We start from the raw sequence: 44,316 nt of genomic DNA, 5'->3' as shown, positions 1-44,316 counted from the left end.
CCTGATCTTTTTCTTGCACCCACTTGATCTTTTTCTTACAGCGTTTTAAAAATCAGGTGCGTTAGCCCTGCTAACGACACCCAAATCCAGCTTTGCTGTTGCTTATGGGTTAAAAATCAATCCATACCCGTGCTATCCTACCGCATCCCCTACGTACCGCAGCACACCCCCTACGTACCGCGGCTTGTCCGCGGTACCCATGTCCACCATTTTCAAAAGCTCTGGATTCCGCGCACAAGGCGCGGAACGTAGGGATGGGAAATTATTCCTCGCACAAGGCGTGGAGCGTAGGGATGGGAAATTATTCCTCGCACAAGGCGTGGAGCTTAGGGACGGGATATCCGGGTTTATACCTAAGTGAGAAACGCAGGGCTCCAGCACATTCCCACGTACGCCATCTCCTACATACCGTATTCCTCTACCTCCTGCAGTATATTCCTCTACATACCGCGGCTTGTCCGCGGTATCCATCTGAAATCAGTGTCGGTAGTGCATAACCAGTCAAGCGGAGATTAAAATACGTTTACAGGGGTAGAAAAATGCATCTTTAGTAATTGCATGATTTTATAATTGGCTTCTGGAAACGAATAATGAGAGAGCTGATCAAATGTTACCCAGCAGAGGTCCATTTGATTTTCGCGACGAGTTGCAAGGCCCATAAATTGGTTGACTAGAAAAACAACCAGAGTCACTTCTTTATGCGGATACCGGTGGTAAATCTCGCCGAGAAACTCGCATTGGTGAATTTTAAGGCCAACCTCCTCATCAATTTCCCGATACAAGGCGTGCTCTGCTGCCTCGCCTTCTTCACATTTACCACCAGGAAATTCCCACAGCCCCCCATGACTGGCATGGGAAGGACGGCGGGTAATTAAAATGCGCTGGTCGTTGTCTACAATAACGGCAACAGCGACTTTCACACCAAACTTCCGTGGCAACTCTTGTATTTTTTACCGGAACCACAAGGGCATGGATCATTGCGCCCTACTTTTTGTCCGGCACGGCGATAAGGAGTATGCCCTTCGTCGCTTTCCATGGTATCTTCGCCCTCATCCTCGCTTTGGCGTAATAACTGCACGTTCTGAACCTGCTCAGCACGACGCTGCTCTTCTATGGCCTGGACGTCTTCTTCCGTTTGAACCTGAACTGAAGTCAATAAGCGGATGATTTCGTATTTGAGGGTATCCAGCATCATGGTAAACAGGGCAAAGGCTTCACGCTTGTATTCCTGTTTAGGATCTTTCTGAGCATAACCTCGCAAGTGAATACCCTGACGCAAATGATCCATGGCCGCTAAATGCTCGCGCCAATGATTGTCCATAGTCTGGAGAATAACTGATTTTTCAAACTGCGCCAGAACTTCACGGCCAGCCTGTTGCTCTTTCTGCTGGTAGCGTTCATAGCACAGGTTAAATACACGTTCCTTGATCTGTTCCGGCTGCAAGGCATGGTCTTTTTCAACCCAGTCGGCAATATCAGCTTTGACTTGAAAATCTTCAAACAGGGTTTTGGAAAGGCCATCCAGATTCCATTGATCTTCAAGGCTTTGCGGAGGAATAAAGTTATCGACCAGCGTTGTAATCACTTCTTCACGCATGGCATCAACCACGTCCCGGGGATCGGTCATGCCCATGATGGCCGCACGCTGGGTGTAAATCACACGGCGCTGATTATTGGCGACGTTGTCATAATCCAGCAACTGCTTGCGGACATCAAAATGATGGCCTTCCAGTTTACGCTGGGCGTTTTCAATGGCTTTGGTTACCAGGTTATGTTCAATGGGCTCGCCCGGCTTCATGCCCAAACGACGCATCATGTTAATGACCCGTTCGGACGCGAAAATGCGCATTAAATTATCATCGAGTGACAAATAGAATCGGCTGCTGCCGGGGTCACCTTGACGGCCGGCACGGCCTCGTAACTGATTGTCGATACGACGGGATTCGTGGCGTTCAGAACCAATAATGCGAAGCCCCCCAGCCTTGATCACCTCATCATGGCGTGTCTGCCAATCGTTTTTAATGGCTTGACGCTCGATTTCAGAAGCCCCTTCAGGCAACATCGCCAACTCAGCCGAGAGGCTGCCGCCAAGCACGATGTCCGTTCCTCGTCCCGCCATGTTGGTCGCAATGGTGACTGCACCAGGCCGCCCGGCTTCTGCGATAATCTGGGCTTCCTTCTCATGGAATTTGGCATTCAAAACCTGATGTTTAATGCCAGCCTTTTTCATGAGCTGGCTTAATAATTCAGAGGCTTCGATCGAGGCCGTTCCTACCAGGACCGGTTGTTTACGGGCCATGCATTCTTTAACGTCTTCGATAATCGCCTGATACTTGTCTTCAAGTCCCAGATAGATTAAATCGGCCTGATCCTGACGGCGCATGGGTTTGTTGGTCGGAATAACCACCACTTCAAGATTATAAATCTGCTGAAATTCATAAGCCTCGGTATCTGCCGTACCGGTCATACCCGCCAGTTTGTCATACAATCTAAAATAGTTCTGGAAAGTAATGGATGCCAGGGTTTGGTTTTCATGTTGAATGGGCACCAGTTCTTTCGCTTCAATCGCCTGATGCAATCCTTCGGACCAACGTCTGCCCGACATGGTTCGGCCGGTGTGTTCATCGACAATAACCACCTGCCCATCTTTGACAATATAATCCACATCACGATGGAACATGGCATGGGCTTTCAGTGCGGCATTGACATGATGCATGAGGATGATATTGCTGGCATGGTATAAACTTTCACCCTCATCCAGCAACCCCTCTTTCATTAAGAGATCTTCGATATGCTGATGCCCGGCTTCGGTGAGGTGGGCCTGCTTCTGTTTTTCGTCAACCGTGTAATCGCCGCCATCGCCCTCTTCTTCCTGTTTTCTCAATTGAGGGATCAGTTTGTTGACCTTCATGTACAACTCAGAGCTCCCTTCAGCCGCACCGGAAATGATAAGCGGTGTTCTTGCTTCATCAATGAGAATGGAGTCTACCTCGTCGACGACGGCAAAATTCAATTCGCGCTGAACCTTGTCGCTTAAGCTGAAGGCCATGTTGTCGCGCAGGTAATCAAAACCGAACTCGTTGTTGGTCCCAAAGACAATGTCAGCCCGATAAGCCTGTTGCTTTGCGGCATGCGTCATGTCCGGCGCAATGACACCGACAGTTAAGCCTAAGAATTCATAAATAGGCCCCATCCACTGGCTGTCGCGTTTAGCCAGGTAATCATTCACCGTAACGATATGGACGCCACGGCCGCTGATGGCATTTAAATAAGCCGGCAAGGTACCTACCAGGGTTTTACCTTCCCCGGTGCGCATTTCGGCAATGTTGCCTTCGTGCAGAACCATACCGCCAATCAGCTGCACGTCGAAATGACGAAGCCCCATGGTTCGGACAGACACTTCACGCACAACAGCAAAGGCTTCTGGCAGCAATTGGTCAAGTGACTCGCCTTGGGAAAAACGTTGTTTGAACTCCGCTGTTTTTGCAGCAAGCTGTTCATTGGACAAAGCCTGCATTGCAGGTTCAAGGGCATTGATGCTGAGGACGGTTTTTTCCATGCGCCGCAGAGTCCGCTCGTTACGACTCCCAAACATTTTCTTTATCAACGTATTCAGCATGACCTTGCAAATCCTCTTAATAATCGTGGCAATCAAAATCGCTTAATTTACTAGAAATTGAGAAAAATTACTATGAATATAGTGATGCATCCGCTTTTAGAAGCCGGACATTTGGCTTATTGGTTATTCTCTCAGCATCTAGGAGGCCACGGGTTTAAAAATAAAATAGACAGCCCCAAGCAAACAGAGTGAGGCCCATAAAAAATTCCAGTGTACCCGCTGCCCCATATAATACGCAGCAAAGGGGAAAAACACAGACAGGGTAATGACTTCCTGCATGATTTTAAGCTGAGGCAAACTCAAGTGCGCCTGAGTAAAGCCAATGCGGTTAGCCGGAATCATCAAGGTGTATTCAAAAAAAGCAATAAGCCAGCTCAAAAGAATAATTAAAAACAGCGGTTTGCTACCCTGGTGTTTTAAATGCCCATACCAGGCCATCGTCATAAATGTATTCGAACCCACCAGCAATACAATGGTGGTCAGCAAAGCATTCATTCAACCCCCTCACCCTGTTTCATTTTTTCCATGTCTTGTAACAACATTGCGGCTTCCTCAATCAAGCCAGGATTTTTTTCCTGCTGCGCGCAAACCAGCAACTCTTTAAAATGCCTTGCCCCCGCTAAACCGTGCGCCAGATTCAGGACCGGTTTAAGTAAAATGCTTAACGGCACGCCCTCAGCAAACTGCCTCTGGGCATGGCAATAATAATTCGCCATCACGGCACTACGGCTTTGAATCACTTCCTCAGGATAAAAGAAACGGTGGAAAGCCGTTAAGGCATAGGGGTTATTGCAGGCAAGACGTCCCAGCATGACACCATCGACCGCCTTGAGGTGTGTTCGAGCCTCCGCTACGCTATTGATGTTGCCATTAATGACAACCGGTAATTGGGGTAATGTTTCCTTGATGCGATAGACATAATCATAGTGCAGGGGAGGAATCGTTCGGTTTTGTTTTGGGCTTAACCCTTTAAGCCAGGCCTTACGGGCATGAACGACCAACTTGTCGCATCCAGCGTCAACCAAGCAATGCGCGAAAGCTGAAAAAAACTCATAACTATCCTTCTCATCAATGCCGATACGGGTCTTGGCTGTAACCGGAATCCGAACCGCCGCTTTCATGGCGGCTATGCATTGAGCCACATGATGAGGTTCTGCCATGAGGCAGGCCCCAAAACGGCCGGCCTGTACCCGATCACTGGGGCAGCCTAAATTCAGATTCACTTCGCTGTAACCCTTGGCTTCTGCCAGAATGGCGCATTGGACTAAAGATGCTTTATCGGAGCCGCCCAATTGTAAGGCCAGCGGCAATTCACAGTCATCAAAACCCAGAGCTTTCTGGGGGTTATTAAGGACTGCGCCCGTGGTTTGCATGTCGGTGTAGAGCAGCGCCCGTGGCGCAATAAGCCGCATGAACACGCGAAAATGGGTGTAACTCCAATCAATCATCGGAGCCACTGCCAGGGGAGAAATTAAAGCATCAGTCAACAATTTGGCATCACACAAAAAAGAATGTGGAAATTATACAACAAAACGTGCGGCAGGGCTAAAATTATGCGGTTTCACGAAAGGGTACGGGAGCAACAGCCCTGCCCGTAAAGCAGGCGAGATAACAAGGAGCCAGGCCCGCTACCCTGTCGTAGCCCGCAGGCGGGCATCTATCAGGATCCTGGATGGGGGATACTTGGGATAGCCGGCAATCGCTGCCATTTGTCGGTCATTATTCTTAAATTCGTCTTCGCGCAAGCAGATGGATTCCCGCCTGCGCGGGCAGGACAACAAGGGGGCAGGCTGTATTCCCGTCTTTCTCATGCCGCAAAGGCAGGACAAGGGATAAGCCATAATCCGTTACCCTGTCGTACCCGCGCAGGCGGGTACCTATTGAAGTCCCGGATGGCGGATACCCGGGGCTAAGCAGGCAAGGGCCAAGGATTAGCTTCGTGCCCTTCAATGTATAACCCCGTATTGATCAACTCAGTGGATTTAAAGCTTCAATCATCAGTTGCAGGCGTGAGCGTCCCTGATAGACATTGATATCCAACCGATAAGCGGCATGCACTTCCCGGACACGGTAATTAGGCCATTGGCTGCGATCGACATTAAAAGCAATGGCATCTACCGTGCCGCCGGTTTCCGGCAGTGCGAACGTGAGCTTCAGGTGATTTTGTCCCACAACGCGCTGATCCAGGATTTCAAAGACATTATCAAAGCAGGGCTCGGGAAATTGTTGCCCCCAGGGGCCTGCCTGTTGCAACAGATGCGCTGTTTCGAGATTAAATTCCGTGTCTTTCAGAGGACCATCCGTCAGCAACTGCCCTTCGCACTGACTAATGTCCAAATGCCGCTCCACTTCGGCAAGGAAAGCCGCTTGAAAGGCCTTGAAGGACTGCACCGGTAAACTCAAACCGGCCGCCATGGCATGACCGCCGAATTTGGTGATTAAACCGGGGTAATCTTTATCAACAGCGGCCAGTACATCGCGGATATTCAAATCAGCGACTGAACGGGCGGACCCTTTCAGTTCGGTTTCACTGACCATGGCAAACGCAATCACCGGGCGATGGTAACGCTCCTTTAATCGCCCGGCCAAGATACCAATAACCCCTTGATGCCATAATTTATCCATTAAACACAACGCCACAGGCAAACGTTGACCGTCAATTTTTTTAATGAGGTCATCAACTGAAGCCAAGGCCTGCTCTTTCATTTCCGCTTCGATAAGACGTCGCTCCTGATTGAGTTCATCGAGGCGTTCTGCGAGTACCCTGGCCTGCTTTTCATCCTCACATAACAAACAGGAAATACCGAGCGACATATCATCCAATCGGCCGGCGGCGTTAAGCCTTGGCGCCACGGCAAACCCCAAATCGCTTTCACGCAGACGTGAATAGTCACGTCCGGCCACAGCAATCATGGCTTTAATGCCAGGACGGCACAGGCCCTGTCGAATACGGGTCAAGCCCTGATTAACCATGATGCGGTTATTCTGATCCAGGGCGACAACATCGGCTACAGTGCCTAAAGCCACCAGGTCAAGAAATTGCGCCATGTTGGGCTCGGGCAGTTGCTGAGATGAGAACCAGCCCTTATTCACCAGATGACGCCTTAAAGCCAGCATGACATAAAAAATCACCCCAACCCCGGCAATGGATTTGCTTGCAAATATATCCTCCGCCTGATTAGGATTGACTATGGCGCAGGCATGGGGTAACTGCTCACCTGGCAAATGGTGATCAGTAATCAGCACATCAATGTTTGCACGATTGGCGGCCTCTACCCCTTCGATACTGGCAATGCCGTTATCCACGGTAATAATCAAATCGGGCTGCCATTTTTTTGCTACCTCGACAATCGCAGGCGTCAAGCCATAGCCAAATTCAAAGCGATTAGGGACTAAAAAATCAACATATTGGGCGCCAAAGGCTTTGAGTGCGGAAACAGCGAGCGCTGTAGATGTGGCACCATCGGCATCAAAATCGCCAATAATTAAAATGCATTGCTGTTCGCAAAGCGCCTGCTCCAACCGTATACAGGCTTTATCGATGTCCTTAAGGTCACTAAAGGGCAGGAGCGTTTGCAGGCGCCTGTCCAACTGCGCTTCATCAGTAACACCGCGTGTTGCATAAATGCGCTGCAGGATGGGTGGCAAGGAATCCAGCCTGGGCATGGCTTCAGGTATTTGACGTTGTTTAATGCGCATCACTCATTTCTTCCATAATCGTGACCACCAGGGAAGACGTTTGCATTGATAGGCAGCATTATTCCAATACCATTGCGTCCGCTTTGTCTTCGCTGTGATCTTTAGTAGTTTCGTCACCGCATCAGGGTGGCCATCCCCTATCACAATGACGCTGTCCGCAGGGAATGTTGCTTCATGAAGAACACGGCAAGCCGGGAAAACCGTAAGGAGAAGGTCATCATTGCTGAGCAGCGGCCTGTGATGATCCGTATGCAGTTCTCCTCCGCCCCAGAACCACAGGCCATTGACCGGCATGGACCTGTTTTTGGCAGAATTCAGTGGGTGGGTGCTCATGAACATTTGCAGTTCAGTCATTAATTTTTGCCAGAACATGGATTCACCCATGTTTTGCAGCACCGGCATCATGGATTGATGGAGCATGCTGTGGATTGCTGGAAACTGGCCAGCCCCCTTACCGCCAGTATTCACCAGCCAAAGGTCCGGGCTATGATAAACCAGTTCGAACCCGTCTTCTTTTAACAACTGGGATACTTCGGCAAACCAGATTTTTGCCAGCGGCTCATTCAGCGCCAATTCATCGCCGGCCGCAATAATCATTGCATCGTTATGTGTAGCCTGCCAATGTATGGGAGTGGCAATCAGCCAGTCGCCTTCCAATTTATGGTAGCGCCGCAATAGATCAGCCAGCGGCGGGTTCACAGGATCATAGCCCAAGGCCGCCAGGGTATTGGTCAGGTAGTGCCCCTGAGTGACTAATGGGATGCTGCGGGCGGGGATGTCATCACAAGCGCTGTTGATTATTACATCCATGCCTACACCGCCTGCTGATAACCGTCCCGTCTGAACAGCGCTTTGATATTGCGCAAAGCCTGGCGTGTACGCTGGTTGTTTTCAATGAGGCCAAAACGGACAAAATTGTCGCCCTGTGCACCGAAACCGATACCGGGGGAAACAGCGACATGCGCTTCCTGCAACAGGTATTTGGCAAATTCAAGAGAACCCATGTGACGATAGAATTCGGGGATCTCGGCCCAGACAAACATGGTGGCTTTCGGACGGGTAACAGGCCAGCCCAAATCCTCAAGGCCGTCGCACAAGACATTGCGGCGCTGCTCATAAAGGCTGCGGATTTCTTCCACGCAATCATCTGAGCCCTCAAGTGCGGTAATGGCGGCCACCTGGATAGGCGTGAATGTACCATAATCCAGATACGATTTAATCCGGGTCAGCGCTGCAACCAGCTCTTCGTTACCACAGGCAAAGCCAACCCGCCATCCGGGCATGTTGTAGGATTTCGACATGGAATACGTTTCAATGGCGATGTCCATCGCGCCGGGAACTTGCAGAATTGAGGGCGCTTTATAACCGTCAAATACGATATCGGCATAGGCCAGATCATGGATAATCCAGATATTGTGGCGCTTACCCAAAGCCACCACTTCTTCAAAAAACCCAAATTCTACACAATGGGTGCTGGGATTAGCCGGAAAATTAATCACCAATGCCTTGGGACGAGGCCAGGTCTGCTCAATGGCCACCTGTACCGCGTCCAGAAATTGTTGCTCATCGATGAGGGGAATCTGTTTGACATTCGCGCCCGCAATAATAAATCCATAGGTGTGGATGGGATAAGCGGGATCAGGAACCAGGACCGTATCGCCGGGACCACTGATGGCCAACGCCAGGTGTGCAAGCCCTTCTTTGGAGCCAATTGTCGTTAAAACCTGCTTTTCGCTGTCTAAGGTCACCCCATAATGACGCTCATACCAGCCAGCCATGGCACGCCTGAGGCGCGGGATGCCTTTGGACATGGAATAACGATGGGTATCGGGACGTTGCGCGGTTTCAATGAGCTTGTCAACGATGTGTGGCGGCGTAGGCTGATCCGGGTTGCCCATGCCAAAATCAATCACGTCTTCCCCGCGCGCCCGCGCCTCCGACTTTAACTGGGTCATCGTGTTAAAGACATACGGCGGTAAGCGTTTTATACGCGGAAATTGGCTCATGTTTGCAACCCCTGTGTTATACTGGCCAATAGTATAAATTATTGATTCGTCAAACACCATGCAAATTAATTTAGAAGCCAATGATCCCTATACGGTGGAAGCCTACAGCGACACAGCCATTCAAATCAATTCGACTCATTATACGCAAAGCCTCGTTGTTTCAACGCATGAACTCATCAGCGATTGGCCTGTTCAACGCATCGGGGAATTAAATGACGCTACCTTGTCCCCCCTGCTTAAACACCAGCCGGACATCGTGCTCATCGGCCATACCCACACGGGCCAATTTGCCCCAGCAGGCATTCTTCAACAATTGGCCGCCGAACGAATTGCTCTGGAGTGCATGTCCATAGGCGCTGCCTGCCGCACCTTTAATGTGCTTTTGAGTGAAGGCCGGCGTGTGGTGCTGGGGATCATTTTATAATGCTTTGCAGTGGGTTTTGTTGCTGAATGAAGCCGCTTTCTCATTGACCCGTCTCCTTCACCAATGGCAGTATTGAAGATACTCCCTATTCTCACAGGATGTGAACATGTCATTTGCAAAAGGTTCCCGCCAGGCGCTTATCAATCGGCTGACTCAAAATAAAATCAATTGCCGTCTGGGCACATGGACCAATTACATGGAAACAGTGAGTCAACGTCAGGCCGTTATTATTCAGGTGGATAACGAAGACCAGGTAAGAGAAGTCATGCTGGCCGTGAAAGAGCAGAACGCATTGCATACTCACCATCAGATTACTGTTCGGGCGGCAGGCGGATGGAATGATAAAACCAGCAATAATTGGTGTTGCTTTCCCTGGAAACAAGCCCAGGTGGAACGCTACAATGGCTCCTTTTCTTTTTCACCAATCGCGCTAAGCGATGACGTGGTCATTTTGTTCAGCGAAAAATATCAATCCGTCCACGTCGAGGGGAAAGCCTCCCCCCTGCCGCCTAGTGCAACCAATCCCATTAAAAACCTGCCGGCCTGGGTTGTTAAAGTCAGTGCTGGAGTGCAAATCGCCAAATTAGCCGATGTCCTGCGAGCCAAAAAATTATCACTGTCCACAGCCAGCATGATAGCCTGGGTCACTGCAGTGGGCCTTGCGGGTACAGGCGGTCACGGCACGGGGCAGGATGAAACCGCGTTCAGTGGCCTAATCCTCAGTGCAACCGTCTGTGACATGGATGGCAATATCCGCGAAATCGATTCGAGCCATGAGGATTTTCCCCTGCTGTTTGGCGCACATGCCGGCATGCTGGGTGTGGTATTAAATATCCGGTTACGCACGGTAGAGGCCTTTAATCTTGAAGAGACGGTGCATAATTTTAAAGACGTTGATGAGCTCAATACCCATCTTGCGGACTACTTAAATAACAATCACTATTTTACACTCATGCGCATCCCCACTTACAGTAAACTCCCGGTGGATAAATGGCATGTGCGTCTCTGGAACCACACCACCAAAGCGCGAACCACCAACGACAATGCACCTTATGCGGCGGATGCCAGTTCCCTGGCACAGGAACTGAGCGTACGGGTCGGTGATTCGATTCAGGATCGGCTGAATGAGCCCGGATTACAGCATTTGTTGCCGGCCTTTATGCAATTAACCGCAGCCATTGTAACCAGCACGCGCGGCACCAAACCCGTCGTCGATTATGAAAATCATATCAGCCATTACCAGGTCGGTTTTCCGAAAGCCATGCGCGATGTCAGTTACCTCATTCCTGTGGATAAGGATAAAGCCGCCCCGTTATTGGCTGATGTATGTAAAAAACTGGATGAGATGCTGAATGAAGCCGCCGAACGCGGTGAATACCCGTTAACCTATGCCTATTACGTTCGGTATTTTAAAGGCACCAACGGTGGCTTATCGACCTCCAGCACGGCCAATGAGAATCAGCGTGTGTTTGCAATCGACATGGTCACGCACCCTGAGGCCTCAGGCATCGCACGTTTTGAAAGCGAGTTTCTTGCTTACCTTAAGGAAAAAGGCATACAACCCCGTCATCATCTGGGTAAAAATTTCCCGCATGGGGTAGTCAACTATGCTGATTTTCTGGACAAGGATGCTTTGGCCGCCTATCGTCAGGCTCTCGTTCGTTGGTACGGGAACGAGAACAAACTGAAACAAAGCCCTTTCCTCACCCCATACATGAAGGACATGCTCTTTTCCGAACCGCAATACCAACCCGGTCTTCACCCGGCATTCGCTGAGTCAAAAACGATTGCGCCGCGTTACTCCAGGACAGAAAACAAGGAATTTTTAAACAAATTGGTAACTGAAATCAGCAAATTTCCGCTGCCACACGAATGGGATACTCTTCGTGATGAATTCATTCGTCAGTGCAAAGAAGACATCGAAGCGCCGGAAATGGTTCTTCTTGTTTAATGCAGCATGCCAGCAGGAGAAGGCCGGTTAAACCTGCCTTCTCGCCTCCAGCACATTGGGAATCTGCTCAAGACGGGTTAACAGCCGCGACAGGCTGTTTAAACCGTCAATTTCAACAGTCAAGGTAATATAGGCACTGTTATCATGCTTGTTGATGTTCGTTTGCAAGGCATAAACATGGGCTTTTTCGTTGGATAACAACGAGGTGACATCGCGCAGCAAGCCCGGCCGATCAAACGCCTTGATGAGAATATCCACCACATAATGATCGCGGGTGGCGCTTCCCCAACTCACCTGTAAAAACCGCTGTTTCTGCTTGTCAGTGGCATGCAGGATGTTGGGACAATCCTGACGATGCACCGACACGCCGCGCCCGATGGTGATGTAGCCGACAACCGTATCCCCCGGCACTGGCTGACAGCACCGCGCCATATGGGTCATTAAATTGCCGACGCCCTCGATGCGCAAATCACTGCCGGTTACTTCCGGCACACTCTGCGGCTTGACAATGTTTTGGATGCTGGGCTCAACAACCTCAGCGGGTGACAGGCGATTTAAAATCTGGCTGAGTTTGATATCTCCCCGCCCAAGCGCAGCCAGCAAATCATCCAGACGTTTGTAGTTAAAGGTCTTCACCACGTCCTGTAATTTTTCCGCTTTAATACCCAGCGTTTTCAATTCCTTGTCAAGAATTTCATGGCCTTCAGCGCGATTTTTATCATAATCCTGCATCTTAAACCAATGCAGCACTTTTGCCTTGGCGCGCGACGTTTTTAAATAATTCAAATGGGGATTAATCCAGTCACGGGAGGGGCGTTCGTCCTTACCCGTTAAAATCTCCACCCGATCGCCGGTTTTTAACGCATAGGTCAAGGGCACTATCGAGCCATTGACTTTAGCGCCGCGGCAACGATGACCGACTTTACTGTGGACATGATAGGCAAAGTCCAGAGGTGTGACACCCGCTGGCAAATCAAGCACATCGCCATCGGGTGTAAATACGTAAACCCGATCTTCAAGAAATTCGGTTTCAATGGCTTCCGAAACACCGCTTGAAGTAGCCATTTCTCTATGCCAGGCCAATACATCCCGCAGCCATTCAATTTTACGTTCATGGCTTTGTTTATGGTGAATACCGCTCTCTTTATATTTCCAATGCGCTGCCACACCCATCTCAGCCAGATCATGCATTTGAAAAGTACGAATTTGCACTTCAAAAACCCGATCTTCAGGACCAACGACCGCCGTGTGCAACGATTGATAGCCGTTGGGTTTGGGATTGGCAATGTAATCATCAAATTCTGCAGGCACCTGTTTCCATAAATCATGAACCATGCTCAACACTTCATAACATTGCTCTTTGGTTTCAAGCAAAACCCGGACGGCCGTGGCATCGTAAATTTCATCCAGCGATACATTCTTGCGGGTCATCTTTTTATAGATGCTGTGAATGTGTTTGGAGCGCCCATAGACAGCGAAATGATGCACACCCAACCCCTGAATGTACTTGTTGAGTTCTTCGACAATCAGATTAACATAATGGTCCCGCTCCAGCCGTTTGGCCTTTAGCCCTTTGGCAATGGCCTTGTAATCGTCCGGATGCAGCAGACGGAAGGCTAAATCCTCCATCTCCCATTTGATGGCTCCAATTCCCAGTCGATTGGCCAGTGGAGCATAAATTTCCATGGCTTCGGTAGCAATTTGGGTGCGCAAGGCTTCCGGAAGCTGGCTTGAGGCACGCAGCACACTCAGGCGTTCAGCCAATTTGATGAGTACCACCCGCACATCATCGACCATGGCCAGCAGCATTTTACGGATATTATCGATTTGGTGTTTGTTTTGCGGATTATTCAAGGCCTGCAGATTATGCATGGCACTCATACGCTCAACCCCTCTGACCAGTTTGGCAATGGCGGGATTGAGCTGTTCTTCCACATCATCCAGTGATAGTTCAGCATAATGGACACTGACGAAAATAATGGCTGCCGTCAATGTTTCCTGATCGACTTCCAAATCCGCCAGGATATCCGCCATGATTAAACCCTGTTGCAGACAGGGGACGCCGGTTTCAGTCGCGTGATCATGGCCGCTTAACTGGCTGAGCGTACAGGCGTTACGGATCATCCCCAGATCTTGAAAATACCCTTTGCTGCCGAGTTGATGGAGCCATTGCTCCACATCAATACCGCCATCTGACAACCAGGGCGTACTTTCTTTCACCTTAACCATCACTGTTTATCCTTTTCAAATAAGGCAATGGACTCCACGTGCGACGTGTGCGGAAACATATCCATTACCCCAACCGCTCGTAAACGATACCCATGATGATTGACCAGAACGTCAGTGTCTCGTGCAAGTGTCGCTGGATTACAGGATACATAAACAAGCCTTATAGGATTAAGTTTATCGATTTGGCGGACAATTTCCAGTGCCCCGGAACGCGGTGGGTCAATCAGCATTTTATCAATGGGTTGCTTGACTATCGCCGCCAAAGCATCCACCTGATCCAAATCAGCACAATAAAAATGTGCATTGCCAAGGCCATTATAGTCCGCATTCATCGCCGCGCGTTGAACCATGGTTTCACTCCCTTCAACGCCAATCACCTTCGCACAGCGTCGAGCCAGCGGCAGGGAAAAATTGCCGAGACCACAGAACAGATCGAGTACGGTATCCTTCGTATTCACCGCCATTAACTCCAGCGCCTTACTGACCATCAAGCGGTTTAAACCCGCGTTAACCTGAGTAAAATCAGTCGGATAAAAGCGGAAGCGGACCTGTTCCTCCGGCAATTGATAATGCAGGTACTCATCACTGCCATCCGGTGAATAAAACAGGGTGACGCTGTCAGGTCCCTGGGGTTGCAAATACAATTTAAAACCGGATGTCTCACCAAAGCGGCAAAGCGCTTCCTTATCCCTTTCACTGAGTGCTGCCATGTTTCTGAAAATCAGCGCCACCTCTTCATCACCGGCTGCCACTTCTACCTGGGCAATACTCTGCGGGGAATCAAAAGAATCAATCAGAGCACGCAGAGGCAGGATATGATCATCGACGCGGGCATTTAGCACCGGGCAATGCTCAATCTCGGCGATATAGCGGGGGTTGCTTTTTTCACGAAAACCCACCAGTGTGCCCTGCTTCTTTTCAACGTAACGCACGCTTAGACGGGCTTTGTTACGATAATGCCAACTGCCTGCGCTTAAAGGAGGTAATATCGATTCCGGTTCGACTTTACCGATGCGGCGAAGCAAGTCCAGCAACAAGGTTTGTTTCTCATGAATCTGCGCTTTTTCATCCAGATGCTGCAATGAACAGCCGCCACAGGCACTGTAATGCGGGCAACGTGGCGTCACGCGATTGGCTGCTGGTGACACAATCTCAAGCGCACGCCCCTCATCAAAGTCGCTTTTCGTGCGGGTATACTGAAATAATACGGTTTCCCCCGGCAGGGCATTCTCGATAAACGTTGTCTTGCCATTGATGCGGGCAATGCCGCGACCATCATGGCTAAAGTTAACGATTTCCGCGGTTTGAGGTGTCTTCGGGGGTCGTTGCGTTCGTCTGCTCATCCAACTACTCTACTCTAAATTAACGTCAAATTCGTCAAGGACTTATGATACCATACTGGCTTGAATACGCTTTAGATCATGCGCTTAAATAGATCAAACATTCAAGGAAAAATACAATGATAAAGGATATCATAGCCAAATTGCTGCTGTCATGGTTCATCGTTGGCATAACCAAAGCTGGCCCGCTCAATCATCACCAGATCGAAGATCAACTGAAGCAGCATAATGCCGGCTTTGCCAATCTTGAACATCGCGATTATGGCAACCGGGTTGTGCTTCACTGGGCGCCTCTTCCCCCCCCGCAAAACAATCGCCTGACATTGCCTAACGGATTGCAACTAAGCTACGGGGAACTGGTCATGTATGCCGGCGATTTGTTCGGCGACCCCTACAAACCCATTTCAAATTGTAAAACCCAGCAGCAGGAAGCCTGTTTCATACGCCAGTTTAACACCTTGGGCGGCACGACCAGCGATTACTCCTGTAAAACCCCACTCACGTTGCTGAGCGAATACAGTCAGTTTTTTGAGACTCTGGAGACGCAACTTAAAGCCGCTGAAGCGCAGGGACAAAAGCCCTGGGAATTTTACCAGCATCATTTCAGCGAACTGTCCCAGACGCTTAACCGCATTGGCTGCGGCGGTACGGCTGTTAATGGTTACCTGCCCCTGGGTCTTTATTTGAAGCTGGCGCAAGTGAACTTCGATCATTTTGTCCCCGATTCCCTGACCGCATACCGCGCCGGTCATGCGGTTGCTTTGCGTTCAGCGCTGGAAGCGCATCATTACCTTGACGAAGGCAAACTGGCAGAGGCAAACAAAGCCCTGCAGCGGGCGTATGCGCAAAATGCATTTGCCAATCACTTTCTCACGGATTCCATGTCTTCCGGCCACATGAGAACGCCAAGACGCGCCATCCATAACAACATTGCCCTGCCGGCTATACTTAACCTCCTGATTGCCAACCTCATGCACGATGAAGACTCAAAATACGGACTTGAAGTCAGCAACGCCCAGGGTTTAAGCTGGAGAGCCTATGGTGATGATTACCTGAGCCATCCCGATGCGGCAAGGCATGTTGAGATATTAACCCACATCATGCAGCTTTCTGCCGATGCGGTTTATACAACTTTCCGCGATGGGAAGCTGCCTGCTTCTTACGACGAATTAGGCTGGTTGCCCGACTTTGATAAAATTGAACAATTACCCAATCATTCTCCTTTATTTAAGGTAGAAAATGGTGTGTTACTGAAACGGTTGAGCAATCATGATCGAAACGATTATCATTGGACGGCGTTGTGGAGTGGGTTAATCACGTTGATCGATTTTCAAATTAATAAAGATTAGGTTGACAAGGTCTGTTTAATCATGACCGCCTGAATTTAGCGCATATAGCACGCGGTTGTGGGGACGTGGATACCGCGGTCAAGCCGCGGTACGTGGGGATACGGTACCGGAGCTGGCTTAAGTTGAACATTGCGAGGTTTAAGACCGAGGCAAAATCCAGACTACCACCTGCCTTCGTTTACCTCTGTGCGCGAAATCCAGCACGCGGTTGTGGGACGTGGATACCGCGGTCAAGCCGCGGTACGTGGGGATATGGTACCGGAGCTGGCTTAAGTTGAACATTGCGAGGTTTAAGACCGAGGCAAAATCCAGACTATGCCACCACGATACGTTGCAAATCCGCCCCTTGAACGTGGGAGGAAGGAGCGGAACGTCAAATGTAGTGGCGATGATGCGAGCGCAGAAGTCTACCTACCGCGGCTTGTCCGCGGTATCTAGAGTAGGATATCTATCCAATAAACTGTAAAGCCCATTATCACGGCGCGCTCAAACTGTTCATAAACGTTTCCACTTCTTTAGGTGTCAACTCGACATGATCCCCTCGCGATAACGAGCGCGGCATGGTGAGTTTGCCATAGCGGATGCGGATTAAGCGACTGACTTCAACCCCTTGTGATTGCCAAAGGCGGCGTACTTCGCGATTACGGCCTTCTGTGAGCGTCACATGGTACCAGGCATTGGTGCCCTCACCGCCGCTAAAATCAATGCGCTTGAATTTAGCCAGGCCGTCGTCCAGCTCAACGCCCTTCAACAAGGCTTTGATTGCTTCATCGGAAACCTGACCGTGAACACGAACGGCATATTCCCGTTCAATCTCAAATTTAGGATGCATGAGTCGATTGGCCAAATCGCCATTATTGGTAAAAATCAATAAACCTGAGGTATTAATATCAAGACGTCCCACCTGCACCCACCGCCCCTGGCGAAGCGGCGGCAACTTATCAAACACCGTCCGGCTATGATTGGGATCGCTGCGGCTTGAAATTTCGCCGACCGGCTTATGGTAAAGCAGGATACGTGTCTTAAGCTCTGCTTTCAAGGGATTGGCAATCACCTTGCCCTTGACAATAATTTTATCATCAGGCCCGGCGCTGTCGCCCAGTTTGGCTACAGTTCCATTGACGCAGACCATGCCCATTTCTATCCAGCGTTCCATTTCGCGTCGAGATCCAAAGCCTGCCTGGCTCAGTATTTTCTGTAATCGTTCGGTTGTCATTTATTCTACACACTCTTCTACTGATTCGTTGCGGGTGGGGAGGGGCATATCCTCCGTTATACTCAGGGAAGGCAATTCGTCAAGGCTTCTTAAATTAAAATAATCCAGAAACGCTTTGGTTGTGACATACACGGCAGGTTTGCCTGGCACATCACGATGCCCGGCTACGCGAACCCACTCCCGCTCCAATAAAGTTCTTAACATGGAACTGCTGACGGCAACCCCTCGAATATCCTCGATATCGGCCCGTGTTACGGGTTGTTTGTAAGCAATAATGGCTAAGGTTTCCAACAAGGCGCGCGAATATTTAGCCGGCTTTTCCGCCTTGAGGCGGCTTATCCAGTGAGCATATTTTGCTTTGGTTTGAAAACAGTAGCCGCTTGCTACCTGTGTCAGCTCTATTCCCCTCTCGCTGTAATCCTGTTTCAGACTCAAAAGCGCCTGCTCCATACGTTCAAGGCCAGGATTTTCCCACTCATTGAATACAGAAAGCAACTGTTGCATGCTCAATGCATCCGGGGAACTCATCAATAAGGCTTCAAGGATAGCTTTTAATTGCTGATTATCCATGGTCTACCGCCATAATATGAATCGGGCCATAAAGGATGCCCTGATTAATGATTATCAAGGACTGCCTTGCCAGTTCAAGGACGGCCAACAGGCTGACGGTCAATCCCATACGCCCTTCTGTCGCTGAAAAGAGACGGGAAAACAGCAGGGTTTTTTCCTGGCTTAAGCGGTCAAGAACCATCGTCATCCGCTCACGTACCGATAATTGTTCACGGCTGATGTGATGGTTGAGTTGATGGCCTTGTTTTTCAGCCAATTGCCGCATGATTTCCGGTAATGAAGCCAGTTCAACATCAGGATGGATGGTCATCACCGTAAGGCCTGTTGCCGAAATCTGGACACGAAAATAATCCCGTTCGCAACGCGGCAGTTCATCGAGACTTTCTGACGCCATTTTCATTTCTTCATAGGCTTTCAGTTTACGCACCAGCACCATGCGCGGATCCTCTTCTGCCTCATCCTCCGCATGAGGCGTTGGCGGCAACAGGCAGCGGGATTTGATTTCAGCGAGCATGGCCGCCATGACCAGGTAGTCAGCGGCCAGTTCAAGGCGGGTCGTTTCAATGAGTTGAATATACTGTATGTATTGCCGGGTAATATGGGCAATGGGGATATCAAGGATGTCGATGTTCTGCCGGCGGATAAGGTAAAGCAACAAATCCAATGGGCCTGAAAAGCTGTCCAGCAGGATTTCCAACGCATCGGGCGGAATAAACAGATCCGCCGGCATCTCGGTAAACGGCTTACCGCTGATAAAAGCCAGAGCCGGTGCAGGGGTATCCGCCAGCATCGCATCCATCAATAATCCAGCCCTATCACTTCCCGGACATCATTTAACGTTTTATTAGCCTCTTCCCTTGCCGCTTCACTGCCGTCGGCGACGATGCGTTTTACAGAGCCTAAATCCTCTTCAAATTCCTTAATTGCCGTCTGAATAGGTTTTAACTCCTGGTGAATAGCATCAACCACCGGGCGCTTGCATTCGATGCAGCCAATACCGGCCGTGCGGCAGCCCGTTTGTACCCAGGCCTTCACCTCATCGGAGGAATAAATTTTGTGTAATTGCCAGACGGGGCATTTTTCAGGTTCGCCCGGATCCGTACGCTTCACCCGCGCAGGATCGGTTGGCATGGTCAGTATTTTTTTCTCAACCTGCTCAGGCTCTTCCCGAAGACTAATGGTGTTATTATAAGATTTGGACATTTTTTGTCCATCTATGCCTGGCATTTTGGATGTTTCGGTTAACAGGGGTTGCGGTTCAGGCAAGATGATTTTCCCTGACCCATCCAGATAGCCCAGTAAACGCTCTTTATCACCCAGGGACAGGTTATGCTGATTGGCAAGCAGAGCTTTGGCGGTGTTTAAGGATTCATGATCGCCATCCTGTTGAAACTGACGGCGTAATTCCGTATAAAGGCTACCGTTTTTCTTGCCCATTTTCTTGATGCCTTCCATGGCCAGGGCTTCGAAATTCGGTTCACGGCCGTAAATATGATTAAAACGGCGTGCCACTTCACGGGTTAATTCAATGTGAGCCACCTGATCTTCACCGACCGGTACATAATCCGCTTTGTACAGTAACACATCGGCGCTCTGCAGCAGTGGGTAGCCGAGAAACCCATAAGTCGCCAAATCCTTATCATGCAGCTTTTCCTGTTGATCTTTAAATGTGGGCACCCGCTCAAGCCAACCCAGCGGCGTAATCATCGATAAAAGCAGGTGAAGCTCAGCATGCTCAGGCACCCAGGACTGGATAAAAATTTTAGACAGGCTGGGGTTAATGCCACAGGCTAACCAGTCAATGACCATATCCCAAAGAATGGTTTCAATAAACCCGGGCTCATCGTAACGGGTTGTTAACCCATGCCAATCGGCCACAAAAAAATAACAATCATACTGGTGCTGCAACTTCAACCAGTTTTTAATCACACCATGGTAGTGTCCAAGATGAAGACGACCACTGGCACGCATGCCAGAGACTACACGTTTACTCGCACTAAACAAGGCTGACATCGAGTTCCTCAATTGTTGATTATCATTTAAAAGGTTCAGGGTCCCCTTTCCCTTCACGTAGAATGACTGGGTAATCGCCGGTTAAATCAACAACGGTGGTGGGTTCATAACCGCAATTTCCGCCATCAATAATCAAATCGACCTGATTGCCCAATAAATCCTGAATGGCTTCCGGTTGACCCAAAGGGGCATTGGCTCCGGGCAGAATCAGGGTGGTGCTCATAATCGGCGTTTCCAGATGTTCAAGCAAGGCCAGAGTAATCGTGTTGTCGGGCACCCGCAGACCCAGGGTTTTTCGTTTGGGGTGCAGCATCAAACGCGGCACTTCATGGGTTGCATTCAGGATAAAAGTATAAGAGCCCGGCGTAAATGCCTTCAGCAGCCTGAAAATGGGGTTCGTCACACGCGCATACGTGCCCAGTTGCGACAGGTCACGGCACACCAGCGTCATGTTATGATTTTTATCGAGTTGCCTTAACTTGCGTATACGTTCCAGGGCGGCTTTATTACCCAGTCTGCAGCCTAAGGCATACCCTGAATCCGTGGGATAAACCAGAATACCGCCTTCTTCAATCAGATTAGCCGCTTTTCTCAATAGCCGGGCCTGTGGATTATCAGGATGTATAGCAAAAAACTGACTCATTCATATCCCCTGTCAAATTGTCCATTGTTGCCATATAGGCGTACAGTTTAGCGGGAGTTGACGCTGGCGTCCAAGGGAAATACGCGATACCTGGGCGCCGTGGTAATCCGAGCCGGAAGAGGCCAGCAATTCGTAGCGAAGCGCCAATCCTGCCATTTCCTGAACCTGAGTCACCGTCATTTCACCGGATACGACTTCAATACCTGTACCGCCCGCTGACTTGAATTCATTGATCAGTTCATGCAGACGGGTACGGGTTAAATTGTATTTTAAGGGATGAGCCAGAACCGCTTCCCCGCCGGCGTTCATAATACCGGCAACCGCCTCGGGAATCGACAACCAGGGGGTTGGAATATAGGCCATGCGTCCCCGGCCAAGAAAGCGTTTAAACGCCGCCTGCCGGTCCACAGCCAAGCCTTCATCGACGAGCACCTGAGCAAAATGAGGTCGCCCTACCCGTTCATGTCCGGCTAAATCACAGGCTTTTTGGTAAGCCTTGTCAATGCCGGCCAACGCCAGACGCTGGCCAATTTCATGGGCGCGGCTGATTCGGCTTTCGTTTTGTTTTTCATTGAGTTTGATTAACTCGGGATGCTGCGGATCAATCCTTAAGCCCACAATATGGATATCGTATTTTTTCCAGCGCGTGCTAAGCTCGATGCCATTAATCACGGTAAGCGAAGCGTGCTGACTAGCCGCCTCATGCAAGGCCGGCAACCCGGCTACCGTGTCATGATCAGTCAACGCTAAAAGACGTACGCCCACCGCGACTGATTGATTGATTAATTCGTCCGGGCTATGCAGTCCATCCGAATAATGGCTGTGGCAATGCAGATCAATAATTAAAGAATTGGGACCTAACGACACGGATTCACCTTGAGTCTCTTTTTTACAGAAAGAATGGAGTAAAATGGTTTATTATATCACAGTTACATGTTATTCACATTCTGACTTGCAGATAAACACCGTTATGAACTATCCTTTAATCAGAGTCACTTATTTTCAATTAACTAACATTGAGCAGTACACTACAGATTAAAAAGGTTTCCCTGCCACGTTTAACTATGAAACGCCTTGCTAATATATGTGGTACCCTGCATGAAAACATTACCCTTCTCGAACGCCATTTCAATCTGTCTGTACGCGTTGCCCATGACCAGATCTTTCTTTCAGGCCCCTCCCTTGGGAATCTGTCGAAAGCGGAACAGGTCCTTCAGCAATTGTACCGGGTATCAGATAAACCTATTGCCAGTGAAATGGTATTACCACTAATTCAAGATGAGGAACCGCAAACGGTTATGAATCACCCAGTTAAATTAAGCCGAAAATCCATTCTTGCCAAAAACAGCAAACAGGTTGAGTATTTGGAAAGCATCAACCGTCATGACATCACCTTTGCCATAGGCCCTGCCGGTACCGGCAAAACCTACCTTGCTGTATCCAAGGCTATTGAAGCCTTTGAAAAAGGTGAGGTACAAAAACTTGTCTTTGTAAGACCCGCCGTCGAAGCCGGTGAGAAACTCGGGTTTTTGCCCGGTGACTTAGTTGAGAAAGTCTTGCCCTACCTGCGGCCCATTTATGATTCTCTCTATGAAATGATCGGTTTTAAAGAGGCGCAAAAACTCATCCAGAGCGATGTGATTGAAATTCTGCCTTTAGCCTTCATGCGTGGCCGCACACTGAACGAAGCGTTTATTATTCTTGATGAAGCGCAAAATACCACCGTGGCGCAGATGAAAATGTTTTTAACCCGTATGGGCTTTGGCTCCAAGGCCGTTATCACCGGTGACATGACCCAAACGGATTTGCCCAAAGGCATCCAATCCGGCCTTATTCATGCCGTAAAAATCCTTAAAGACATTGACAGCATTGGCATTCATACCTTCACTAGCCGTGAAGTGGTGCGCCATCCGCTCGTTTCCCGCATCGTTGATTGCTATGAAGCGTCGTCAAAGGAAAGCAAATCATGAATTATGTCATCGATCTTCAAATAGCCTGCGAAGACCCGTTACCCATCAACGAAGCCTGTTTAATTTCCTATGCCGAACTACCACTTAAGGCACACCGGGAAAAGGCTGAATTAACCCTGCGTCTGGTCAGCCCTGAGGAAATGATGGACTTGAACTCAACCTACAGGAAACAGCATAAAACCACCAATGTGCTGGCCTTTCCATCCAATATACCCGCCGCTATTGCCATGGATTACCCTTTGCTTGGGGATGTCATTGTCTGCCCTGCCGTTTTATTGGTTGAAAGTCAGGAATTAAACAAAGCCCTGGATTTTCACTGGGCTCATATTGTCATCCATGGAGTATTGCATTTATTGGGTTTTGATCACATTGAAGAGGACGATGCCCGCATCATGCAGGCTCAGGAAATCAGCCTGTTGGCAGCAATAGGATTTACCAACCCTTATCTTGATGAGGATAATCACCTTGAGTAAAGAGGACGAAAACAGCTCCTGGTTTATACGCTTAAAACAATTTTTACAACTGGAGCCGAGAAATAAAGAGGAGTTAATCAGCCTGTTGCGTGATGCGCAGATCCGTGCGTTGATTGACTCAGAAACACTGGGCATGATCGAAGGCGTCATCCAGTTTTCACAAATGCGTGTCCGGGATATCATGTTGCCCAAAAAACAAATGACCAGCATTTCCCAGAATGACAGCTTGAAACAAGTCATAGAAACCGTAACCAGCTCAGGCCATTCACGCTTTCCAGTGACAGGGGATCACCCCGATGAAATCATCGGAATTTTGCATGCTAAGGATTTGTTAAGGTATCAGGCGCAAAATAATAGTGAGTTTGATTTAAACGACATTGTTCGCACAGCTACCTTCGTTCCAGAAAGCAAGCGTCTGGATTTGTTGCTTAGCGAATTTCGTACAAATCGAAACCATATGGCTCTTGTTGTCGATGAGTACGGCGGCGTTAGCGGTTTTGTGACGATTGAAGATATTATCGAGCAGATTATCGGTGATATTGAAGATGAATTTGATATTGATGAAGAAGCTTATATTAAAGAGCATGGGGATGCGCAATACATTGTTAAAGCCCATACACCCATTGAAGAATTTAATGAGCAACTTCATGCCAGTTTCAGCGACGAATCGTACGATACCATTGGCGGCATCGTCATGGCCAGTTTTGGTTATTTACCCAAGCGTGGCGAAGTGACGACCATCGACGATTTTGAGTTTAAGGTGATAAATGCTGACGCGCGCCGCATTAAACTGCTGGCTTGCTATGACAAACGCGCTGCATTTGAACACGAACCATTACCAGGACAACGAGTGAAATGAACAATAATATCTTAATTGTTGATGATGATACCGAACTGACCGACCTGCTTGTTCAGTACCTGGAGCCTGAAGGGTTTCATGTCGTCTGCGTTCATGATGGCGAAAACGCCGTGAAACGGGCAGTAAATCAAAGCTTTGATGCCATTATTCTGGATGTCATGCTTCCCAAATTAAACGGTTTTGAAGTTCTCAAAGCCATTCGCGAACACGTGCAAACCCCGGTTCTGATGTTAACCGCCCGCGGCGATGACATCGATCGCATCGTCGGGCTTGAAATCGGCGCCGATGATTATTTGCCGAAACCCTGTAATCCGCGCGAACTGGTCGCCCGCTTGAGGGCCATTTTGCGCCGCACGCAAAAAATGCCCACTCACAGGCCGGTTATCGAACACCATGACATCGTTGTGGATTGTTCAAAGCGCATCGTCACTTATCAAGGCGCGCCGATGGAGCTGACCAATGCCGAATTCAACATTCTTGAAATGCTGATTAAATCACCGGGTCAGGCATTCTCCAAAGAAGAACTGACGGAATATGCCTTAGGCAGAAAATACACGGCCTACGATCGCAGCATCGATGTCCACATCAGCAATCTTCGCAACAAACTGGGCGATAACCCGCAGGGTGAACCGCTGGTCAAAACCGTTCGCGGATTTGGATACATGTTTAATGCGTAGCCTGTATTGGAAAATTTTCTTAACCTTCTGGTTAGCCTCGAGCCTGATTATTCTGACTACCGCGTGGGTAACCAGTGAAATTGCGCAGAAATCCTCCATACCGGCCCGGGAACAGGTTTTTATGGACAGTTATGCCAATGCCGCGGTGGCAACGTTTGAATCAGGACAGCACGCCGCATTAACGCAATGGATGCAGCAAACCGGTATGTCAAAAAAGATGACGCTTTTCCTTTTGGTCAGCACCGGTGAAATCATCAGCACACAGACACCGCCGCCCGTTGTTAAAACCATTGCCGATGAACTCGTTAATCAACGCCTCGATGACGGTTTGCTTAAATTTGGCGACATCGTTGTCAGCCATGAAATCCTGTCCACCACCGGCAAATCTTACCGCTTGGTCGCTGTCAGTGAAAAACCTCTGGCTCATTTTGTCCAAATTCCCTGGGCCGGGTTGACCCTGCGCCTCCTGATCGCTATTTTCATCAGCGGTTTAATCTGCTATTTGCTGTCGATTTATTTAACCAAGCCACTTAGGTCATTGCGCATGGCCGCTAAATCAATCGCGACAGGTAAATTAAATACCCGGGTTGGCCGCTTTAAAGGTCATCACCGCGATGAAATTGCCGAATTAAGTGGTGAATTTGATCGCATGGCAGAGCAATTGGAAAACATCATGAACTCCAAAGAAAGGCTTTTGCAGGACATCTCCCATGAGTTGCGCTCGCCTTTAGCCAGATTGCAGATAGCGATTGCGATTGGACGAAAAAAATCAAGCCCTGAGGCAGAAGGAGCCTTCTCGCGCATGGAAGAGGAGTGCCTGCGTTTAAATACGCTCATAGGCGAAATACTTGAATTCGCAAGACTCGATAAATCAGTCAATGAAGTGCATCCCTCAGCGGTTGACATGCCCGTCTTGCTTCAGCAAATTGCGAAAGACGCCAATTTTGAATCGGGCAGCCAGCGCGTGCACGTCATTACCCGTGTCGATCATTTTATGTTAAGCGTCGATGAACGTCTGGTTCACCGCGCTATTGAAAACATTGTTCGTAATGCCTTACGGTATTCACCCGCAGATGAAGAAGTGTTTATCATTTTGTCATTTAACGATGAACGCTCATTACTCTTCATCACCATTGAAGACCGCGGGCCGGGAGTACCCCAGGATCAGCTGGATAAAATCTTTAATCCTTTTTATCGGGTCGACACGTCCCGTGAGAAAAAAACGGGCGGTTATGGCCTGGGATTGTCCATTGCTCAACAGGCGATCGCCCTCCATAACGGCAGCGTTATCGCCAAAAATCGCACAGAAGGCGGCTTACAGGTTATCATTACCCTGCCTGCAGTTGGCCTTACACCAGAATAATCACCACACGCACAGACACGGCAATAATTTGCCCCTTCGTTAGCAAATTTTTAGCATCTAAAACATTAAATTAACACTTTCTATACTAATGTCACTGTGCTAACTTAATTCATTTATGCCCATCAATAAAACCAATGACAACAACAACCAAAAAGCTCCGCCATGCTAAACGCCTGGATAAAGCCAGTGGTCTATTTTTTCTCATGGGTTTTGTTTTTTCCAAGCTGCAAAGTATCCCTCTGGTTTTCGTATCGGCGATTTTCAATCTGTTGTCGCTGCTTTGTTACCTCACCGCGTATTCACTCTGGCTCGCCGCCTGTGAACGTTATCCCGACCAGCCCTCCCACATTAACTCATGGTATGGCACTGTTCAGTTTAAAAGCCAGCACAAGGTTGCTGCGGTCCTGGGCACCTTAGCCATCCTGACGTGTCTCGCAGCGATTGCCTTTCCGCCTGCTCTCATCCCGGCAGCATGGCTCTTTCTGGTCAGCAACATTTTATGGTGCGTTGCAGAATACCATAAAATGTGCCACCCACCCGTCTATGATGAGGAGTACTCCTCCAAACGCCAGGCAGTGTACATACGCTACGCGCTGTTAATGACCTCAGCCAGCCTGGTAACTGCTCTGGCGACTACCCTGGTTTTTTGTTTTCCTCCCGCAGCGTTTGCGACGTTAATTACCGCCACCATTCTCTGCCTTCTGATTAATTTAGCCGCTCTTCACGACTGGGTGGAATTTACCTGGGTTGAGCACCCTCCCGATACCTGGAATGAAAGTCACACGGTCATTATCAATGAGTTAGGTTGTGAACCGGGCTATGCCCAGGCTTTAAACCAGGATGAGACAAACACCTTGTCTTTGTCGAATAGTCAGCAGTCAGAAAATCAACTCGAACCGCTATACGTGCAGTTACACCCCCAAACGGCAAGGGGTGTTTCGCCTGAAACTGCAACATTCGGCAATGAATCGCTTGGTCGCTTACAATGTACTTAAAATTCTTAACAGAAGAGACTTGGATTGCTGGAAGACTTTCAGTTAAAATGGGCTTTTGTTTATCTTGTCGTGAAAAATAGAATCAACACAGGATGTGAATAAGGATGTTAAATGGGTAAACTCGCTGAAATTTTTGCCGGTAAAATCAAGCAGGTAAGTAATAAGGCGCTTGAATCCTTTCTTCTCAAACACGTCAACGACAAGGCCGAAACCCAGGCTGAGTTGTTCTGTAAAATCTACCCGCAGTCGCGCAAACTGGGCCTTCAGGGGCGTGCCGCTCTTCTCGATAAGGAATTAAGCTATCAAAATGCCTTGAGCATGATTTTTGCGTATGCACCAGAAGAAGTCTGTAACCAGGCTGCTGACATGCTTCTTGGCATGGAAAGCAAGGACATGGTGGACTTGTTGTCTGCTTTTTGCACTCACCCCGCCAATGACTCCCTGAATGAACGGGTCATGCACACGCTCATGCATTATGCCCCGCCCGTCACACGAAAAAAAATACTGGCAGCCATTAAATCCCTGCCCATGGATGCCGTGGTTGCCCTCTTGTTTGGCAAAGCCTATTTCAGCCGTTATTTCAGCGTCTTTATGGAGTTAATAAATCCTGACGACATGGAGAGCCTGGATGATTTGTTATTCATCCTGCACCGTTACTCGCAGGAGGACGATAAAAAAAGTAAATTGTTTGATTTATTTCAAACCGACCCCTTTCCTTCCCGTGCCTATACGGCCTTGATTGACTTGTTTAAACTGCCGTTGACTGAAAGCCAGGCTTTGCTGGTTTTATCCATGCTTGAAGTCTATGACAAAGACGGGATCATGAAATTAACCACCGGAATCAGCGGCCAATTCAATCTGCTGCACCGGGTGTTCGCAACCCAATCCGGGCTAATCGTCGCCAGACTCCTAAGCATTCTCGAAAAATTGCCGGATAACGAGTTGATATCACTATTAACCGCCCAGGCTTCTTTCGAGCAGCATGAAACGCCGTTATCCATTGCCTTTTCGCGAAAAGATTATCCCGACATTGCCTGTCAGCTGATTGATTTCATTCAAAAAAGACAAGCCTTAAAGCCCTTATTGAATGCAACCTCCCTTCAGCAAACCCATTCGCCGCTGCATCATGCAGTGCTTCAGCGTAATACCGCCGCTGTCGCTTATTACCTCAAGCAGGATACCGCATGGGACCATAAAACCTACCTGGGCTCCCAAACACTGCTCGATTTAGCCAAAGAAAAGCAACATCAGGACTTAGTCTACCTGTTACAGATTCATCAGGCACGGGAGAAAGACGACAGGGAGACACTGGCCAACTTTGTAATCAACCCAGATGCCAATATAGCCAAAGCCTGGGCATTCGAACTGGCTGATATAAAACACCCTACCCTAACCTACGCAACCCTGCAGGCGGCTTTTGAACAGATTAAACCAACCTCTCTCCAGGATGCCCTTACCGACTATTGCTTTAAGGCCAAAGATACTTTTCTTTACTTCCTTTTATTGACCGGCAAGCTTTTTTCATCCACAAACGGGGAGACACTGACACTGGCAGTCAGGCGATTTATTGAAAATGCCTTGCGACAGCTCGATGCACAACCCAATCATGTCATCGCCAATAGCCTGCAGCTTCAACTGATTGCCCTGTTCTTTACCCTGCCTCCTGCGGCGCAAAGGCGGTGCATGGAACAGCTTCACCTTGATGAGCGACAAAAAAGACAATGGGCTGCCGTTTTATTTCGCGGCCTGATTCAGCCAGCTGTTTTCTCCACCTTGCCGCTTAAAGAACACGCATTTTTCCTGGAAACACTTAAGCAGCTAAGCGGCGAGCAAAATCTGCATGTCAATTTAGCAGGCTACTATTTGCTGCATGCCCCGATGGTACACTTGCCGCCTCAATGGCTGCTAACCTTAAGTGAGCTGGTATCGGCGCCCCAATTACATGATTGCATCAAAAAAAAGCGCAACCCCGTAGTCCTCTTACTCGCCCTGCAAAAACACCTGAACAGGCCGGCGGCCAACGAGCAACAGGTCGCTGAGCTCTATAAGCAATTAGGGGAAGAGCTGGCTTTAATCAGGCAAAACAAATCGCCAATGAACCCGAGGGAAATTGTGTTGTTGCTTAATCTTACAGCGCATCCCAAGCTTAAACCATTCATTCGGGAGCAGGCAGGCGACAGCTTAATTCCGATTGTTAAAAGCGCCTTCAAACAGCTCAAACCCGATACGGTCCTTCTGCCACAAAGCCTGTTCAGAGAAATGATCCTTGAGCAGGCTCAAGCGCCGCAAAATGTTTTACAGGCTGAAAATCAGGCGATTTATGCCGTGCTGTTTTCCATCGCAACACCCAAAGAAACATCAGCCCTGCTTTTGAATTTACAACCCACGCTCGAACAAGCCGCCACCCTGCGTGATGAGGCTTTTGTCCAGACGAACTACGCTGGATTTTATGAGACCCTCATTCGGGTGCATAATCAAAAGCAGCGCTTGGGCCTTATCCCTTTTACAGAGCAACTGAATGCATTGCAGCAATCCCTGCCGCCTGAGTCCGCGCCTGGTGAGTTTAAGCATCAATTAAATGCGTTGTGCAACACCTTGTCCGCTAAAGGGCTATCCATGGGCCCAGCCCCAGTTTTTGACTCTGAGCTTAAATCCCTGTTAAAAACAACCAGCGACAGGTTTTCTGCACTGGGTACCCAAGGTCCTGAATTATTAAAGCATTCACCTTGGCCAATCGCTGATTTTAGCGAAGTCATCACCCACATCCGCACCCTGGCGAAGCACATTGATGCCGAGGAACGTTTACTTGTGACCAAGACCCAGACTCCGCCGGAGCAAGCGGCGTTCCTCTCTCCGTTTCGCGAAGCAGTCATTACCGGATTATTGAATAACGCCCATATTGAACAACAGCTCCCCTCGCTGTTTTACTGGTACTTCATGCGCCGCGATATGAGCAATAAGGACACAATGCATGGGCAAATTCAGACCTTGTGTGAACGGATAACACCAAAAGCCTGGGAACCCATCCAGCACCAGCTAAACCATTTCCTGTCGTTGCATCAGGGCGCCCTGCCGGTTTTTCAGGTCTTAAACACCTTGCTTAACAATACCCTGCTTTTTGGTATGGAAGCCTTGCTGAAATGCCTTGAAAAAATCCCCGCGTCCTCCCTGGAGCAGTTTAAAGATTATTGCGCCTTATGCCACCAGCGCGACCTGGTGTTGATTTTGGATTATGTTATTGAAACCAAGCTCCTTGAGTTACCGCTTAAACATGAAGACGCCCCTGGAACAAGCAATCCTTTAGTCTCGATTGATCTCTGGCTTAAAGACGCGCTGGACTTCCTTGAAAAGCAGGCCGCCAAGGCCTTGTCCTGCAAGGCATTAATCAGTGGTTTTGATTTTAAAGCACGACCGGTTTCAGAATTAAACCGTTTAAATCAACTCATAACCGAACAAGGTGTATCGCTTGATGCTGAAACCTTAGCCATTTTTATCTCCGCAGCTGCCAGTTCACTGGATAAATCATCGCCCGAAGAGGACATGAAGGACTTTATCTCCGCCCTGAATGCACTACTTAACCAACATCCCATGCTGGTTATTACCGACATGATAAATCAACTGCCGTCGCCCGTTATCACGACGCTGACCAGGCATTGTCTTGAACGCCTAAACAGCGACAATACGGCAGTAAAACAGGCGAGCCGCAGTGTGATGACCTTGCTCTGCGAATGTGCATCACAATCGGAAGCTCATCTGGAAATCATTAAAAAAAATCTGGGGTCTCAGGACCTGGGTTTATTGGGCGATGAGCAGCTTATCCAAATGGCCAGGCACGTTTTAAAGGAAGAAGGAACAACCCTTGGCGAATGCACATTCAACGGCATTTGGATCCAACGCCTGCTCACCTCACCACGGTTTGTGGCCGCGAGCACGCCAGAGGCACTCCGTTCCCTGCTGGAACGCTATCGTTTTTTATCGCTAACCTTAAAGCAGGCCGAGTTTGAACAACTGAATGCCCATATCAAGGACAAGATGTCATTTTTTAAGCACCACGCCACCAAGCTTGTCGAAGTGGACGAGCAAATGGCGACCAACGCCGGCCTTCGTGCCCGATTATTGGAAAAACGTCAACGTCTTCTGCAATTTCGTGCGGATGACAGCATTCGCGCCCTGCTTATGCAATTGGAGGACTCCTGTTTTATCTTGCGCGAAAAAAACCCTTCCACGGCGAATGCGGCACTCAACGTGCTTTATTCTCATTACAATACCAGTTTAAGCAGCCTGCGATCTGACTGGCTATTTAAAGTAGCTGACTTTGTTTTTGAACAAAGCACAGCCAGCAAGGGTGATCTGGCGGTGGCCCAGAATACGTTTCTTGGCTGGCTTCAAAAATATTTACCCCATAAAAATTTTGAGCAAAGCGAGTTAGCCCGCAAGCAATCCGTTCTACTTTATGATGTAGCCGGGAAAGAAATCGGCTTCATTAATGAAGCCAATCAGGCCATGACCTTTGTAGACGATATACCCAAACCTTTAATTGGGCTACGCGGCTACAGCCCCGGTACGCAATTTTATGACCACAACCGCTACACGCTTGGCTTCCTCCTGCCCTCGGGTGAAGTCAAACGGATTAATCTGTTTCAGAAAGAAACCAGCGCGCTGCTCTTGGCCAAAGTCCCTGTGGACCAATTATCGGCCGGGGCAGCCACCATGACCTTGTTACTGGCCGATGCCATTAATGAAGAGTCACTGGCCCGTCTTTATCAGGAAAGCGACCCGGAAAAACTGATCTGGATAAAACAGCAGGTAGAGACTTATGCCACTAAAACCAATAAACCCCTGCCACTCGCTTTTTTTGAGTTATTGGTCCTTGAACATCGCCCCAGAGCCTCGTTTAAACTGCTTGCAGACATGCCTTTAAGCCAAAACAGCCATACCCTGTTTCAGACTATCCTTGAGCAGGAAGGCATACGCGAGCAGCTATTCAGCAAGGATTCAAAAGCCTTTACAGCCTACCTGGACAAGCACAATCCGGTCGATATTATGGCTGATTTTCTGGAAAAACATTATTCCAAGCCTTATTTTGCACAAGGTTTGCAGGCTTTCGCGGACTATGCGAAAACGCACAATCAACACGACATGCTTGTGCGCGCGCTAACGCACCTTCAGGACAAAAGGCAGAAAAACCTAGCGCTCGATAAGCAATGGGATGCCATGATGGCGACCTTGTTGGCAAAAGAAAATGTCGCCAAAATCATTTGGCAGGCTTTCCTCAATGCCGACATGAACTCACCCCTCGATACCATTGACAACACCCTCTCGGCATTAACAGCTTTCTTCCAGCGAGCGCATTGCACAGCCAGTGTATCGGCGGTGAATCAATTAAAAATCAGTGAGCTTTCAACCAGCTATCAATACCGTTTACTGCTTCTCATCCTTCATCGTCAGCGCGCGGCCTTTTTTCAACGGGTTGAATTGCGCTATAGCCCGAATCATTGGACAAACGATGAATTAAGTGCCTACAGCCTCTTTGTTAAACGGCATTTCGGTATCGACAGTGCGCAGGATAAAGATAAAAAAGCGGGAAAAAAATTATTAAGCGAACTGCTATTCCGTACCGCAAATTGCGGCAATACGGCGCTGTTTTATCATCAGAATCAATTTGACAGTAAATTGGCCGGCCTGCATTTTGAACGGAGCACCTTAAACGCCATCGCAGCCCGCAATTTTTTACCGTCCTCGCTCAAAGAGAAGCTGCAGGACGTGACCGATACGCTGGCCAGTTGGTTTAACGGTGACGCCCCGCAAACAAAAAAAACAATTCGTGAATTAAAAGCCAATAAAGCCATTATTGATTGGAAAGAAATCAATAAACAAAGCTGGGCGATGACCGATGCCTTGAAAATGCCTTTAATCAGTGCTTACCTTGCCAACTATTCAGGCGACGTATTGCCTTTAAAGACGTTGCTTAACGATTATTGCAAAACGGCCCATGCTGATTTACTACCGCTTTCCGAAGTGATGCTGAAGCTGCCGGCCCGTAACGTCAGTCCCTGTATTTTTCAAGCACTTGAAACCAGTTTCACCACCAAACCCGCAAGAATGGATTATACCCTGTTTAGTCAGATGGCCGTCTACCATGCCCAAAACCATCTCAAGCGTAAATCCTATACGCCTGAACAAAGCCAGTTGGCTTTGATTGAACATTTCGGCCAACAAAAAAAATATGATCTGGTCAGGCATGCGTGTCAATTGTATAAAGCCAACTGCAAAGACAAGAAACCAAACCCCAAAATAGAAAAAATCCATCTCGAAGCTGTGGTGGAGGCGGAGTTAAGCCCGCATGTGGGAACCTGGTATTTTAAATTCTGGCAACTGATTAAACGCTGGTGGCACTACGGCATTACCGGTAGTAAAACCCCGTCAGCGGCCGTGGTGTTTTGCGACAAAGAAAGCCGGTATGACACACCCGTCAGCATACCCAAAACGATTACGACACCTGAATTAAATGGCAGCTTCATCGAAGCACAGTTAGACATGCATCAAAAATTAAAAAACTTAAAGCAACGCTACGAGGTTTTTGTCGCAAAACAACCCCAACCCAAATCGGTTGAATTACCGCCGGTGATGGATCTGGGGAAATTACTTTTCTATCCCGCCGCGGATTTCAAAGTGGAACCGTTTCAACCCGCATTACGCGAAGAAATGGTTTACTAGGTTAAGGATTCACCAAGGCCAGAAGGCGCACCCACGCCCCCGTCGCACCCTGAATGTTTGTGGGAAGAATAAGCGCGAAACTGCCTGTGGCAGGAAGCCTGTCCGCATGGGCAACGTTTTCAACCAGGTATCGCTGAGCGCCAAGGACCAGTTGATGGACCGGGTAGCCGCCATCCGGCCTGTCCGGCGACAGGGTATCGATGCCAAGGCCTGCAATATCCCTTTTAATCAATAATTCCGCTGTTTCTTTTGCCACACAGGGAAAAACCAGGTTATTACGGTATTTTTCCGGCTCTGACCAAAATCGGGCCCAGCCGGTATAAAAGACCACGAAACTGCGGGGAGGGATAGCCCCATGCTGTCGTTCAAAATCGTCGAGATCCTCCGGACTGATGCGATAACGTTCATGGGCTTTGGCAGACACATCAATCATCACGCAGGGCACAAGCAAATCACTCAAGGGCAACTTATCCACCGTAAGACCCTTAGGAACACAATGAGCCGGCGCATCGATGTGGGTACCTACACCCGCCGCAAGGGTAAATTGTTGTACACAAAACGGGGTTTCTGTAGTACATTGCCCATAATCGAGCAGAACGTCCTGTTTAACCCCCGCAGCCCCCTCCCAGGTTGGACTGGTTGGGGTGATGGTGTGGGTTAAATCAATCACACGGTAGGGAAACGTCATTTTTATCAGCCCTTGCTTTTATCAGGTCTTGTTTTGCTTATATATCAACCCATTCTAAATGGAAACAAACGCGGTGGCCATGCAAAATAAAACATTGCAATCCTATCTCTTTCCCTTTTTGCTGCTCGTATCGATTATGGGCGGCGGCCTGGCAGGCTATTTATTCCCGCAACAGGTCAAGCTCTTTAAGCCCCTGGGTGCTATCTTTTTAAATTTAATATTTACAGTCATTGTGCCCCTTATTTTTTTCAGTGTGTCTTCTGCTATCGCCAAAGCCGGCTCGTTAAACAAATTGGGTAAAATCATGGGTAGCATGACCGTGGTTTTTCTGTTTACCGGCGTCATTGCAGCCCTTTATGCTCTGCTGGTGGTCAAGATTTTTCCCCCTGCATCCGGGGTTTATTTACCTTTGCCAACAAAAGCGGGTAGCGAAACCATTCCTGTTGGCGAACAGTTGGTGGGGATGTTTACGGTGCCTGATTTCAGTCAGTTGCTGTCCCATCATCACATGCTGGCATTGATTGTCTTTTCCATTCTGGTGGGTCTTGCCTTGACGCATCGTTCAAATCAGGCTTTCACCACGGTCCTTAAAGCCGGCGAAGACGTGTTCATGCGTGTTTTTGCCTTGATCATGGTATTCGCACCGGTTGGCTTTTTTGCCTATTTTGCTGGGCTTGTGAGCGAATTGGGACCGCAATTGCTGAGCAATTATCTTCGCATTGCTGTCATTTATTATGCCTGTGCCCTGATTTATTTTGTTTTTTTATTAAGCGGCTATGCTTTTTTCGCCGCGAAAAAAGCAGGGCTTAGTCTCTTCTGGAAACATATTCTGTTACCAGCTACCACAGCTCTAGCCACCTGTTCCAGCGCAGCCAGTATACCGGCCAACCTGTATGCCGCCAAATCCATGCGTGTACCGTCGGAAATTGCGGAAACAGTCATTCCCTTAGGCACCATCATCCACAAAGACGGCTCTGTCATCGGTGGGCTTTTCAAAATTGCTTTTTTGTTCGGCCTGTTCCATATGGATTTTAACAGCGTTGCCGTGCTGATGCTGGCTGTCGGCGTTTCCGTCCTGGTCGGCACGGTGATGGGCGCCATACCCAGCGGCGGCATGCTCGGCGAATTACTGATTTTAACGGTTTATGGATTTCCACCCTCCGTGCTGATTGCTGTCGCCGCCATCAGCATTATTATTGACCCCATTGCCACCCTGCTTAATGTCACCGCCAATACCGCAAGCAGCCTCATGATCACGCGGCTGGTTGAAGGAAAAGGCTGGCTCCAATCGCAGGCACCGGACAACCTGCCGGCTGTCTCCGATGCCTCTGCTGACGAACAGGCCCTGCAATCATTCCGGTAGGTAAATTATCCCTTCAAGGTAAAGCTGGCATGTTCCGCTTAGAAAAACACGATCGCCTTTGACCTCGCAGCGTAACTCGCCCAGGCGACGGCCACCCTGGCTCGCAGTGATTGTGTTTTTAGCCAATTGCTCACACCAGTAAGGGGCAATCACACAATGGGCAGAACCCGTGACCGGATCCTCCGGCACATCGCAACCGGGATAGAAACACCGCGAATACACATCGGTTTTGCTTGCCGGCGCCGTTAAAATCAAACCCCGGTAATCCAGTTGCGCCACGGCGTCAAGATTAGGTTTTGCGAGAGCCACATCCGCTTCGTTCCCATAGACAAACATTAAATCAAAACGGCTTTTTAGTATCTTTTCCGGTTTTGGCAGACCGGTTATTCCATAATCAGGCTGCCAGGATATCTCTTCATAAGGCAGCGCAGGAAAATCCATCACCAGCCCCTCCTGCTGCCGCTCAACCCGCAGCTCACCGCTTAAACAGGTAAACGGAATTGTTTGCCGCTTATAATTCATTTTCTCAAAAAGGACATGCGCACTGGCTAAGGTGGCATGGCCGCAAAGCTCAATTTCTTCATTCGGCGTAAACCAGCGCAAGTGAAAACCCTCACCCGCGGGCACAAAAAAAGCCGTTTCCGATAGATTATTTTCACTGGCAATGGCCTGCAGAATGTCATCCGGCAACCACGCCTGTAAAGGACAAACAGCCGCGGGATTTCCACGAAACAACGATGAGGCAAACGCATCGACTTGATAAATTTTTAACGTTTTCATTGCTTACTCCTGAACAACCACGGTAATATTAACATAGCCTATTATTATATAGCAAGCTATACAAATAACGAGAATAGTATGTACCTGTCCACCCTGTTAAAAAAAACCAATCGCCTGCTGCTAAAGCGTGCCAATGAATTACTAAAGCCGTATGACATTAATCATGCCTACACCTTTATTCTGATGGAGCTGTTCAATCAGGACGGGCTCACTCAAACCGAACTGGTACAACGCATTGACGTGGAACAGCCAACAGCGGTAAGAACGCTGGATCGCATGGAACGCGACGGGTTTATCCATCGCCAACCGAGCCCCTTAGACAGGCGTGCGGTATTGATTTATCTCAGTGAAAAAGGCAAACAGACAGAACCCATGCTGGCTGAAAACGCCAGACGTCTCAATGATCTTGCTCTCCAGGGTTTCAGTGAGGCGGAAAAAAACCAGTTTCAGGCCTTGATTAAGCGCGTTTTGGATAACCTGAAAAAGGAGTGGCGTTGACCGTGTTCTTTCCCCACTGCGTTGGGTAACATTCTAATTTTTATAATTGAAACAGTAGCTTATACCGCCTACAATGTATCGGCTACCAATTCAAGGATGAATTCAATGCGTCTTTTAAATATCGTTGTAAAGCAACATGATAATGCGATTAAAATGATTTTTGAAACGCTTTCTTTTTGCGAAAACGAGCAGGAAGCTGTCTGGCATAGCAGAAACAACACGGCAGGACACATCCTGCAGATGCTGCTTTCATTATACCAGGCTGAACCCTTTCACGTGAAGAACCTGAAGCGATTGGACACCCAGGAACTAATCAGTGAGGAATCCAACGCCTTTATTGAGTTACATTATCAGAATAAACCCTACCTGGGCAAAATCACAGCCGTGCAATATCAATTGCCGTATCATCGTTCCACCGCCCTGGATTTCTTTGCGGTCATTGATGATTACCTTGAATACCAGGAATTTGATCACACCCTGATGGGTCATTCAATTATTCATGATAAAACCATAGAAGGCCAATTAACCCAACCGCTGGAAGACCTGCTTCAAGGCTCATTAAAGCGTGAGCTGGTGACCGGGCAACTGGCTGCTACACTCCTCTCCATGAATAGTTCCGTTGCCCTTTACCAATCGACCCTTGCTGCCCTGAGTAAAATTTATCAGTTTGCCAGACAACAGAATATATCGTTTAGAGAATGCCTGGATATGAAAAGGCGTTATCTCATCCTTTACACGCCGACCGATAAGCTTCTTGCTGCCCCGCTAGATCACCACAGTCAAATCAGGATGCTCATTGAGATGACGCAATTGCTTTTAACTTACAGGGAGAATGAACTAACCCATCTGGTGAAAAATTTAGGCCTGGAAGCAAAAAAGCGATTTTTTCGCCCCGCCATTGGTCAGGTAGCACACGACCAAGGGCATTATAGCTGGACATACACCGAATGGGCTCTGTTGAGTGAGGCAGAATTTACCATTCAACCGGACGGTTGCCTGGCTTTTGATGTGCCGCGTAATGAAGCTTATCAGGAATATTATGCCAAAGGGAAACGCAATCATGAGATATTTGAGCAGGAGTTGTTATTTTTGCAAAAATACCTGCCTCTGGCCTTTCATCCCAAAACCGATTTCCACAAGACCATCATTCTTACCCCTGAGTGCTCAGCCCTATTAATTCAACAAGGGGCTCATTTTAATGAACATTATATTAAAAAATTACTGGCCATGAAAAATGCCATGCGCTTTTTTGGTAAAGTCAAGGAGCACACCGCCTCCTCAACGGATCGTCAGCTTTATGACCATCTGCTTGCATTGCCTCTTGAATTGACAGCCCTTATCATGGGCCACACATTTCCAGAATTGGCAGAGACGCTGCATAAAAATGATCTCATCGAATTGATGAAATACACAAACACTCAGGCCGATTTAAGGCTGGCTCGTCATGCAAACGCGATGACCTCCAACGTATGTCAACTCCTTTAGCCTTTAGCGAATCTGCGATTTAAATACCCCCTGATTGGTACCGATATAAGCGGTACCCTTTTTTAAAACCTGAATGCTGTTTACGGAATCGGTCTTTAATCCTTTTCGCGCTGAAAACCAGTGAATCCCACCGTCTACGGTATAATAAACCGCACCGCTTCGCGCCGTGTCAGTTCTTGCTCCGACATAGACCACCCGGTCATTTTCAACATACAACCCTGACAGGGAATAGGTTGTGGCATTAAACGAAATGGGCAAGCCGGCATTAACAGCCATCCAGTATTGGCCGCCGTCGGTGCTTTTTAGCATGCCTTCCGAGGTGGCGGCATACACCGTATTGGCATCATAGGCCGCGAGATTGGTGATCTGCAAATGACGGGAGCCGACATAAAGCGTCGACCAATGCGCCCCGCCATCGGTAGTCTTCATAAGCGTTCCATTCGTGGCCCAGCCTGGACTAATCCCCGCATAAACCGTGTTGGCATCAACCGCATCGAGGCTTAACACGCGATTAGGCCAGGTTTTGTAAACGCTTTGCCAATGAGCACCGCCATCAACTGTTTTAAATATACCGCCGCGCGAAGTCAGGCTGCCGGAAACACTGACATACACTACGTTCTCATCTACAACCGAAAGAGCTAAAATATCTTTACCCGGCAACCCCTGACTAATACTAAGCCAGGTATTGCCGCCATCATCCGTCTTAAATAGGCCTGCTCCCCAGGTAGCGGCATAGACTTTTTTTTCGTCAAGGGCCGCCACGGCATTCACCAGCGCGTTTTCAGGAAAACCCTGGCTTGCCGCAGTCCAGGTTTTTCCGCCATCCAGCGACTTGTACACTGGCCCATTGTCATCATTCAAGGCATCGAAACCACCGGCATAAATCACATGGCTACCGACAACGGCCTGCACCGTTTCCATCACCCCTTTACTTAACAACTGCCAGGGGGCAACATCCTTTTTACTGGTCTTCACCAAATCCGCTGCCGGTGTGGACAACAGGTTGTTGGTGATTTTTCGGTTGGCCCAATAGTGCATCATCCGCAAGCTTAAGTTAATGAGGATAAGGAGGATAACAACGGTCAATAAAGCAATTTTTCTTCTTTGAACAGTGGGCATGAATGAATACAATCAGCAAAATACGCTATGTTAACCCGATAAGACACTGACAAACAACCCCGCAAGGGCGGCCAGTAGTGTTTAAATCAATGTCATAATAAAACGCAGGTTTAATTTACTTAATCCCCTCATTAATAAGCATTTTAATTGCAAAAAAATGCTTGCGTAATTTTAACGTCTTGTAAGCCCACTCGATAATGAGTATAGTCAGCAGCGATTTTGTAACCCAAGAGAATATTGGAAGAAAAATGACGCAAACGAATTTAAGCCCGGCCCATCTGGCAGCAGCGGAAATTAAGAAAATTGTTCCTGACTTCAGCCCTGTTATTGGGATCGTTTTAGGCTCCGGCTTAGGCAGTTTTGCTGAGCAGTTGGACAATGCCGTATCCATTGAATATACCCAATTACCCGGGTTTCCCAAAACCTCCGTGCATGGTCATGGCAGTAAACTGGTTCTGGGCTATCTGAACGGTGTTGGCGTTGTGTGTTTGCAAGGTCGTGCCCACACGTATGAAGGTGTCGATTATAGCGTGGTGAAAACCTACGTCCGCACCTTAAAATTACTGGGTTGCGAATACTTTTTTGCCACAAACGCGTCAGGTTCCTTACGGGAGGATGTAGGCCCTGGGGAATTAATGCTCATTACTGATCACATCAACCTGCAGCCTGGCAATCCATTGGTTGGCCCTAATGATGACGAATTCGGTCCGCGTTTTTTCCCACTGGACAATGCTTACGATAAAGCCACCCGCCAGACACTTTTACAGATCGCTTTAAAAGAACAGATTAATCTCCATCAGGGTGTGTATTTATCGATACTGGGGCCTAACTATGAAACGGCTGCCGAAATCCGTGCTTTTCGCATTTGGGGAGCGGATGCCGTCGGCATGTCGACAGTGCCCGAAGTACTGGTGGCTAACCATTGCGGCATGAAAGTAGCAGTTATCGCAACCATTACCAATTATGCCACTGGTTTAGCCAGCAGCAGCCACAGCCATGAGGCGGTAGTCATGATGGCGTCTCAGGCGGCAGAAAAATTAAACCGCCTGATTAAAGGTTTCATTGCAGGTCTTGCATGAACATCGAAAACGAGTACAGTCAGACACTTCAACAGCTGGAGCAAGGCAAAAAGCAACGCATTCCAGATTCTGAAGAAATAATCGCCCTGCTTGATCTGACACTGCTCGATACCGAGGCTGACGCACAGGCCCTGTCGCAATTTGTGGAAAAACTAACAAGCTACCCTGTTGCTGCCGCCTGTGTATACCCAAAACATCTTCCTTGCCTTCCTAAACATTTTTCGTTTAAGAGGGCAACGGTCGTCAATTTTCCGAGTGGATTGCAGCCTCTTGCTGAAGTAGAACAGGAAGTTCGTCTGGCCATTGACGAGGGCAAAGCGGATGAAATTGATTATGTTTTCCCTTATACAGCGTATCTAAAAGGAGAAACCCTCCAAGCCCTGGCGCATTGCCGCTCCCTGTACGCCCTCTGCCGCGATAAGCAGACAGGCTTTAAAGTGATCCTCGAAACGGGTGCCTTCCCTTCCGCTATAACCCTCTACCATGCCTGTCGTGAAATCCTGGATCAAGGTTGTGATTTTCTAAAAACGTCAACAGGTAAACTACCTGTCGGCGCCACGCCGCTTGCCGTTTTTACCCTGCTGAAAGCCATCCAGGACAGCGGCTCCGCCTGCGGCATCAAGGTGTCAGGCGGGGTAAAACAGAAAGCGCAGGCCTTGTCCTACATGCAACTGGCAGAATATTGTTTAGCAAAACAAGTCCATTCAAGCTGGTTTAGAATCGGCGCCAGCAGCTTATTGGACGAACTCGTTCAATAATTAATCAGGCAACGCAAACCCGCTCTCTCTCGAATTACTTAAACCACCCGTCCAGAATAAGCCCTGCCCACAAGCTTAAACCGTACCAGCTGTTCATATTGAATGCCTTAAAACAGGCTGTTTCTTCGCGCTCCAGTATAAGCCATTGCTGATAACCTAACATCGCTCCACCCACAGCCCAGCCCAAGAAAAAAGGCAGTGAAAAGGAGGAAATCCAGGCTAAAGGCAACCACAGGCTGTGTAAAAGCATCTGCAGCAGACCAATGATCAATTTATCCCATTGCGCAAAAAATATAGCCGTGGATTTTACGCCGATGCGTAAATCATCTTTCCTGTCGACCATGGCATACTCCGTATCGTAAGCTACAATCCAGGCAAAATTAATGATAAATAACAAGGTCATCGCTAAGTCGACCGGGCGATGCAAGGCAGCAAAAGCCATGGGAATACCCATTGAAAACGCTAATCCCAATACCAGTTGAGGACACGCAATAAAGCGTTTACAGAAGGGGTAGATAAAGGTTAAAAACAATGCAATCACAGCATAATAAAAGCAGGCATGGGGGAGTTGCAACAAGATGAGTAGCGCCAGGCTCAATAACACGCACAAGGTGCCGGCTGCCTGCCAAAGCGTCAGTTGGCCGCTGGTTAAGGGCCTTTCCCGTGTGCGCTGCACATGGCAGTCAATGTGGCGATCCGCTATATCATTCATTACGCAACCGGCAGCGCGCATCATGACGGTGCCTAAGAAAAAATAAATCAACAGCGCCAAAGGCGGCGTTCCCTCTGAACCTATCCATAGAGCCCAAGCGGTGGGTGCCCATAATAACAGGGTTCCAGCCGGTTTATGGAAACGCATCAGGCGGAGATAAGACCAAACATCCATCAGATTACTCGCAAAAGTCCAGGCAATAAAATTTCAATTAAGCTAAACGGGTATTTCTCGAAAATAACAAATTTTGACAGGCGAATCCAAAGCAGGGATTCTTTCTCAATCAATGCACTGTCAGGCCAATAATATTCCATGCAGGTGGAATTCACCGCATAATAATGGGTACCTGTGCGCCTCACCTCATCGCTATAAAACACAAGACGTCCTAAAGACTCCTGACGTAAACGCCCAAAAAAAGATTGATTTTTTAACCAGGTAGGTGCGGGTATGATAGTTCGTCCGTACCAACATGGTGTCTTTGCCGCTGAAACAATCACCTCACGATGAATCACGGTGGCGATGGTCAAATCCAATACTGATTTTTCCCACCAGCCAGTTGGTACCCAAGCCTGCTTTAGCACGCAAAGTGCAACCCCACCCGTCTTCTCACGCAATTTCAGGGACAGCTCGTCGGCATGAGTCAGCCAGGGCAGCAAGGCTTTAGGCGGCGTCAAGGAGCGGGTCAGCGCTGGTAAAATTTCAAATGACATCACGGTTAACAGGTGGCAAAAACGCCAGACAGTATAACATTGGCGGCTGGAAGAAAACAGAATGAGAAGCGGCCTGAATTAAGGACAAGTCATTTTAGCGATGGTTAAGCGGCCACTGGACGTAATGGCTAAGGCGCGGGCATTGGTCCCGCTGCAGCCTGAAGCAGAGATAGTCATATTCAATGCGCCGCTGGTTACGAAGCCCGAACTGTCGTAACTGACGATACCCTGGTTGGCATTGACTGCCGTGCCGGTTGGCAGGGCTTCCTGAATTTTGACGATATCAGCGGCTGAATCAATGGTGTTATTGTTATTGGCATCCAGAAATACAATCCAGCCCTGCGCCCACTGCGCTGCAGTACCACAGGCATTTAAACCGGCATTTGCTGCCGGGCAGACAGAAACACGAATACCTCGTTTGATGGCTTCCATACGGGCATAACTGAAACTTGCGGATAATTTATTGGCCATGCCTACTGCTTTGTTATTTTGAATTAAGGAGTAATAGGCAGGCACACCCACGGCCATAAAAATACCTGCCACGGCCAAGGTGACCATAAACTCTGTCAGGGTAAACCCCGCCCGGCACTTCCCTATCAAAATAACCACCATTTTCCGGAAATTCTGTATAAATTATAGGCTATTTTGCTGTAAAATTGGCGAAACGGAGTCGACCAAGCCGATTAATAACAACCCGGCCGATTTCAACACCTTGATAAGCAATGGAAAAATGGCCATTCACCGCCCCATGTCCTGGTGTTTGGCTAAAAATCAAATAATCCGATGATTGGAAACCCACCCAGGTAATGGTTAGCGGCGAGCGAAAACCGTGCCATGCGTAAACCAGCTCATCCCGATGGCTAAGCCGGTGATTGGCATTGTCTTTAAAAAGCATCATGCCTCTTGCCCAGTTCTCCAGTTGTACCGGCTGTAAAACCAGCGCCGAATGCTGGACCAGGGCTTGGTTACGGGCATATTGTATAGCCTGAGATAACCGATGCTGCGCCACCG

The 44,316-nt window shown here is 48.6% G+C and carries 38 protein-coding genes (1 of these 38 cut by a window edge); 15 read left to right on the top strand and 23 right to left on the bottom strand.

From position 1 onward, the window contains the following. Nucleotides 1-512 precede the first annotated feature (512 nt). From mutT to alaC, 8 genes are all read right to left on the bottom strand, one after another. The gene (gene mutT / locus Lery_RS09250) at nt 513-920 is read right to left on the bottom strand and encodes an 8-oxo-dGTP diphosphatase MutT (protein WP_058526973.1); all 408 of its coding nucleotides are present in this window, start codon (nt 918-920) and stop codon (nt 513-515) included. Continuing rightward, nucleotides 917-3,619: a preprotein translocase subunit SecA gene (gene secA, locus Lery_RS09245; protein WP_058526972.1), complete on the bottom strand. Its 2,703-nt coding sequence runs from the start codon at nt 3,617-3,619 to the stop codon at nt 917-919. The genes mutT and secA overlap by 4 nt, the downstream gene beginning before the upstream one ends. Nucleotides 3,620-3,757: 138 nt before the next feature. Further along, nucleotides 3,758-4,114, bottom strand: a complete 357-nt coding sequence (locus Lery_RS09240; protein WP_058526971.1) for a DMT family protein — start codon at nt 4,112-4,114, stop codon at nt 3,758-3,760. Beyond that, complete coding sequence (dusA, locus tag Lery_RS09235; RefSeq protein ID WP_082657175.1) at nt 4,111-5,106, bottom strand: tRNA dihydrouridine(20/20a) synthase DusA; 996 nt, start codon at nt 5,104-5,106, stop codon at nt 4,111-4,113. The genes Lery_RS09240 and dusA overlap by 4 nt, the downstream gene beginning before the upstream one ends. Nucleotides 5,107-5,247: 141 nt before the next feature. After that, a complete protein-coding gene (locus Lery_RS15290; protein WP_131751174.1) occupies nt 5,248-5,460 on the bottom strand; it encodes a hypothetical protein in 213 nt (70 codons plus the stop codon). 127 nt (nt 5,461-5,587) lie between these two features. Continuing rightward, nucleotides 5,588-7,318: a single-stranded-DNA-specific exonuclease RecJ gene (gene recJ, locus Lery_RS09230; RefSeq protein ID WP_058526981.1), complete on the bottom strand. Its 1,731-nt coding sequence runs from the start codon at nt 7,316-7,318 to the stop codon at nt 5,588-5,590. Between the two features lie 3 nt (nt 7,319-7,321). Further along, nucleotides 7,322-8,128 carry a hypothetical protein gene (locus tag Lery_RS09225; RefSeq protein ID WP_058526970.1) on the bottom strand — a complete coding sequence of 269 codons (807 nt, stop codon included), beginning with the start codon at nt 8,126-8,128 and terminating at the stop codon, nt 7,322-7,324. Nucleotides 8,129-8,130: 2 nt separating this feature from the next. Continuing rightward, nucleotides 8,131-9,324 carry an alanine transaminase gene (gene alaC, locus Lery_RS09220; protein WP_058526980.1) on the bottom strand — a complete coding sequence of 398 codons (1,194 nt, stop codon included), beginning with the start codon at nt 9,322-9,324 and terminating at the stop codon, nt 8,131-8,133. A 58-nt stretch (nt 9,325-9,382) separates the two neighbouring features. On the opposite strand from alaC, the gene Lery_RS09215 reads away from it, so the two are divergent. After that, nucleotides 9,383-9,748: an Mth938-like domain-containing protein gene (locus tag Lery_RS09215; protein ID WP_058526969.1), complete on the top strand. Its 366-nt coding sequence runs from the start codon at nt 9,383-9,385 to the stop codon at nt 9,746-9,748. A gap of 106 nt (nt 9,749-9,854) precedes the next feature. Continuing rightward, complete coding sequence (locus Lery_RS09210) at nt 9,855-11,699, top strand: FAD-binding protein (RefSeq protein WP_058526968.1); 1,845 nt, start codon at nt 9,855-9,857, stop codon at nt 11,697-11,699. A gap of 27 nt (nt 11,700-11,726) precedes the next feature. Here the strand turns inward: Lery_RS09210 and relA are convergent, their stop codons facing one another. Together relA and rlmD are read right to left on the bottom strand one after the other, a co-directional pair. Continuing rightward, the gene (relA, locus tag Lery_RS09205; protein ID WP_058526967.1) at nt 11,727-13,928 is read right to left on the bottom strand and encodes a GTP diphosphokinase; all 2,202 of its coding nucleotides are present in this window, start codon (nt 13,926-13,928) and stop codon (nt 11,727-11,729) included. Further along, nucleotides 13,928-15,271, bottom strand: coding sequence for a 23S rRNA (uracil(1939)-C(5))-methyltransferase RlmD (gene rlmD / locus Lery_RS09200; RefSeq protein ID WP_058526966.1), 1,344 nt, complete (start codon nt 15,269-15,271; stop codon nt 13,928-13,930). Before rlmD ends, relA begins: the two co-directional genes overlap by 1 nt. A 116-nt stretch (nt 15,272-15,387) precedes the next feature. Here rlmD and Lery_RS09195 point away from each other — a divergent pair, with 116 nt between their 5' ends. Next, nucleotides 15,388-16,617, top strand: a complete 1,230-nt coding sequence (locus Lery_RS09195; protein WP_058526965.1) for a hypothetical protein — start codon at nt 15,388-15,390, stop codon at nt 16,615-16,617. A 475-nt stretch (nt 16,618-17,092) separates the two neighbouring features. Here Lery_RS09195 and rluB read toward each other — a convergent pair whose 3' ends face one another. The 6 genes from rluB to Lery_RS09165 are packed head-to-tail and all read right to left on the bottom strand — an operon-like array spanning nt 17,093 to nt 21,902. Then, the gene (gene rluB / locus Lery_RS09190) at nt 17,093-17,833 is read right to left on the bottom strand and encodes a 23S rRNA pseudouridine(2605) synthase RluB (protein WP_058526964.1); all 741 of its coding nucleotides are present in this window, start codon (nt 17,831-17,833) and stop codon (nt 17,093-17,095) included. Further along, on the bottom strand, nt 17,834-18,403 hold the full coding sequence (scpB, locus tag Lery_RS09185; protein WP_058526963.1) for an SMC-Scp complex subunit ScpB: 570 nt from the start codon (nt 18,401-18,403) through the stop codon (nt 17,834-17,836). Next, on the bottom strand, nt 18,396-19,202 hold the full coding sequence (locus Lery_RS09180) for a segregation and condensation protein A (RefSeq protein ID WP_058526962.1): 807 nt from the start codon (nt 19,200-19,202) through the stop codon (nt 18,396-18,398). Before Lery_RS09180 ends, scpB begins: the two co-directional genes overlap by 8 nt. Further along, nucleotides 19,202-20,416, bottom strand: coding sequence for a tryptophan--tRNA ligase (locus tag Lery_RS09175; protein WP_058526961.1), 1,215 nt, complete (start codon nt 20,414-20,416; stop codon nt 19,202-19,204). The genes Lery_RS09180 and Lery_RS09175 overlap by 1 nt, the downstream gene beginning before the upstream one ends. Before the next feature lie 22 nt (nt 20,417-20,438). Next, nucleotides 20,439-21,059: an L-threonylcarbamoyladenylate synthase gene (locus Lery_RS09170; RefSeq protein WP_058526960.1), complete on the bottom strand. Its 621-nt coding sequence runs from the start codon at nt 21,057-21,059 to the stop codon at nt 20,439-20,441. Between the two features lie 12 nt (nt 21,060-21,071). Further along, nucleotides 21,072-21,902, bottom strand: a complete 831-nt coding sequence (locus tag Lery_RS09165; protein ID WP_058526979.1) for a PHP domain-containing protein — start codon at nt 21,900-21,902, stop codon at nt 21,072-21,074. A 173-nt stretch (nt 21,903-22,075) separates the two neighbouring features. On the opposite strand from Lery_RS09165, the gene Lery_RS09160 reads away from it, so the two are divergent. The 7 genes from Lery_RS09160 to Lery_RS09130 all read left to right on the top strand — a co-directional run bounded on the left by Lery_RS09160 (nt 22,076) and on the right by Lery_RS09130 (nt 34,113). Next, nucleotides 22,076-23,029, top strand: a complete 954-nt coding sequence (locus Lery_RS09160) for a PhoH family protein (protein WP_420324155.1) — start codon at nt 22,076-22,078, stop codon at nt 23,027-23,029. Beyond that, on the top strand, nt 23,026-23,502 hold the full coding sequence (gene ybeY, locus Lery_RS09155; RefSeq protein ID WP_058526958.1) for an rRNA maturation RNase YbeY: 477 nt from the start codon (nt 23,026-23,028) through the stop codon (nt 23,500-23,502). Before Lery_RS09160 ends, ybeY begins: the two co-directional genes overlap by 4 nt. Next, a complete protein-coding gene (locus tag Lery_RS09150; RefSeq protein WP_131751053.1) occupies nt 23,480-24,361 on the top strand; it encodes an HlyC/CorC family transporter in 882 nt (293 codons plus the stop codon). Before ybeY ends, Lery_RS09150 begins: the two co-directional genes overlap by 23 nt. Beyond that, nucleotides 24,358-25,038, top strand: a complete 681-nt coding sequence (gene cpxR, locus Lery_RS09145; protein ID WP_058526956.1) for a two-component system response regulator CpxR — start codon at nt 24,358-24,360, stop codon at nt 25,036-25,038. Before Lery_RS09150 ends, cpxR begins: the two co-directional genes overlap by 4 nt. Next, nucleotides 25,031-26,401 (top strand): two-component system sensor histidine kinase CpxA, encoded by a 1,371-nt coding sequence (gene cpxA / locus Lery_RS09140; RefSeq protein ID WP_058526955.1) that lies wholly within the window; start codon nt 25,031-25,033, stop codon nt 26,399-26,401. The genes cpxR and cpxA overlap by 8 nt, the downstream gene beginning before the upstream one ends. A 134-nt stretch (nt 26,402-26,535) precedes the next feature. Next, a complete protein-coding gene (locus Lery_RS09135; RefSeq protein WP_058526954.1) occupies nt 26,536-27,396 on the top strand; it encodes a hypothetical protein in 861 nt (286 codons plus the stop codon). 111 nt (nt 27,397-27,507) lie between these two features. Continuing rightward, the gene (locus tag Lery_RS09130; RefSeq protein ID WP_058526953.1) at nt 27,508-34,113 is read left to right on the top strand and encodes a hypothetical protein; all 6,606 of its coding nucleotides are present in this window, start codon (nt 27,508-27,510) and stop codon (nt 34,111-34,113) included. 1 nt (nt 34,114) lies between these two features. Here Lery_RS09130 and Lery_RS09125 read toward each other — a convergent pair whose 3' ends face one another. After that, a complete protein-coding gene (locus Lery_RS09125) occupies nt 34,115-34,801 on the bottom strand; it encodes a cyclase family protein (RefSeq protein ID WP_058526952.1) in 687 nt (228 codons plus the stop codon). 73 nt (nt 34,802-34,874) lie between these two features. Between Lery_RS09125 and Lery_RS09120 the strand changes: the two genes are divergently transcribed. Further along, a complete protein-coding gene (locus tag Lery_RS09120; RefSeq protein ID WP_420324156.1) occupies nt 34,875-36,164 on the top strand; it encodes a dicarboxylate/amino acid:cation symporter in 1,290 nt (429 codons plus the stop codon). On the opposite strand, the gene Lery_RS09115 is transcribed toward Lery_RS09120, so the two are convergent. Beyond that, nucleotides 36,153-36,944, bottom strand: a complete 792-nt coding sequence (locus tag Lery_RS09115; RefSeq protein ID WP_058526951.1) for a PhzF family phenazine biosynthesis protein — start codon at nt 36,942-36,944, stop codon at nt 36,153-36,155. The two genes, Lery_RS09120 and Lery_RS09115, sit on opposite strands and share 12 nt — an antisense overlap. Nucleotides 36,945-37,022: 78 nt before the next feature. Here Lery_RS09115 and Lery_RS09110 point away from each other — a divergent pair, with 78 nt between their 5' ends. Both Lery_RS09110 and Lery_RS09105 read left to right on the top strand, forming a co-directional pair. Next, complete coding sequence (locus Lery_RS09110) at nt 37,023-37,442, top strand: MarR family winged helix-turn-helix transcriptional regulator (RefSeq protein WP_058526950.1); 420 nt, start codon at nt 37,023-37,025, stop codon at nt 37,440-37,442. A gap of 105 nt (nt 37,443-37,547) precedes the next feature. Beyond that, entirely contained in the window at nt 37,548-38,927 is a 1,380-nt protein-coding gene (locus Lery_RS09105) for a hypothetical protein (RefSeq protein WP_058526949.1), read from the top strand. Between the two features lie 3 nt (nt 38,928-38,930). Here the strand turns inward: Lery_RS09105 and Lery_RS09100 are convergent, their stop codons facing one another. Further along, on the bottom strand, nt 38,931-40,046 hold the full coding sequence (locus Lery_RS09100) for a WD40/YVTN/BNR-like repeat-containing protein (RefSeq protein ID WP_058526948.1): 1,116 nt from the start codon (nt 40,044-40,046) through the stop codon (nt 38,931-38,933). A 248-nt stretch (nt 40,047-40,294) separates the two neighbouring features. Between Lery_RS09100 and Lery_RS09095 the strand changes: the two genes are divergently transcribed. Both Lery_RS09095 and Lery_RS09090 read left to right on the top strand, forming a co-directional pair. After that, complete coding sequence (locus Lery_RS09095) at nt 40,295-41,125, top strand: purine-nucleoside phosphorylase (protein WP_058526947.1); 831 nt, start codon at nt 40,295-40,297, stop codon at nt 41,123-41,125. Continuing rightward, entirely contained in the window at nt 41,122-41,883 is a 762-nt protein-coding gene (locus tag Lery_RS09090; RefSeq protein WP_058526946.1) for a hypothetical protein, read from the top strand. Before Lery_RS09095 ends, Lery_RS09090 begins: the two co-directional genes overlap by 4 nt. Before the next feature lie 34 nt (nt 41,884-41,917). On the opposite strand, the gene ubiA is transcribed toward Lery_RS09090, so the two are convergent. From ubiA to Lery_RS09070, 4 genes are all read right to left on the bottom strand, one after another. Further along, the gene (ubiA, locus tag Lery_RS09085; protein WP_082657172.1) at nt 41,918-42,769 is read right to left on the bottom strand and encodes a 4-hydroxybenzoate octaprenyltransferase; all 852 of its coding nucleotides are present in this window, start codon (nt 42,767-42,769) and stop codon (nt 41,918-41,920) included. Next, a complete protein-coding gene (locus Lery_RS09080) occupies nt 42,769-43,305 on the bottom strand; it encodes a chorismate--pyruvate lyase family protein (RefSeq protein WP_058526945.1) in 537 nt (178 codons plus the stop codon). Before Lery_RS09080 ends, ubiA begins: the two co-directional genes overlap by 1 nt. Nucleotides 43,306-43,383: 78 nt before the next feature. Beyond that, on the bottom strand, nt 43,384-43,905 hold the full coding sequence (locus tag Lery_RS09075) for a GspH/FimT family pseudopilin (RefSeq protein WP_237759195.1): 522 nt from the start codon (nt 43,903-43,905) through the stop codon (nt 43,384-43,386). A gap of 40 nt (nt 43,906-43,945) precedes the next feature. Next, a protein-coding gene (locus Lery_RS09070; protein WP_082657171.1) for a GspH/FimT family pseudopilin crosses the window boundary here: on the bottom strand, nt 43,946-44,316 show its 3' portion. It continues 160 nt past the right edge of the window; 371 of the gene's 531 nt are visible here — the last part of the coding sequence; its start codon lies off the right edge, out of view; the stop codon is at nt 43,946-43,948.

The organism is Legionella erythra, from assembly GCF_001467615.1.
In the GTDB taxonomy this organism is placed as follows: domain Bacteria; phylum Pseudomonadota; class Gammaproteobacteria; order Legionellales; family Legionellaceae; genus Legionella_C; species Legionella_C erythra.
This window is presented reverse-complemented; position numbering and strand designations above follow the sequence as displayed.

Bases quoted from the DNA above. Each gene is read 5' to 3' on its own strand.
- secA (WP_058526972.1), bottom strand. From the start codon at position 3,619: ATGCTGAATACGTTGATAAAGAAAATGTTTGGGAGTCGTAACGAGCGG.
- Lery_RS09240 (WP_058526971.1), bottom strand. From the start codon at position 4,114: ATGAATGCTTTGCTGACCACCATTGTATTGCTGGTGGGTTCGAATACA.
- Lery_RS15290 (WP_131751174.1), bottom strand. From the start codon at position 5,460: ATGGCTTATCCCTTGTCCTGCCTTTGCGGCATGAGAAAGACGGGAATA.
- recJ (WP_058526981.1), bottom strand. From the start codon at position 7,318: ATGCGCATTAAACAACGTCAAATACCTGAAGCCATGCCCAGGCTGGAT.
- Lery_RS09225 (WP_058526970.1), bottom strand. From the start codon at position 8,128: ATGGATGTAATAATCAACAGCGCTTGTGATGACATCCCCGCCCGCAGC.
- alaC (WP_058526980.1), bottom strand. From the start codon at position 9,324: ATGAGCCAATTTCCGCGTATAAAACGCTTACCGCCGTATGTCTTTAAC.
- Lery_RS09215 (WP_058526969.1), top strand. From the start codon at position 9,383: ATGCAAATTAATTTAGAAGCCAATGATCCCTATACGGTGGAAGCCTAC.
- Lery_RS09210 (WP_058526968.1), top strand. From the start codon at position 9,855: ATGTCATTTGCAAAAGGTTCCCGCCAGGCGCTTATCAATCGGCTGACT.
- relA (WP_058526967.1), bottom strand. From the start codon at position 13,928: ATGGTTAAGGTGAAAGAAAGTACGCCCTGGTTGTCAGATGGCGGTATT.
- rlmD (WP_058526966.1), bottom strand. From the start codon at position 15,271: ATGAGCAGACGAACGCAACGACCCCCGAAGACACCTCAAACCGCGGAA.
- Lery_RS09195 (WP_058526965.1), top strand. From the start codon at position 15,388: ATGATAAAGGATATCATAGCCAAATTGCTGCTGTCATGGTTCATCGTT.
- rluB (WP_058526964.1), bottom strand. From the start codon at position 17,833: ATGACAACCGAACGATTACAGAAAATACTGAGCCAGGCAGGCTTTGGA.
- scpB (WP_058526963.1), bottom strand. From the start codon at position 18,403: ATGGATAATCAGCAATTAAAAGCTATCCTTGAAGCCTTATTGATGAGT.
- Lery_RS09180 (WP_058526962.1), bottom strand. From the start codon at position 19,202: ATGGATGCGATGCTGGCGGATACCCCTGCACCGGCTCTGGCTTTTATC.
- Lery_RS09175 (WP_058526961.1), bottom strand. From the start codon at position 20,416: ATGTCAGCCTTGTTTAGTGCGAGTAAACGTGTAGTCTCTGGCATGCGT.
- Lery_RS09170 (WP_058526960.1), bottom strand. From the start codon at position 21,059: ATGAGTCAGTTTTTTGCTATACATCCTGATAATCCACAGGCCCGGCTA.
- ybeY (WP_058526958.1), top strand. From the start codon at position 23,026: ATGAATTATGTCATCGATCTTCAAATAGCCTGCGAAGACCCGTTACCC.
- Lery_RS09150 (WP_131751053.1), top strand. From the start codon at position 23,480: ATGAGGATAATCACCTTGAGTAAAGAGGACGAAAACAGCTCCTGGTTT.
- cpxR (WP_058526956.1), top strand. From the start codon at position 24,358: ATGAACAATAATATCTTAATTGTTGATGATGATACCGAACTGACCGAC.
- cpxA (WP_058526955.1), top strand. From the start codon at position 25,031: ATGCGTAGCCTGTATTGGAAAATTTTCTTAACCTTCTGGTTAGCCTCG.
- Lery_RS09135 (WP_058526954.1), top strand. From the start codon at position 26,536: ATGACAACAACAACCAAAAAGCTCCGCCATGCTAAACGCCTGGATAAA.
- Lery_RS09130 (WP_058526953.1), top strand. From the start codon at position 27,508: ATGGGTAAACTCGCTGAAATTTTTGCCGGTAAAATCAAGCAGGTAAGT.
- Lery_RS09125 (WP_058526952.1), bottom strand. From the start codon at position 34,801: ATGACGTTTCCCTACCGTGTGATTGATTTAACCCACACCATCACCCCA.
- Lery_RS09115 (WP_058526951.1), bottom strand. From the start codon at position 36,944: ATGAAAACGTTAAAAATTTATCAAGTCGATGCGTTTGCCTCATCGTTG.
- Lery_RS09110 (WP_058526950.1), top strand. From the start codon at position 37,023: ATGTACCTGTCCACCCTGTTAAAAAAAACCAATCGCCTGCTGCTAAAG.
- Lery_RS09105 (WP_058526949.1), top strand. From the start codon at position 37,548: ATGCGTCTTTTAAATATCGTTGTAAAGCAACATGATAATGCGATTAAA.
- Lery_RS09100 (WP_058526948.1), bottom strand. From the start codon at position 40,046: ATGCCCACTGTTCAAAGAAGAAAAATTGCTTTATTGACCGTTGTTATC.
- Lery_RS09095 (WP_058526947.1), top strand. From the start codon at position 40,295: ATGACGCAAACGAATTTAAGCCCGGCCCATCTGGCAGCAGCGGAAATT.
- Lery_RS09090 (WP_058526946.1), top strand. From the start codon at position 41,122: ATGAACATCGAAAACGAGTACAGTCAGACACTTCAACAGCTGGAGCAA.
- ubiA (WP_082657172.1), bottom strand. From the start codon at position 42,769: ATGGATGTTTGGTCTTATCTCCGCCTGATGCGTTTCCATAAACCGGCT.
- Lery_RS09080 (WP_058526945.1), bottom strand. From the start codon at position 43,305: ATGTCATTTGAAATTTTACCAGCGCTGACCCGCTCCTTGACGCCGCCT.